Raw genomic sequence first — 56,752 nt, 5'->3', positions numbered from 1 at the left:
CAAGCACTTCAAGGCGGCGGTCTGATGAGCCGTTTGCGCGTGTACGCGCGGATTGCGCGAGTGCTGGTGGTGGTCGCGCTGGGTTTGAGCATGGCCAGTGTGTTTGGGCTGTTCGAGCGTTTGGGGATTGCTCATTCGATGGTCCGCCGCCAGCGCTGGTCGCGGTTTTTCATGGCGCGGTTGAGCAACGCCCTGCCCTTTCGCGTGACGGTTCACGGGGAACTGCCGAAGGAGCCGATGCTGTGGGTCAGCAATCACGTGTCGTGGACCGACATTCCGTTGCTGGGCATGCTCACGCCGATGTCGTTCCTGTCCAAAGCCGAAGTGCGCACCTGGCCGGTGGCCGGCTGGTTGGCGGCCAAGGCCGGCAGCCTGTTTATCCGTCGCGGGTCGGGTGACAGCCAGTTGATTCGCAAACAGATGACGCGCCACCTGGCGCAGGAACATCCGCTACTGATGTTCCCGGAAGGCACCACCACCAATGGACGTTCGTTGCGCACGTTTCATGGCCGTTTGTTGTCAGCGGCGATTGACTCTGAAGTGAAGCTGCAGCCGGTGGCGATTCGGTATCTGCGTGACGGTGAACTCGACTCGCTGGCGCCGTTCATTGGCGATGATGATTTGCTGTCGCACCTGATGCGTCTGTTCGCCAATGATCGCGGGGAAGTGGAAATCAAAGTGCTCAAGCCGATCGCTTGCGAAGGTCGTGAACGGGCGGCGCTGGCGTTCGAGGCGCAGCAAGCGGTGCAGAAGGCGTTGTTTGGGGCTATTCCGGAAACTCAGCAAGTGCCGATGCGTCCTGCCATCGCGGCCTGACACAATTCCCCTGAAGACACACAAATCCCCTGTGGGAGTGAGCCTGCTCGCGATAGCGGTGTATCAGCAGACATCAATGGTGGCTGATACACCGCTATCGCGAGCAGGCTCACTCCTACAAGGGATCTATGTTGCCGGGTAGTTTTGGGCAAAATCCTGAAGCTTCGGATAGAACAACCGGAAATCCTCACTGAGCGGTTCGTACAGCCGACGCAACTCCCGCATCGCCCCGGCCAGTTCCTCCGGTCGGGTCAACCGCCGCGAAATCCCCCGCAGCACTTGCTCCAGCACTTCGAACTCCTGATAAGAACCCAACCAGTCATGCGCCACCATGTGCGGCGCGATCTTCGCCAACCGCTCCGGCAATTGCGGCTCGGCCGACAGTACCCGGTACACATCCGAGGTAAACAGCTCCAGCGGCTGATTCGAATAAAGGGCCCAGTCCCGCGCCAGGCAGTGGTCGAAAAACACGTCGAGCACGATCCCGGCGTATCGCCGGCGCGTGATGGAAAACCGCGACAACGAGACATCCACCAACGGATGGCGGTCGGTAAAGACGTCGATGCTGCGATGCAGCTGGATGGCCGCTTCGATCTCCGGGTCGAACTGCCCTTGCAGTCGACCCTTGACGAAATCGCCATACAGACTGCCGAGCAGTTGGCCGGGACGCTGGCCACCGAGGTGAAGATGTGCGAGATAATTCATGGGCGCAGCTTAGCACTGCGCCTTTATATCTTTACACCCATCGTATCGTTATAACCCGATATACCGATTTACACGGTCGTCAGACCAAAATCATATTGGTATATCGCGAAGTACCGATTTAAAGTTCGCCTCATCGCGATATAGCGTTTTACTCATCACGAGCCCAAACCCATGACCATCGACCTCGACGAAATAATAAAAGCCCTGGCACACCCAGTACGCCGAGACATCCTCACCTGGCTGAAAGACCCCAAAGCCCAGTTCCCGGAACAGATCCACAACCACGAGTACGGCATTTGCGCAGGACAGATCGATCAACGCTGCGGCCTGTCGCAGTCGACCGTGTCCGCCCATTTGGCGACCTTGCAACGTGCGGGACTGATCAGCAGCCAGAAAGCCGGTCAATGGCACTTCTTCAAACGCAACGAGGACGTGATCCAGGCGTTCCTCGCTGCCATCGTCAAAGAGCTCAGCGCTCCGACAAGGAATTAAACAATGCCCCTCTCGCTCCTCATTCTGGCCTTGAGCGCCTTCGCCATCGGCACCACCGAGTTCGTCATCATGGGCCTGCTGCCCGATGTGGCGGCGGACCTCGGCGTGTCGATTCCCGGCGCTGGCTGGCTGGTGACCGGTTACGCCCTGGGCGTGGCCATCGGTGCGCCGTTCATGGCACTGGCCACTGCCAAATTACCGCGCAAGGCCGCATTGGTAGCGTTGATGGGCATTTTCATCATCGGCAACCTGCTCTGTGCAATCGCTACCGACTACAACGTGCTGATGTTTGCCCGTGTGGTCACCGCCCTCTGCCACGGCGCGTTCTTCGGCATCGGTTCTGTGGTGGCGGCAGGTCTTGTGCCGGCAAACAAACGCGCCTCCGCCGTGGCCTTGATGTTCACCGGCCTGACCTTGGCCAACGTCCTCGGCGTCCCGCTGGGCACCGCGCTCGGTCAGGAAGCCGGCTGGCGTTCGACCTTCTGGGCGGTGACGGTGATTGGCGTGATCGCGTTGATTGGTTTGATCCGCTTCCTGCCGGCCAAGCGCGATGAAGAGAAACTCGATATGCGCGCCGAATTGCGCGCCCTCAAAGGCGCCGGGATCTGGTTGTCCCTGAGCATGACGGCGCTGTTCGCGGCGTCGGTATTCACCCTGTTCACTTATGTCGCACCGCTGCTCGGTGATGTCACCGGCGTCTCGCCCAAAGGCGTGACCTGGACCCTGATGCTCATCGGCCTGGGCCTGACGGTCGGCAACATCATCGGCGGCAAGCTGGCAGACAAAGGCATGGCCGCAACGCTGATCGGCGTTTTCATCTCGATGGCCGTGATCTCGACCGTACTGACCTGGACCAGCGTCGCGCTGATTCCTGCCGAAATCACTTTGTTCCTCTGGGCCACCGCGTGCTTCGCCGCCGTGCCCGCCCTGCAAGTGAACGTGGTGACCTACGGCAAGGCCGCGCCGAACCTGGTGTCGACCTTAAACATCGGCGCTTTCAACATCGGCAACGCCTTGGGTGCCTGGGTCGGCGGCAGTGTCATCGCCCACGGCTTCGGCCTGACCCGCGTGCCTCTCGCGGCAGCAGCACTGGCGGTACTCGCCCTGCTGGTGACCCTGATTACTTTCCGTCAGAGCGGTAACCCCGAACTGGCTCCTGCGACTAACTGATACCTCACGAGGGTTGTACTGAAATGACGACTATTTTCGATCCAATCAAACTGGGCGACATCGAGCTCGCCAACCGCATCATCATGGCGCCGCTGACCCGCTGCCGCGCCGACGAAGGCCGTGTGCCGAACGCGCTGATGGCCGAATACTACGTACAACGTGCCTCGGCCGGCCTGATCCTCAGCGAAGCCACGTCGGTCACGCCGATGGGCGTCGGCTACCCGGACACCCCGGGTATCTGGTCCAACGATCAGGTGCGTGGCTGGGCCAACGTGACCAAAGCGATCCACGGCGCCGGCGGCAAGATTTTCCTGCAACTGTGGCACGTGGGCCGGGTTTCCCACGAGTCGTACCTGAACGGAGAAGCGCCGGTCGCACCGAGTGCCATCCAGCCTAAGGGTCACGTCAGCCTGGTTCGCCCATTGGCCGACTTCCCAACCCCGCGCGCCCTGGAAACCGCTGAAATCGCCGACATCATCGACGCTTACCGCGTAGGTGCCGAGAACGCCAAGGCCGCCGGTTTTGACGGCGTGGAAATCCACGGTGCCAACGGTTACCTGCTCGATCAGTTCCTGCAAAGCAGCACCAACCAGCGCACCGACCACTACGGTGGCTCCCTGGAAAACCGTGCGCGCCTGTTGCTGGAAGTGACCGACGCCGCGATCGAAGTCTGGGGTGCTGGTCGCGTCGGTGTGCACCTGTCACCACGTGCCGATCTTCATGACATGGGCGACGAAAACCTGTCCGAGACCTTCACCTACGTCGCTCGTGAACTGGGCAAACGTGGCATCGCATTCATTTGCTCCCGCGAGAAAGAAACCGGCGACAGCCTTGGTCCACAACTCAAAGAAGCCTTCGGCGGTCCGTACATCGCCAACGAACGCTTCACCAAGGACAGTGCCAACGCCTGGCTGGCCAGCGGCAAGGCCGATGCGGTTGCCTTCGGCGTGCCGTTCATTGCCAACCCGGACCTGCCGGCGCGCTTGAAGGCTGATGCGCCACTTAACGAAGCACGTCCCGAGCTGTTCTACGCCAAGGGCCCGGTCGGCTACATCGACTATCCAGTGATGTAAGCGTCCCCCTTGAAATGCAAAAGCCCCGACTCGAAAGAGCCGGGGCTTTTTGTTGCGCCATGGTTATTCACGTGGTTTAACACTGATTCACACGCTCGACACAAAATCCCTACAAAATACGTAGTTCGCTACCTTTCAACCTGGCGAGCGTCCGTATATAAAAGCATCCCATTGCAACAAGGCGAGCATTGAAGGGATCAACGCCCGCCTTAATGGTTGACATAACCGGATCCAATTACGCATTTTGTTCTATTTGCGCAGGCTGGGGCTCAAGCGCAGCATGTCCAACCCTGTATTGACCCAACGCTCGGCTTCGGTGTGCAGTTGAAAACTGTCGGGGGCCAATAGCCACTGGTACAACATGCCATCGATGTAGGCGTGCAAGCTGATGGCCGCGCGGGTCGTGTCGAGGTCCTCGGGCATTTGCCCCCGATTCACTGCATTACTCAGGGCCAGGGCGATTCGCACATTGCAATCGAGGCTGACCTCACGACGCTGCTGACGCAGGTCGCACATTTCATCGGTGAATTCGCACTTATGAAACAAAATCTCATTGATGCGTCGGGTTTTCGGGTCCAGGGCAACTTGATGAAACAAATGAATCAGCAGCTTGCGCATGCAGCCCAGCGGATCGAGTTCATCTTCGCTTTCGCTGGCCCTGGCCATTTCATCCAGCGGCTCTTTCAGGCTATCCAGCATGGCCTGCACCAGATCCGCCTTGTTGCTGAAATGCCAGTAGATGGCTCCGCGAGTCACGCCGGCCAGGGTCGCGATGTCCGCCAGCGTCGTACGCGCCACGCCCCTTTCATAGAAGGCTTTCTCTGCCGCTTCGAGTATCTGGCTGCGGGTTTCTTGAGCTTCCTCTTTGGTACGACGGACCATGGCAGTAAAACCTCAATCAGGATGCTTCAGCGATGTCTGAACAGCCGCTGAACAAAAGTGGGGCGAGCGCTCTCGTGTCTCGTCCCCGGCTTACAATTCGAACCGTTGACGGGCGTTGGTAACGGGGTGGATACGCAGTCAAGGTGTTTACAAACAACCATGAACGTAAGTATATTCCTTAGCACGCTACTTATCCACCCGGTACTCATTTTTTACCCTTCCACATTTCTAGTGCGTTTCTTGCGCGCCTGACCCGAGGATTTTCATGCAATTCAAGCCAGCTGTTACCGCTATGGTTGCCGCCGTCGCCTTGGCATCACTGCTCAGCGGATGCAAAAAGGAAGAAGCGGCACCCGCCGCACCGCCTCCTCAGGTCGGCGTGGTTACCCTGCAACCTCAAGCCTTCACCCTGACGTCTGAGCTTCCGGGGCGCACCAGTGCGTTCCGCATTGCCGAAGTTCGTCCACAGGTCAACGGCATCATTCTCAAGCGTCTGTTCAAGGAAGGTGGTGACGTCAAGGCCGGCCAGCAGCTGTATCAGATCGATCCGTCGGTCTATGACGCTACGCTGAAAAGCGCCGAAGCCAACCTGCAACAGACGAAATCGATCTCTGATCGCTACAAGCAGCTGGTCAACGAACAGGCTGTCAGTCGTCAGGAATACGACACGGCCGTGGCCAACCGCATGCAATCGGAAGCCGCGCTGCAAACCGCGCAGATCAATGTGCGCTACACCAAGGTCTACGCGCCGATTTCCGGCCGCATCGGTCGATCGAACGTGACCGAGGGCGCGCTGGTCAGCAACGGCCAGGCCGATGCCATGGCGGTGATCCAGCAACTCGACCCGATTTACGTTGACGTCACCCAGTCTTCGGTCGAGCTGCTTGAGCTGCGTCGCGAACTGGAAAGCGGTCGCCTGCAAAAGGCTGGCGACACGGCAGCGGCGGTCAAGCTGACCCTCGAAGACGGCAGCCAGTACAAACTGGAAGGCAAGCTCGAGTTCTCCGAAGTCTCGGTTGACCAGACCACCGGTTCCGTGACCTTGCGTGCAGTGTTCCCGAACCCGGATCACACGCTGCTCCCGGGCATGTTCGTGCATGCTCAGCTTAAAGCCGGTGTGAACGCCGCCGCGATTCTGGCGCCGCAACAAGGCGTGACCCGCGACCTCAAAGGCACCCCGACCGCGCTGGTCGTGGGTGCCGACAACAAGGTTGAACTGCGTCAGCTCAAGGCCAGCCGCACCGTCGGCAGCCAATGGCTGATCGAAGATGGCCTGAAGGCCGGCGATCGCCTGATCACCGAAGGACTGCAATTCGTCAAACCTGGCATCGAAGTCAAAGCCAGTGAAGCGACTAACGTTGGCGCAAAGAACCCGGCCCCCGCACAGGCAGCTAGCAAGGCTTCCAGCGGCAAAGGGGAGTAAACCATGTCCAGATTTTTTATCGACCGTCCGATTTTCGCCTGGGTAATTGCCCTGGTGATCATGCTGGTCGGGGCACTATCGATTCTCAAACTCCCGATCAACCAATACCCGAGCATTGCGCCTCCGGCCATTGCGATTCAGGTAACCTACCCAGGCGCATCCGCACAAACCGTGCAGGACACCGTGGTTCAGGTGATCGAACAGCAACTCAACGGTATCGACAACCTGCGTTATGTTTCCTCGGAAAGTAACTCCGACGGCAGCATGACCATTACCGCGACGTTCGAACAAGGCACCAACTCCGATACCGCGCAGGTTCAGGTCCAGAACAAACTGAACCTGGCCACCCCGCTGCTGCCGCAAGAAGTGCAGCAACAGGGGATCCGCGTCACCAAGGCAGTGAAGAACTTCCTGATGGTAATCGGCGTGGTCTCGCGCGACGGCAGCATGACCAAGGACGACTTGGCCAACTACATCGTGTCGAACATGCAGGACCCGGTCTCGCGGACCGCCGGTGTCGGTGACTTCCAGGTCTTCGGTGCCCAGTATGCGATGCGGATCTGGCTCGACCCGGCCAAGTTGAACAACTTCAACCTGACCCCTGGCGACGTGAAAACCGCCATCGCCGCGCAAAACGTGCAGATTTCCTCCGGTCAACTCGGTGGCTTGCCTGCAGTGACCGGTCAGCAGTTGAACGCGACGATCATCGGCAAGACCCGTCTGCAAACCGCCGAGCAGTTCAAGGCAATCCTGTTGAAGGTCAACAAGGACGGCTCGCAAGTGCGTGTCGGCGATGTGGCGGATGTCGGTCTGGGCGGTGAAAACTACTCGGTCAGTGCCCAGTTCAACGGCAGTCCGGCCTCCGGTCTGGCTGTGAAACTGGCCAACGGTGCCAACGCCCTCGACACGGCGAAAGCCCTGCGCAAGACCATCGAAACCCTCAAGCCATTCTTCCCGCAAGGGATGGAAGTGGTGTTCCCGTACGACACCACGCCCGTGGTGACCGAATCGATCAAGGGTGTGGTTGAAACCCTGGTCGAAGCGATCGTGCTGGTGTTCCTCGTGATGTTCCTGTTCCTGCAAAACTTCCGCGCCACCGTCATCACCACGATGACAGTGCCCGTGGTATTGCTGGGTACCTTCGGGATCCTCGCGGCGTTCGGTTTCAGCATCAACACCCTGACCATGTTCGGTATGGTGCTGGCCATCGGATTGCTGGTGGACGACGCCATCGTCGTGGTGGAAAACGTCGAACGGGTCATGAGCGAAGAAGGCTTGTCACCCAAGGAGGCCACCAAGAAATCCATGGGGCAGATCCAGGGTGCGCTGGTCGGTATTGCGCTCGTACTGTCGGCGGTACTGCTGCCGATGGCATTCTTCGGCGGTTCTACCGGTGTGATCTATAAGCAATTCTCGATCACCATCGTCTCGGCCATGGCCCTGTCGGTTCTGGTCGCGCTGATCTTCACCCCGGCACTCTGCGCCACCATGCTCAAGCCGATTCCGAAAGGCGAGCACGGCGTTCCGAAACGCGGATTCTTCGGCTGGTTCAACCGCAACTTCGACCGTAGCGTGAAAAGCTACGAACGTGGCGTTGGCAATATTCTGCGCAACAAGGTGCCGTACCTGCTGGTCTACGTGATCATCGTCGTCGGCATGATCTGGCTGTTCATGCGCATCCCGTCCTCGTTCCTCCCGGAAGAAGACCAGGGCGTACTGTTCGCCCAGGTGCAAACCCCAGCCGGCTCCAGTGCCGAGCGCACGCAAGTGGTCGTGGACGAAATGCGTGAGTTCCTGCTGCGTCCGAGCAAGGATGGCGGTGAAGGCGACGCGGTGGCCTCGGTGTTTACCGTGACCGGATTCAACTTCGCCGGCCGTGGCCAGAGCTCGGGTATGGCGTTCATCATGCTCAAACCGTGGGGCGAACGTAACGCCGACAACAGCGTGTTCAAACTTGCGGCCCGTGCCCAGCAGCACTTCTTCACCTTCCGGGACGCCATGGTGTTTGCCTTCGCCCCACCGGCGGTACTGGAGCTGGGTAACGCCACCGGTTTCGACGTGTTCCTGCAGGACCGCGCCGGTATCGGTCACGACAAGCTGATGGAAGCGCGCAACCAGTTCCTCGGCATGGCGGCGCAGAGCAAGGTGCTGTCGCAAGTCCGTCCGAACGGTCTGAACGACGAACCGCAATACCAACTGGAAATCGACGACGAGAAGGCCAGCGCCCTCGGCGTGACGCTCACCGACATCAACAACACCCTGTCGATTGCGCTAGGCAGTAGCTACGTCAACGACTTCATCGACCGCGGTCGGGTGAAAAAGGTGTACGTGCAAGGCCAACCGGGTTCGCGCATGAGTCCTGAAGACGTCAAGAAATGGTACGTGCGCAACAGCGCCGGCACCATGGTCCCGTTCTCGGCGTTCGCCAAAGGTGAGTGGATTTACGGCGCACCGAAACTGTCGCGTTACAACGGCGTAGAAGCGATGGAAATCCTTGGCACCCCGGCACCGGGTTATTCCAGCGGTGAAGCCATGGCCGAAGTCGAAGCCCTGGCGAAGAAACTGCCGGCCGGTGTCGGTATTTCCTGGACCGGTCTGTCGTATGAAGAACGACTGGCAGGCTCTCAGGCGCCGGCGCTGTTCGCGCTGTCGATCCTGATGGTGTTCCTGTGTCTGGCGGCGCTGTATGAAAGCTGGTCGATTCCGATTGCGGTGGTGCTCGTGGTACCGCTGGGGATTATCGGTGCGCTGATGGCGACCAGCCTGCGCGGTCTGTCCAACGACGTGTACTTCCTGGTGGGTCTGTTGACCACCATCGGTCTGGCGGCGAAAAACGCCATTCTGATCGTCGAGTTCGCCAAAGACCTGCACGAACAGGGCAAGAGCTTGCAGGAGGCAGCCATCGAGGCTTGCCGCATGCGGTTGCGCCCGATCATCATGACGTCACTGGCGTTCGTCCTCGGCGTGGTGCCCCTGGCCATTTCCAGCGGTGCTGGCTCGGGCAGCCAACACGCCATCGGTACCGTGGTCATTGGCGGTATGATCACCGCCACGGTACTGGCGATCTTCTGGGTCCCGTTGTTCTTCGTCACCGTGTCGTCCATGGGTCAGCGCAAAATCGCCGACCAGGACGACGCTATTGAACCTTCTAAAGAGGCTGGCCAATGAGCAAGTCGCTACTCTCCATCGCAGTTGCCGCCTTCGTGCTGAGCGGCTGCTCGCTGATACCCGATTATCAGCAGCCTGAAGCACCGGTGGCGGCCCAGTTCCCGCAAGGCCCGGCGTACTCGTCGGCCCAGGCGCCGAACCAGGCAGCTGCGGAACAGGGCTGGAAGCAGTTTTTCCATGACCCTGCACTGCAACAGCTGATCCAGGTCTCGCTGGAAAACAACCGTGACCTGCGTGTCGCGGCCCTGAACATCGACGCGTTCGCGGCTCAGTACCGCATCCAGCGTGCCGATTTGTTCCCGGCCGTTTCGGCCAATGGCACTGGCAGCCGTCAACGCGTTCCGGCCAATGCTTCGCAGACCGGTCAAGCAGGGATCACCAGTTCCTACTCGGCCACGGTCGGCATCAGTGCCTATGAACTCGACCTGTTCGGTCGGGTTCGCAGCCTCAGTGAAGAAGCCCTGCAGAAGTACTTCGCCACTGAAGAAGGCCGTCGCAGCACGCAGATCAGTCTGGTGGCCAGTGTGGCCAACGCCTACCTGACCTGGCAGGCCGACAAGGAACTGCTGAAACTGACCCAGGACACCCTCGGTGCGTTCGAGGAGAGCTACAAGCTCACCGCGCGCAGCAACGAAGTGGGGGTCGCCTCGGCCCTGGACCTCGCCCAGTCGCGTACCTCGGTGGAAAACGCCCGGGCGCAACTGGCGAGGTACACCCGTCAGGTCGCGCAGGATGAAAACAGCCTGGTGCTGCTGCTCGGCACCGGTATCCCGGCCAATCTGCAAGCCGCCAAGCCACTGGCTGACGACCTGCTGAGCGACGTGCCGGCCGGTCTGCCATCGGACTTGCTGCAACGTCGTCCGGATATCCTCCAGGCCGAGTACAACCTGAAAGCGGCCAACGCCAACATCGGCGCGGCGCGGGCGGCGTTCTTCCCGAGCATCAGCCTGACCGCCAACGCCGGCACCCTGAGCCCGGACCTGTCCGGTCTGTTCAAGGGCGGTTCGGGCACCTGGCTGTTCTCACCGCAGATCAACCTGCCGATCTTCAACGCCGGCAGCCTGCGCGCCAGCCTGGATTACTCGAAAATCCAGAAAGACATCGGCGTGGCGAACTACGAGAAGTCCATTCAAACGGCCTTCCAGGAAGTCGCCGACGGCCTGGCCGCTCGCCAGACCTACACCGATCAGTTGCAGGCGCAGCGTGATTTCGTCACCGCCAACCAGGACTACTACCGTCTGGCCGAGCGTCGCTACCGTATCGGTGTCGACAGCAACCTGACCTTCCTCGACGCCCAGCGTCAGCTGTTCAGTGCACAACAAGTGCTGATCACTGATCGATTGGCGCAGCTGATCAGTGCAGTCAATCTGTACAAGGCACTGGGCGGTGGCTGGAACGAGCAGACGGCGAAAGTCGAACCGCTGAAAGAAGAAGCGCCGAAGATGAGGATGTTCTGATAGCGCTGTGAGAACAAGAAGCCCACCTTTTGGTGGGCTTTTTGTTAACTGCGGGAAAAGGTGGGTTGTCAGTAATGGCCTCTTCGCGGGCAAGCCTCGCTCCTACAGTATTCGCGTCGAACTCATATTCCATACCCCCCGCGAACCCCGTAGGAGCGAGGCTTGCCCGCGAAGAGGCCAGCACATACAACGCAAAACCCCAGCAAACATACGTTCGATAACCGCCCAAAACCCGCTTTTGCCGATTGAACCATCCAGTCCATTCCCCGCACCATTCCTCGCACAAGACCAATAACATCAGGTTCGACACCATGTCCCCGCGCCCTGCCCTGTCCGGCTAACCGGCTCCCGTTTTTCGCCCATTCGAATCCTTTATCTGCAACCCCAAGGTTGCGGCAACGCACCGTTTCACCCCTAACAATTAGAGAGACCCGAGCCATGACGCCATCTACCGCGCAGCACTACTTCCCAAGCCTGATCGCCATCGCTCTGGCCAGCGCGGCCCTGCCCGCCATGGCCGAGGAATCAGGTTTTGTCGAAGGCGCCAAGGTCAACCTGAACCTGCGCAATTTCTACATCAACCGCAACTTCACCAACCCGACCAAGGCTCAGGGCAAGGCTGAAGAGTGGACGCAAAGTTTCATCCTCGACGCCAAGTCCGGCTTCACCCAAGGCACCGTCGGGTTCGGAATGGACGTGCTGGGGTTGTACTCGGTAAAGCTCGACGGCGGTAAAGGCACGGGTGGGACGCAGCTGTTGCCGCTGGATCACGACGGTCGCCCGGCGGACAACTTCGGTCGCACCAACGTAGCGTTCAAGGCCAGGCTGTCGCAGACCGAAGTCAAGGTAGGCGAATGGATGCCGGTGCTGCCAATCCTGCGCTCGGACGACGGTCGCTCCCTGCCGCAAACCTTCCGTGGCGGCCAGATCACTTCGAAAGAAATCGCCGGAGTGACGCTCTATGGCGGCCAGTTCCGCGCCAACAGCCCGCGCGACGACAGCAGCATGAGCGACCTGTCGATGACCGGAAAACCGACCTTCACCTCCGACCGCTTCAACTTCCAGGGCGGCGAATACGCCTTCAACGACAAGCGCACCCAGTTCGGCCTGTGGAATGCCGAACTCAAGGACATCTACAGCCAGCAATACGTGAACCTGATTCACAGCCAGCCCCTCGGCGACTGGACGCTGGGCGCCAACCTTGGTTTCTTCTATGGCAAGGATGACGGAAGCGCCCGGGCTGGCGAGCTGGACAACAAGACCTGGTCGGGACTGTTCTCGGCCAAATACGGCGGCCACACCTTCTACGTCGGCCTGCAAAAGCTCACCGGCGACAGCGCCTGGATGCGCATCAACGGTACCAGCGGCGGCACCCTGGCCAACGACAGTTACAACGCCAGTTATGACAACGCCCGGGAAAAATCCTGGCAGCTGCGCCACGACTACAACTTCGTCGCCCTCGGCATCCCCGGCCTGACCTTGATGAACCGCTACATCAGCGGCGACAACGTGCACACCGGCACCATCACCGACGGCAAGGAATGGGGCCGCGAAAGTGAACTGGGCTACACCGTACAGAGCGGCGCGCTCAAGGACCTCAACGTCAAATGGCGCAACTCGACCATACGCCGGGACTTCAGCAACAACGAGTTCGACGAGAACCGGTTGATCGTCAGCTATCCGATCAGTTTGTTGTAACCGCACCCGGGCAGCGGACGAAGTTAAAAGCCGCTGCCTGTAACCACCGGTCGGCTTGACTGGCATTTTGCGAGTTGGCAGATACAGTCAAAAAGTGCGTTTAAATCTCCAGCCCTGATGTAGGAGCCCCTGTTTTCTTCCGTTATCTCCGGATGCTGTACGCGAAGCTGCCATGACCGCGGAGGTCAGGTATGAGCAAGCGAATAGTTATCGTCGGTGGCGGCGTAGGTGGAACCATGTTGGCCAATCAGCTGGCCAGCAAGCTGTATCCGGAAATCCTGCGCGGCGAAGTCTCGATTGCACTGCTGTCCAATTCCCCCGATCACTTCTATAAACCTGCGTTCATGTACGTGGCGTTCAACCTGTTTTTCCAGGAAGAACTCAAGCGGGCGGAACGTTCACTGTTGCGCCCGGAAATCACTTTCAACGTTGAAGAAGTGACACGTTTTGATTTCCCCGCGCAACGCCTGAAAACTCGTAGTGGCAAAGTTTACTGCTATGATTTTCTGGTCATCGCCACAGGTTGCTTACCGGCCCCGGGACGCATCGAAGGCCTGAAAGAAGCCGGTGACCATTTCTATCAATACGAGCCTGCCAGGCAACTGGCGCAAAAGCTGAGCACCATCGAAAAAGGCCGCATTTTCATTACCGTGTCCTTCCCGAAAACGCCCAACGTTCCGCATCAATGCGGTATTGCGCCCGTCGAAACCACTTTGATGCTGGATGACTTTCTGCGACGTCGAGGCGTGCGAGACAAGGTGGAAATCATCTACACCTACCCGACCACGGCTCAACTACTGCGCAACTGTCTGTTCCTGCAACGCCCGACCGGGGAAATTCTGCCGAGTATTTTCGAACAGAAAAACATCCGTTTTCAGCGTGGGTTCACCCTGAGTCGCGTTGATCCAGACAGCAAAATTGCCTACTCCGAAGAAGGTGACGCTCAGTCCTTCGACATCCTGATGGCAACACCGCCCATCTGCGCCGTTGACGCCGTGCGGGAGTGCGGGGCCTCACAAGCACCCAACGACGAAGGCTGGTTACCGACCAACCACGAAACCTTGCAGGTTTATGGCCTGGAAAACGTCTACGTCATCGGTGACAGCTGCGACCTGCCTATCAGCAAAGCGGGAGGCGCATGCCATAACCAGGCGCCCGTGATCGCCAACAACATCGCCGCCGAAATTCGTTTGGGCACCACCATCGCTGTCTATGACGGAAGCGTACAGGCGGTGGCGCAAATGGGCCTGAATGCCGGAATGTCGCTCAGATATGACTACTGCCACGATGTCATTCCAACCCCGTCCACCAAACTCGGCGGGTTACTCAGAAACGGCTTCAATCGCGGTCTGTACTGGGCTGTCGCCCGCGGAATGCTTTGACCCTGCACAGGGAGAGGATGAATCGTTATGGACCTGGCAAATGAATCAATCGCACCCGCCATCAGCCCGGGGTTGAATGCACTATTGGACAAGCTGAAACCGTTGATTGACGGTGGTCGGCTGGACAATCTGGTGGACCTGCTTTCGCTGGTCAGCGACCTCGTCGACCTGCTGGATCCGGCCATGGTGGAAAAGCTGGCTCAGCTTTTCGAGAACGCTACAGCTGCCACCTTTAGCGTCAGCAACGCCGTACGCATCGCAAAAGCCGATAGCGCAGCAAACGAACAGCCCCCCGGCTTTTATCAACTTCTGAAATTGTTGCGCGAACCTGATACCCGACGAGGTGTGGGGTTTGCACTCAAAACCCTCAACGTCATTGGAAGACAACTTTGAACTGCCAGAGAGGACAACCTCATGAGCACCAAACTGCATACAGCAAGGAATGCCAGCACCGACTGGGACGCCAAGGCTTACCTGCAATTTTCCCGACTTCGACAACAACCGGTAAACGAGCTACTCGACCGCATCGACCTGGCAACCCCCAAACGCATCTACGACCTCGGCTGTGGCACTGGCATTGCGACGCAAGCTCTGGCCAAACGCTGGCCTCGCGCTCACCTGATGGGCATCGACAGTTCGGAGCAAATGCTTCAGGAGGCCAGATGTTTGCCGATCAAGGCCCAGTGGAAGCAGTGCGACCTAAAGAATTGGCAGCCGGAGCAATCTGCCGACCTGCTTTTTGCCGCTGCCGTGCTGCACTTCATCGACGGTCATGAACAGCTGCTGCCGCGTTTGCTCGGTTATCTCAAAGTGGGTGGTTGTCTGGCAGCGCACATGCCCGACTGGCGGGATGCGGTGTGGTATCAACTGATGCTAGACACCCTCAATGATGGCGGTTCCGACGGTAAACCGCTGGGCTCCCCGCAATTGCGCGAGACGATGGCTGCGCGGCCGTTGCTGTCGTTGGAAGATTACTACCGGTTGCTCTCACCGATCACCCGAACGCTGGATATCTGGGAAACCGAGCAGTTGCAGGTCGTGGACGGCAAGTCGCCGATCTATGACTGGATCAAGGTCTCGGCCTTGCGGGCGGTGATGCGAGGCTTGAAGGATGACGAACAGGCGCGGTTCATCTATCACTTTATGATGCGGGTGCATGCGCATTACCCGCATGAGTGCGATGGGCGCACGCTGTTTCCGTTCAAGCGGATCTTCATTGTCGCCACGGTGTAAGTCATGACATTGCTTTCGCGGGCAAGCCTCGCTCCTACAGGTACTGCGCAAAACCTGTAGGAGCGAGGCTTGCCCGCGAAAGCGTCAGCTCTAACAACGCAAAACCCGAAATTTACTTCCGGGACTCTACGCCAAGCTCATCCCACACCGACTCCGCCAAATGAAACGTCGCATTGGCCGCCGGGATGCCGCAGTAGATCGCGCTCTGCATGATCACTTCCTTGATCTCGCCGCGGGTGACGCCGTTGTTGGCGGCGGCGCGCAGGTGCAGTTTTAGCTCTTCGTTGCGGTTCATGCCGATCAGCATGGCGATGGTGATCAGGCTGCGGGTATGACGCGGCAGGCCCGGGCGGGTCCAGATGTCGCCCCACGCGTGGCGAGTGATCATTTCCTGAAACTCCGAGTTGAACTCCGTCAGTGCATTCAGGCTGCGGTCGACATGGGCATCGCCGAGGACTGCACGGCGGACGTTCAAGCCCTCGTCGTAACGTTGTTTTTCGTCCACAACAACCCCCTCAATGAGCCAACAGAAACGCCAGCACACGGTCGCTGAAATCAGCACCGGCCTGGACGTTGGACAGGTGCGCGGCATAAAACTCGGCGTACTCGGCGCCCTGCACATGCTCCTGAATAAAGTGCCCACCGGACGGCGGCGTGACCGCGTCTTCGGAGCCGGCGATGACCAGCAGCGGCACCTTGATCGAGGACAACTGATCACGGAAGTCGGCATCGCGCACGGCGGCGCAATTGGCGGCATAACCCTCAGGCGAAGTGGCCGCGAGCATGTCGGTAATCTGCTTCGCGGCAGCAGGATTCGCCTCGGCAAAATCCGCAGTGAACCAGCGCGCAATCGACGCATCGCGCAGCGCGACCATAGCGGCCGGACCGTCACGCAGTACGGTTTCGATCCGTGGATTCCACACCGACGGATCGCCGATTTTCGCCGCGGTGTTGCACACCACCAGTTTGTTCAACCGCTCGCCGGCATTGATGCCCAACCACTGGCCGATCAGGCCACCCATGGACAGGCCGCAAAAATATGCGCGCTCGATGTGCAACGCATCCAGCAGCGCCAGCACGTCGTGGCCCAGTTGCTCGATGCTGTACGGCCCCGGCGTGACCAGCGATTGGCCATGGCCACGAGTATCGAAACGCAGCACCCGAAAATGCTCGGAGAACGCGGCGATCTGCGCGTCCCACATATGCAGGTCGGTGCCCAGTGAGTTGGACAACATCAGCACCGGCGCATCGTCCGGCCCATCAATTTGGTAATTCAGTTCGCCCTCGGCGAGTTGTACGAAAGCCACAGCAATCTCCTTCAGGCAGTCAACGCAATATGTTCAGCCACCGCTCGCTCGACCCAGGTATGGGCCTGACCGAGGTAATGGGCGGGGTCCAGCAGACGATCGAGTTCAACGGCAGAAAGCTCGGCGGTCACTTGCGGCTCGTCACCGAGCACCGCTCGCAGATGACGTTGCTCGGCCACCGCTCGTTTGCAGCATTGCTCAAGCAGATGATGCGCGGTGTCGCGCCCAACCCGTTGCGCGAGGACGATGCTCACTGCTTCGGCCAGCACCAGGCCTTGAGTCAGGTCGAGGTTGCGGGCCATGCGCAGCGCGTCCACTTCCAGTCCGTCCGCTACCAGCAACGCTTGCTTGAGGCTGCCTGACACCAGGCAGCAAATCTCCGGCAGGGTTTCCCATTCGGCGTGCCACAAGCCCAGGCTGCGTTCGTGTTCCTGAGGCATGGCGCTGAACAGCGTCGAGAGCAAACCGGGAACGCGGGTTGCCGCACTGATCAGCACCGCAGCGCCCACGGGGTTGCGTTTGTGCGGCATGGTCGAGGAACCGCCCTTGCCCGGTGCCGACGGCTCGAACACTTCGCCGGCTTCGGTCTGCATCAACAGACTGATGTCGCGGCCGAGTTTGCCGAGGCTGCCGGCGATCAAACCGAGTACCGCGCCGAACTCCACCAGGCGATCACGCTGGGTGTGCCAGGGTTGGTCCGGCAACGTCAGTTGCAGCTCACCGGCCAGGGCTTCGGCAATCGGCATCGCTTGCTCGCCGAGGGCAGCCAATGTTCCGGAGGCGCCGCCGAATTGCAGCACCAGCAGGCGTGGTTTGAGGTCTTGCAGACGTTGTCGGCTGCGGGTCACGGCGCCCAGCCAACCGGCGATTTTCATGCCGAGGGTGACGGGCGTCGCGTGCTGCAACCAGGTGCGTCCGGCCAGCGGTGTGGCAACGTAGCGCCGGGCTTGGGTCGCGAGGGTTTCGCCCAGTTGCGCCAGATCGATTTCGATCAGTTCCAGCGCGCGGCGCAGTTGCAGCACCAGCCCCGTGTCCATCACGTCCTGACTGGTCGCGCCCAGATGCACGTAGCGCTCGGCTTCGGCATCGTTAGTCGCGATCTGTTTACCCAACGCCCTGACCAACGGAATCGCCGAATTGCCCGCCGTGGCAATCGCCTCGCCCAGAGCGACAAAGTCGTAATGCCCGGCCCGACATGCCGCTTCGATAGAGGCAACAACCGTCTGCGGAATCAAGCCAACCCGCGCCTCGGCCCGGGCCAGTGCCGCTTCGAAATCGAGCATGGCCTGAACCCGGCCCTGATCACAGAACACTTCACGCATGTCGCGGGCCGTGAAATAGGCATCGAACAATTGATTGCCCGGTCGCTGGTTCATAAACAGTCCTTGAAGGCGTGGGCCATTGAGGCCCACGCGTATGGATCAAAGGTCGTGGTGCAAGTACTTGGCCTGTTTCGGCAGGCGCAGGCTGAACAGGAACGCCACCGCCATCATCACCGTCACATACCAATAGAAGGAGTTTTCCATGCCCACGGCTTTAAGGCTCAGGGCCACGTATTCCGCCGAGCCACCGAAGATCGCATTGGCCACCGCATACGCCAGACCGACACCCAGTGCGCGCACTTCCGGTGGGAACATTTCAGCTTTTACCAAGCCGCTGATCGAGGTGTAGAAACTGACAATCGCCAGCGCCACGGTAATCAGAACAAAGGCGAGGAACGGACTGCTGACACTTTTCAGGCTCAGCAGGATCGGCACGGTGCACAGCGTGCCCAATGCACCGAACCACAGCATCGAGTTACGTCGGCCGATCTTGTCCGCGAGCATGCCGAACAGCGGCTGCATGCACATATAAAGGAACAGCGCGCCGGTCATGATGTAGCTGGCGGTCTTGGCGTGCATGCCGGCGGTGTTCACCAGGTATTTCTGCATGTAGGTGGTGAAGGTATAGAAAATCAGCGAACCACCGGCGGTGTAACCCAGCACAGTAATGAACGCGGCTTTATGGTCGCGGAACAGTGCGCGGATGCTGCCGGCGTCCTTGTTTTCGCGCATTTCCTTACTGGTGGTTTCTTTCAGCGAACGACGCAGGAACAGCGAAATCAGCGCCGCCACCGCACCGACCACGAACGGGATCCGCCAGCCGTAGGCACGCAAGTCATCTTCGGTGAGGAACTGTTGCAGGATCACCACCAGCGACACCGCCAGCAACTGCCCACCAATCAGCGTCACGTACTGGAACGAGGCGAAGAAACCGCGCTGGCCCTTGAGGGCGACTTCGCTCATGTAGGTCGCGGTGGTGCCGTATTCGCCACCCACCGACAGGCCCTGCAGCAAGCGGGCGAACAGCAGCATGATCGGTGCCCAGACGCCGATGTCCTTGTAGGTCGGCAGGCACGCGATGAGCAACGAGCCGAAGCACATCATCAGAATCGAGATCAACATCGAATTCTTGCGCCCGTGCTTGTCCGCAACACGGCCAAAAATCCAGCCGCCAATCGGTCGCATCAGGAACCCGGCAGCGAACACGCCCGCTGTATTGACCAACTGCACGGTGGGGTTGTCGGACGGAAAAAAGGCTGGCGCGAAGTAGATCGCGCAAAAGGCGTAGACGTAGAAGTCGAACCATTCGACGAGGTTGCCGGACGAAGCGCCGACAATTGCGAAGATCCGCTTGCTGCGCTCTTCACCGGTGTAATGCGCTGTAATAGCGGTGGGGGTTGCCATTGTTTTTCACTCTTGAGGACCATGACAGTCTAGACACACTTTGCAACAGTCCCGTTCCCAAGTTGGCAATGCTACCCCCTGTAGGAGTGAGCCTGCTCGCGATTGCTGTGTATCAGAGCCATCAATGCTGGATGACACTCCGCTATCGCGAGCAGGCTCACTCCTACAGGGATTTGCGGTGTTTTCAGTAATCGAAAAACACCGTCTCGGAATCGGTGCCCTGAAGAATGACATTCCACTGATAAAGGCCGGACGCATCCTGCTTCGCCAGCAAGGTACCGCGGCGTTCAGTCGGCACGCATTCCAACAGCGGGTCCTCGACGTTGGCCGGTTCGCCGTCAAAGTAAATCCGTGTCAGCAAGTGCTTCACCAACCCGCGAGCAAACACCAGCACCACCAGGTGCGGCGCCTGGGTCGAGCCCTTCAGGCCTTCTACTGTGCCGGGCTTGATTGTGGTGAAACGAAAGCGCCCTTCTGCATCCACCGGCACCCGGCCGAAGCCTTCGAAGTTCGGGTCCAGGGGTTTGGCCTGGTCGTCTTCGGGGTGGTCGTACTTGCCGGCGGCGTTGGCCTGCCAGACTTCCAGCATCGCGTCGTTGACGAAGTCGCCATTGCCATCGACGACTTGCCCGGTGATCGCCACGCGCTCGCCGAGGGTCTGTGCAACGGTCAGGTCTTCGCGGTTCAGCCAGGTCAGGCCGATGTGGTAATACGGCCCGACGGTGTGGGACGTGGTCGCGTTCAGCGTCATCTTATTTCTCCATCGGCGTGGCTTCGCGGCCGCGCAAGACGATGTCCCAGCGATAACCGAGGGCATAGGAAGGGATGGTTTTTTCCAGATCGAACGTGGCGATCAAACGCTCTTTGGCGCGGGTATCGGGCACGCAGTTGTAGATCGGGTCGTAGGCCAGCAGCGGGTCGCCCGGGAAATACATTTGCGTGACCAGCCGCGTCAGAATGCTCGGCCCGAACAGTGAGAAATGGATGTGCGCCGGACGCCAGGCGTTGTGGTGGTTGCCCCACGGATAGGCGCCGGGCTTGATGGTCTGGAACTGGTACCCGCCATCGGCGTCGGTCACGGTGCGGCCGGTGCCGGTGAAGTTCGGGTCCAGCGGGGCGTCGTGCAGGTCGCGGGCATGGTTATAGCGACCGGCGGCGTTGGCCTGCCAGATCTCCACCAGAATCCCCGGTACCGGCAAACCGTCTTCATCCAGCACGCGGCCGTGGATGATGATTCGCTCGCCCAGCGGTTCGCCCGCGTGTTGCACCGTCAGGTCGTTGTCCTTCTCGTTAATACGCTCGGCGCCGATGGTCGGACCGGTAATTTCCGACAACGAATGAGGCAAAAACACCAACGGCTTGGACGGCGCGCGACGGTTGGTGGATTGATACGTCGGGTGCAGGTAGTCCGGCTGGGTGCCTTCCTGCGGGCGACGGTAACCAGGCTTGTCAGTCATTTCGCTTTCCTCTGTTCTTATTAGTCTGCCGGGTGTCAGACGCGTTCGATGGCCAGGGCCAGACCCTGGCCGACACCGACGCACATGGTCGCCAGACCTTTCTTGCCACCGGTCTTTTCCAATTGATGCAACGCGGTCAGGACCAGACGCGCACCGCTCATGCCCAACGGATGGCCCAGGGCAATGGCGCCACCGTTCGGATTGACCTGTGCGGCATCGTCCGCAATACCCAATTCACGCAGCACCGCCAGACCCTGGCTGGCGAAGGCTTCATTGAGCTCGATCACGTCGAAATCGCTGACGGCCAGGCCCAGACGCTCAGTCAGTTTACGCACCGCCGGCACCGGGCCAATGCCCATGACACGCGGTGCGACACCGGCGCTCGCCATGCCCAGCACTTTGGCACGAGCGGTCAGGCCGTGTTTCTTCACCGCCTCGGCCGAGGCCAGGATCAAAGCCGCGGCACCGTCGTTCACTCCCGAAGCGTTGCCCGCGGTGACGGTTTTGTCGGGGCCATTGACCGGTTTCAGATTGGCCAGGGTTTCCAGCGTGGTGTCGGGACGAGGATGCTCATCCTGGCTGACGACGGTTTCCCCTTTCTTGTGGGCAATCCGCACTTCGACGATTTCTTCAGCGAAAAATCCTGCAGCTTGCGCGGCGGCTGTGCGCTGCTGGCTGCGCAGTGCGAAAGCGTCCTGATCGGCGCGGGACACTTCGTAATCGTCGGCCACGTTGTCGGCGGTCTGCGGCATCGCATCGACGCCGTACCGGGCTTTCATCAACGGGTTGATGAAACGCCAGCCGATGGTGGTGTCTTCCAGCTTCATGTTGCGCGAGAACGCCGCATCGGCCTTGCCCATCACGAACGGCGCGCGGGACATCGACTCGACGCCGCCGGCAATCGCCAGCTCCATTTCACCGCAGGCAATGGCGCGGAATGCAGTGCCGATGGCGTCCATGCCCGAAGCGCACAGGCGATTGAGCGTGACGCCCGGAATGCTTTCCGGCAGCCCGGCCAGCAGGAGCGCCATGCGTGCGACGTTGCGGTTGTCTTCGCCGGCCTGGTTGGCGCAACCGAGGAACACCTCGTCCACGGCTGTCCAGTCCACCGACGGGTTGCGTTCCATCAAGGCCTTGATCGGCACGGCGGCCAGGTCGTCAGCACGAACCGCCGACAAACCGCCACCGAAACGGCCGATGGGGGTGCGAATCGCGTCGCAGATATAAACGTCGCGCATCACGCTTCTCCGGGTGCTTGGCCGTGGGCGGCGGCGGTTCGGGCTTCGAGATCCCTGAGTGCCTTCAATTCAACTTCGGTGGGCTCGGCGGTGTTTTCAACCGTGTCGGCGAAACGAATCGCCCAGCCAGTGGCGGCAATCACTTGCTCGCGGGTCACGCCAGGGTGCAGCGCGGTGACCACAAATTCATGGGTGTCCGCTTCCGGTTCCATGATGCACAGGTCGGTGATGATGCCGACCGGACCGGCGCCCGGCAGGCCGAGACGCTTGCGCGAATCACCGCCCTCGCCGTGGCCGACCGAGGTAATGAAGTCGAGCTTGTCGACGAAGGAACGCGCCGACTGTTTAAGGATGATCAGCACGCTTTTGGCGGAGCCGGCAATCTCCGGCGCACCACCGGCACCCGGCAGACGGACTTTCGGCTGGTGATAGTCGCCCACCACCGTGGTGTTGATGTTGCCGAAGCGGTCGACTTGCGCGGCGCCAAGGAAACCGACGTCGATGCGCCCGCCCTGCAGCCAATAGCGAAAGATCTCACCGGTCGGCACGACAGTGTCGGCGGTTTCCGCCAGCTCGCCGTCACCGATCGACAGCGGCAGTACGCTCGGTTTGGCACCGATCGGACCCGATTCGTAGATCAGGACGACATCCGGTGAGGAAGTCAGTCGCGCCAGATTGGCCGCTTTCGACGGCAGGCCGATGCCGACAAAGCACACCGAGCCGTTCTTCAGGCGGCGGGCGGCGGCGACGGTCATCATTTCATTGGTGGTGTAAGTCATTACTTGGCCTCCGAAGCAGCGGCCAGCTTGGCCTGGAACTCGCTGAAGTCAGCGCAGCCGTGGATGTATTCGTTGATCCACGCGGTGAAGGTGTCACGGTCGCGGGCAATCGGGTCCCAGGCTTGGTAAAAGCGGTTGTCGCGTTCGTTGTAACCGTGGGCGTAGGACGGATGCGCGCCGCCAGGGACGTGGCAAACCGCGCTCAGAGCCCAGGTCGGCAGCACACAGGAGTTCATCGGTGCGTTGAGATCGTCGACGATTTCCTCGACGGTAACGATGCAGCGCTTGGCGGCCAGCGCGGCTTCTTTTTGCACGCCGAGAATGCCCCACAGCAGCACGTTGCCTTTGCGGTCAGCCTTCTGCGCGTGAATCACGGTGATGTCCGGACGCACTGAAGGTACGGCCGCCAACACTTCGCCGGTGAACGGACAGGTGACGGTTTTGATCAGCGGGTTGACCTTCGGCAAGTCGGAACCGGCGTAGGCACGCAGGACCGCGAACGGTAGGCCGGAGGCGCCAGCGACGTAGGCATTGGCCAGGTCGGCGTGGCTGTGCTCTTCGATTTCCAGCGCGTGCGGCCACTGCTTCTCGACGGCGTCACGCAGACGGTGCAGCGAACCGACACCCGGGTTGCCGCCCCAGGAGAAAATCAGCTTGCGAGCACAACCGGCGCCGATCAACTGGTCGTAGATCAGGTCAGGCGTCATCCGCACCAGCGTCAGATCTTTCTTGCCCTGGCGAATGATTTCGTGACCCGCCGCCGTAGGAATCAGGTGAGTGAAGCCTTCGAGCGCGACGGTATCGCCGTCGTTGACGAATTGCTTCACCGCGTCGTGCAGCGAAAGGATTTCAGCCATGGGGCAGGCTCCCGTTTTGTTATGAACCGACAGTGGATGAAAAAGGCGCGAGGTTCAGCGCCGGAATGCCTGAAGAGTAAGCCCCTGAAAAACCCCAAACAATCCGATAATCGACTGAGTGTTCGTTTATCGAACAGATTGTTGTCTCGCTACCGATCCAAAAAGCTTCGCGGGCAAGCCTCGCTCCTACAGATTCGCCGCGTTCACGGACATCGTTAATCCTGTAGGAGCGAGGCTTGCCCGCGAAGAGGCCACCAACCCCACTAAAGATTCCGAACCCTGAAGTCAGGTCGCATCCGCATGACTGACCATGCCCTTGATCACCACCGCCGTGGTCGCCAACGCCGCCGGAATCACCAGCGCCGTCAGCACCTGTTCAAAATTCCAGCCCAACCCCAGCAGCGTCGCACCCATCCACGCCCCGAGAATCGCGCCGAACCGGCCAATCCCCAGCATCCACGAGACCCCGGTCGCGCGACCCTGAGTCGGATAGAACCGTGCCGCCAGCGAAGGCATCGCCGATTGCGCGCCGTTGACGCACATCCCGGCCACCAGCACCAAGGTCGCCAGTAACGTGATGTTGCCCAGGCTCTGCCCTACCGCGTAGGCAAACACCCCGGCCATCAAGTAGAAAATGCCGATGACCTTGTGCGGATTGAACCGGTCCATCGCCCAGCCCACGCCCACTGCGCTCAGCACCCCGCCAAACTGGAACAGCGCACCAATGAACGCTGCCTGCTCCATGCTTGCGCCGCTGTCGCGCATCAGCGTCGGCAACCAACTGGTCAGCAGGTAAACGATCACCAGCCCCATGAAATAGGTCAGCCACAACAACAAAGTGCCAGTGCTATAGGTGCCGGAGAAGATCACCGCGAACACGTTGCGAGCCTTCACGGTTTTCTGTTCCGGCACGCTGAAGCTCGACGCCTGGGCGACGACGGTGGGATCGATGGGCGCGAGGGTCTTGCGCACTTTGTCGGTGCCACGGTTGCGCACGACCAGATAGCGCGCCGATTCCGGCAGCCAGAACAGCAATACGACGGCGAGGATCAACGGCAGAACCCCGCCGATCAGCAACAGACTGTGCCAGCCGAAGGCAGGAATCAGCTTGGCCGAGATGAAACCGCCACCGGCCATGCCGAGGTTGAAGCCGCAAAACATGCTGGTCACCAGCAGGGATTTTTTGCGCTCCGGGGTGTATTCCGACAGCAACGTGGTGGCGTTCGGCATCCCGGCGCCAAGGCCCAGGCCGGTGAGGAAGCGCAGCACCAGCAATTGATCGACGTTGGTGCTGTACGCCGATGCCAGGCTGAAGGCGCCGAACAACAGCACTGCGCCGACCAGTACGACTTTTCGCCCAAAGCGGTCAGCCAATGGCCCGGAACCCAGTGCGCCGAAGACCATGCCGATCAGCGCCGCACTCATGACCGGGCCGAGACTGGCGCGATCGATGCCCCAGTCCTGAGACAGGGCCGGCGCGATGAAGCCCATGGCCGCGGTGTCGAGGCCATCGAGGAAGACAATCAGGAAACACAGGATCACCACTCGCCACTGGTAGCGCGAAATGGGTTGAGCATTGATGAAGGACTGCACGTCGAGGCAGTTTCCTACAGCAGACTGAGGCTGGTTCATTATTTTTATTCCACGCAAGAACGCAGTCGGACAGGTGCCAGCCTGAGCTGGCGCTGCCGCGACATTAATGATCCTGGGGAAACAGCGTCAATTCGATAAACCCGACTCTGTGCGTTTATCGAACAGCTTAGGCAAACAGCTGAGCGCTGAGGTCGCGACTGGCACTTAATAAGCCTGGCAAAAAACGTTGCTCCAGCTCGTTGCGGCTGACCCGTCCGGCGTGGGTACTGACGTTAAGCGCTGCCACTACCTGGCCGGAAGCGTCGTACACCGGAACGGCAATCGAGCGCAGGCCTTGCTCCAGTTCCTGATCGACGATGCACCAGCCTTGCTGCCGCACTTCCTGCAAACATTCGAGCAACGCCTCGGGGGTGTGCAAGGTTCGGCTGGTCTTGGCCTGGAACTCCGCATGGTCGAGGTATTCGCGCAGCGAAGTGTCATCCAGAGCCGCGAGAAGAATCCTGCCCATGGAGGTGCAATAGGCCGGCAACCGCCCGCCTACCGACAGGTCGACGGAAATCAGGCGCTGGGTGGTCGCCGAGCGAGCGATGTATAAAATGTCGTCGCCCTCCAGCGTGGCCATGTTGCAGGCTTCGTGAAGTTGCTCGCTCATGCGGTCCAGATACGGCTGGGCGGAAACTGCCAAAGGCGTCGAGGATAAATAGGCATGGCCGAGCGTCAGCACTTTGGGCAGCAGCGAATAGGTGCGACCGTCCGTGGTGGCGTAGCCGAGCTTGATCAAGGTGTGCAGGCAACGTCGTACCGCGGCGCGGGGAATTTCCGTGCGGTGACTGATCTGGGCAATGGTCAGGTGTCGCTTGCGCTCCTGGAACGCTTGCACCACCGCCAGCCCCCGGGCCAGGGAGGTCATGAAATCCGGGTCGCCGGTCAGGGCCTGGATTCGCTTGGCGGGCGAGGCCACGATCGGCGGCGCCACTGAAGCGAAGGAATTGCGCATTTGATCGTTCATATCAGGTCCTTTTCCCACACGGATCAGCGGCTATTACAAGCGGCTTCGGGCCCTGCACACAAGCCACAGGCCGCAAGATTGGGCGATTATCGAACCATCGACCGATAATCGCAATCGGCATCACGGACGCCACCAACCTGCGCGCGCTGATTTTCGCCGTGCCCGCTACATGCTTTTTATTCTTGTTGGGGCGCCGACTTAAAGGAGCGATGTAACGGGGTTAACTTGTTCGACTTTATGGCGTCAGAAACACATCGTTGCAAAGTGACATCATCATCGCCGCCTAGTTACCGATGAAAGTTGCGAGTAACAAAACAATCACACAGGTAGAACTACTTTTAACTCTCTAGAGATAGTGTTCTTCGGATCGACCGCTATAATGCACCTCAGTGGCGAAGCGGTTTTTACGTGCCGATTCCGCTATTCGGCAGCCCGGTATTCTATCGTCGCTGTCAGCAGCAAGTGCTTGACGCTCATTTCATATGCTCCGCCAACGCGCTCGCTGAAACAGGTAACTGATGCTACGTCAGCTGTTCTTCTCTGGTGCCGTGGCCGCCTGCAACATGGAAGTATTGTTCGCACGCCGTAAAAAGCGATGCCTTTGTCGGGCATTGTCCTTTCGACGAGTGTGGTCAATGGATCCATGCAGCGCGTTTCACCAGAATTTATCTCAACTCATACAGGTAGCACTGTGACGAAAGACGAACTGCGCGCGGAACTTGAGCGCCAGGAACAACGTTACAAGGAAGTTTACGGCGGGGAAGTCACCACCTACGCCGCTCAGCCCGAACCCGAACGCAAACCCTGGCGTAAACGCGCCACCGTTCAGGATCAGGCATTCACCCAGGAATTGCAGAAGATGGAAAAGGAACTCAAAGCCGAAGAGCCTTGATCACCCCGGCCTGAATTCTTTCAAAGGTCTGCATCTGCACCTGTTAAAAGCGGGTTGTATGGATGGTGCCTTTCGCGCCCGCTACAAGCGGGCAGCGGCCACCTCACCCTATGGATGAGGCAAATGGCATGTGGCTGACCCTCTTCTCAGATATTTCACACAAGCGTTCAAGTCTCTCGACCTCACGAGAGAAACCCTTGTGGCTGCGGCCTTTTCATCTGAATTCAATGACTTGCAAAACCCGGCAAAAACCTGGGGGATCGGCGATCGTCACAAACTAATTCGTTGAAGAATGTTACCGATGAGCACCTAGTGCATCGATTAGCAGTCTTTTCTGGCATAATCGCGCCCCCTTATGACCGGGTCAGAAAACCTTCATGATCGATTTATTCAGCGGACTGGATGCTTGGGTGCTTGTGAGCCTCTTGCTCGCCCTGGCCTTTGTCCTCGCCTTCGAGTTCATCAACGGCTTTCATGACACCGCTAACGCGGTGGCCACCGTTATCTACACCAAAGCCATGCCGCCTCACCTGGCGGTGTTCTTTTCCGGTGTGTTCAACTTCCTCGGCGTGCTGCTGGGCGGCGTCGGCGTGGCGTATGCCATCGTTCACCTGCTGCCGGTAGAGCTGCTGATCAATGTGAACACCGGTCACGGGCTGGCCATGGTGTTCTCGCTGCTCGCCGCTGCCATCACCTGGAACCTGGGCACCTGGTACTTCGGTATCCCGGCCTCCAGTTCCCATACGCTGATCGGTTCGATCCTCGGTGTCGGCCTGGCCAACGCGTTGATCAACGACATTCCGTTGGCCGATGGTGTGAACTGGCAGAAAGCGATCGATATCGGTGCCTCCCTGGTGTTCTCGCCGATGGCGGGTTTCCTGGTCGCAGCCCTGATATTGATCGGCCTTAAATGGTGGCGTCCGCTGTCGAAGATGCACAAGACGCCGGAACAGCGCCGCAAAATCGATGACAAGAAACACCCGCCGTTCTGGAACCGCCTGGTGCTGGTGATTTCGGCGATGGCCGTGAGCTTTGTGCACGGCTCCAACGATGGTCAGAAAGGTATCGGCCTGATCATGCTGGTGTTGATCGGTATCGTGCCGGCGCAGTTCGTGCTCGACCTGGGCAGCACGACCTACCAGATCGAGCGGACTCGCGATGCGACCTTGCACCTGAGCCAGTTCTACAAGCGCAACGCCGATACGCTGGGTGAATACCTGGCCCTGGGCAAAAGCGTGGAAGGCGATCTGCCGGAGAAATTCCGTTGCAACCCGCAACAGACCGAACCGACCATCACCGCCCTGCTTGGCACCCTTAAAGGTGTAGCAGACTACCACTCGCTACCGTCGGAAAGCCGCATCGAAGTGCGTCGTTATCTGCTCTGCCTGGACGACACGGCGAAGAAAGTCGGCAAGCTGCCAGGCCTCCACGCCCGCGAAAAGGCAGACCTGAACAAGTTGCGCAAAGACCTGACCACCACCACCGAATACGCCCCGTTCTGGGTGATCCTGGCGGTCGCCCTGGCCCTCGGCCTGGGTACCATGGTTGGCTGGAAACGCGTGGTACTGACCATCGGCGAGAAAATCGGCAAGCAGGGCATGACTTACTCCCAAGGCATGTCGGCACAGATCACTACCGCAAGCCTGATCGGCATGGCCAACATCTTCAGCCTGCCGGTTTCCACCACCCACGTCCTGTCCTCGGGCGTGGCCGGCACCATGGTCGCCAACAAAAGCGGCCTGCAAGGCGGCACCGTCAGAACCATCCTGCTGGCCTGGGTCCTGACCCTGCCAGCGACAGTGGCCCTGTCCGCCGGCCTGTTCTGGCTGGCGTCGAAGGCACTGGGCAGTTGATCCATCGCTGTTGAAAAAGGCGCGTTCCGTGAGGTTCGCGCCTTTTTTATGGTCGGCATTTCGGCATTCCCGGTCTATTTAAAGAGATTGGTTGGCCGTGAGGACGCCTTCGCGGGCAAGCCTCGCTCCTACAGGGACCGGGGGCACACGCAAAAAAAAGGGCGGCTGTCAGGCCGCCATCGCAAGCAGGCTCACTCCTACAATTAATCGGCGTACACGCTTCGCTCCTCACCACTCAACAGGCCGAGCGTTAGCTCGCCTGCAGCTTTTGATCTTGATCTGCCCGCCCCGTCGGGAGGCTGAGTGGAGGCGTTCATCTGGGGGGTGGGCGCGTAGCGCCGTGCGGCGAAGCCGCACACATCGAGAGGAGGTCGAAGCGAAGCCGACCGGAGGCGATGCCCCCAGATGAATGCCGGAGCGAAGGAACGCCGAGCCTAGGCGAGGGGCCGTACGCTGGGGCGAAGACTTTTGGTTACTTTTTGTCGTTTGAAAAAGTGACTCGCTGTAAGAGCGAAACCATAAGCGGCCGTTACCGCAGGAATGGATATGTACATCTGAAAGAACATGGTCGGCTATCAGGCCGCCATCGCGAGCAGGCTCACTCCTACAGTTGGACGGTGTACATCAGTAAAAATCGCGGGCGAAAAAAAGGGCAACCGAAGTTGCCCAAAATGCCTTGCGTGCTCATTACATCCAGAAAGAACTACGGTTTACGCTTATGCGAATCCTTCCAGATAAAAAATCCAAACCCTGCGAAAAACAGAACCATGAGGCCAACTGTCAGCACTCCGGCGATCACCACGTTATCGAAAAACATGACGGCTCTCCTGCACTTGCCCTGTTGCGATAGGGCTAAGTTAACCAATCAGGCAGAAGAGAAAATTGACCGGGATCAATGTCGCCCGAGACAGGGCGTAAAGGAGGGGAAATAACTGACCTGCATCAACGGATGCAGGGTAATTCAACGCTTTTTCGGCTTGTTCTTCGGCTTCTTCTTGGCTTTACCCAACGGCATCGCCTGCTCAAACGCCTGACGCACTTCATTCAGACGCTTTTCATTAAGGTCATGAACCCGCTTGGCGCGTTCAGAATTAAGATCAATCAACTTGTCATCTTGGCTCATGGTGCTCAGTACATCGTATGGCAGGGTTTTCGCAATAATGCGGCCTCACGGCAGCGCTGACCAGCCACAACCTCAAATCTGGATATCGACCCACAACCCCTGGCGCGGCTGATCTTCCATCAACGGCGCCACCGGCACGGTATTGTCGGCATTGAGCTCGACACCCGGAACCGCCAGATGCTCCTCCGGATCTTCATCGGCTTCACGGCGACGCCGGTCCCTCTCCTGCTTGCGCCGCTGCTCCTCGCGCAGCTGAAAAGCCGCTTCCTCGGGATCACGCTGTTGCAGGTCGATGGTGCTTTCATTGGAGCTTTCCTGCACCGGCACGACAGGCGGAATGTCCGGGCGCTGGCGGATCGGGTCCTGCTGTGACGTGATCGGCACGGCACTCAAGGGGAGCATCGGTGGCAGCATAATTATCAGTCTCCTGTCAGCAGGCTGTCGGCTGCGGGGATGGCGACTTGAGCCATCGGTCGCAAACTGTGACCGGTTTGGCACTGATTGGTGCCCCGACCTGCAAGCATCGCATCACTGGGCTAACGTAAGACTGCGAGTTTTTATGAGAGTCCTTTGGCCCTGAAGCCCTCATTCCGTTAAGATAGCCCGCTTTTTCAAGGTGGGAGTCAGGCAGCATGGCGCAGCAGTATCAACCGGGGCAACGCTGGATCAGTGACAGCGAAGCCGAGCTGGGTTTAGGCACCGTTCTGGCACAGGACGGCCGCTTGTTGACCGTGCTCTATCCGGCCACTGGCGAGACTCGCCAGTACGCGCTACGGAATGCGCCCCTCACCCGCGTGCGATTTTCGCCGGGTGACTCGATCACTCACTTCGAAGGCTGGAAACTGACCGTCCAGGAAGTCGACGACGTCGACGGCCTGCTGGTCTACCACGGCCTCAACGCACAGAACGAAGCGGTTGCCCTGCCGGAAACCCAGCTGTCGAACTTCATCCAGTTCCGGCTGGCCAGCGACCGTTTGTTCGCCGGACAGATCGACCCATTGGCCTGGTTCTCCCTGCGCTACAACACCCTGGAACACACCAGCCGCCAGTTGCAATCCTCGCTTTGGGGCCTGGGCGGCGTGCGTGCGCAGCCGATCGCGCACCAGCTGCACATCGCCCGTGAAGTCGCCGACCGCATTGCGCCGCGGGTTCTGCTGGCGGACGAAGTGGGCCTGGGTAAAACCATCGAAGCCGGCCTGATCATCCATCGCCAACTGCTTTCGGGCCGCGCCAACCGCGTGCTGATCCTGGTTCCGGAGAACCTGCAGCACCAGTGGCTGGTCGAGATGCGCCGTCGCTTCAACCTGCAAGTCGCGCTGTTCGACGAAGAACGCTTCATCGAAAGCGATGCCGCCAACCCGTTCGAAGACACTCAGCTTGCGCTGGTTGCACTTGAGTGGCTGGTGAGCGACGAGAAAGCCCAGGACGCGCTGTTCGCCGCCGGTTGGGACATGATGGTCGTCGATGAAGCGCACCACTTGGTCTGGCACGAAGAAAAGGCCAGCCCGGAGTACTCGCTGGTCGAGCAACTCGCCGAAGTCATCCCGGGTGTATTGCTGTTGACCGCGACCCCGGAACAACTGGGCCAGGACAGCCACTTCGCGCGTCTGCGCCTGCTTGACCCGAACCGTTTCCATGACCTGCACGCCTTCCGCGCCGAGAGCGAAAACTATCGCCCGGTGGCCGAAGCCGTTCAGGAGCTGCTGGACAAGGGGCGCCTGTCCCCCGAAGCGCACAAGACCATTCACGGTTTCCTCGGCAACGAAGGCGAAGCCTTGCTGACCGCCGTGAACGATGGCGATACCGAAGCCAGCGCCCGCCTGGTCCGCGAACTGCTGGACCGCCACGGCACCGGCCGTGTGCTGTTCCGCAACACCCGCGCCGCCGTGCAGGGTTTCCCGGAGCGCAAACTGCATCCGTACCCGCTGCCGTGCCCGGACGAATACCTCGAACTGCCGCTGGGCGATCACGCCGAGCTGTACCCGGAAGTCAGCTTCCAGGCCCAGCCGGACGCCAACGAAGAAGAGCGCTGGTGGAAATTCGACCCGCGCGTCGAATGGCTGATCGATCAACTGAAGATGCTCAAGCGCACCAAAGTGCTGGTGATCTGCGCCCACGCCGAAACCGCCATGGACCTGGAAGACGCCCTGCGCGTGCGTTCCGGTATTCCGGCCACGGTGTTCCACGAAGGCATGAACATCCTTGAGCGTGACCGCGCTGCCGCTTATTTCGCCGACGAAGAGTTCGGTGCGCAAGTGCTGATCTGCTCGGAAATCGGCAGTGAAGGTCGCAACTTCCAGTTCTCGCACCACTTGGTGCTGTTCGATCTGCCCTCGCACCCGGACCTGCTGGAGCAGCGTATCGGTCGTCTGGACCGGATCGGCCAGAAGCACATCATCGAACTGCATGTGCCGTACCTGGAAACCAGCCCGCAAGAGCGTCTGTTCCAGTGGTACCACGAAGCACTGAACGCGTTCCTCAACACCTGCCCGACCGGCAACGCCTTGCAGCATCAGTTCGGCCCGCGCCTGCTGCCACTACTGGAAAATGCCGACGATGGCGAGTGGCAAGCGCTGATCGACGAAGCCCGTGCCGAGCGCGAGCGTCTGGAAGCGGAGCTGCACACCGGCCGCGACCGTTTGCTGGAACTCAACTCCGGCGGCGCTGGTGAAGGTGATGCGCTGGTCGAGGACATCCTCGAGCAAGACGATCAGTTCGCCCTGCCGATCTACATGGAAACCCTGTTCGACGCCTTCGGCATCGACAGCGAAGACCATTCGGAAAACGCCCTGATCCTCAAGCCGAGCGAAAAAATGCTCGACGCCAGCTTCCCGCTGGGCGACGACGAAGGCGTGACCATCACTTACGACCGCAACCAGGCGCTGTCTCGCGAAGACATGCAGTTCATCACCTGGGAGCACCCGATGGTGCAGGGCGGCATGGACCTCGTGCTGTCCGGTTCGATGGGCAACACCGCCGTGGCGCTGATCAAGAACAAGGCGCTGAAACCTGGCACCGTGTTGCTGGAACTGCTCTACGTCAGCGAAGTGGTTGCGCCGCGCTCGCTGCAATTGGGTCGTTACCTGCCGCCGGCCGCCCTGCGCTGCCTGCTCGATGCCAATGGCAATGACTTGTCGGCCCGGGTGTCGTTCGAGACCTTGAACGATCAGCTGGAAAGCGTGCCCCGTGCCAGCGCCAACAAGTTTATCCAGGCTCAGCGCGATCAACTGACGCCACGGATCAACGCCGGCGAAGAGAAAATCTTCCCGCGTCACGCCGAGCGGGTTGCCGAAGCGCAACGTCGTCTGGCGGCCGATACTGACGAAGAACTGGCGCGCCTGACCGCGTTGCAAGCGGTCAACCCGACCGTGCGCGACAGTGAGCTGGTTGCCCTGCGCAAGCAACGCGAACAGGGCCTGGCCATGCTCGACAAGGCTGCGCTGCGACTGGAAGCGATTCGGGTGTTGGTGGCGGGTTAAACCGCCCTGCTCCACCGCTGAAAACAAGAAGGCCCGCAGTGATGCGGGCCTTTTTTATTGCCTGAAATTTGATGCAGTGATGCTGATGGCCGCATCGCTAGCAGGCTAGCTCCTACAGGGGATTTGTTAACGCTGTAGATCCAATGTGGGAGCCAGCCTGCTGGCGATAGCGATTATGCAGTCGCCACTGCAACATCAGGTTCACTCACAGCCACCAACCCTTCCTTCATCCGCTTGGCATCCCGAACAAAACACCGCGACGCCAGGAACAAAAACACCATGGTGAAAAACAGCGCCACCGGGATCAGATACATCGCGTCATGCAACCCGACCGCCTTGAACGCCTCGGTCATCTGCTCGACGCCCGCCGCAGCCATCGCCGTGTGCGCAAAGTGGTCGGACAAACCGCCCACCACCACTGGTCCCAAACCACCGCCCAGCAAGTACAACCCGGCAAAGAACAGCGCCATCGCCGTGGCCCGCAAACGTGGTTCGACCACGTCCTGAATCGCCGTGTAAACGCAGGTGTAGAAGTTGTAAGCGAACAGCCATCCCACACTGAATATCGCGACGAACACCCCGATTTCGACCCGCCCGGCATGCAGCGCCCACGCCGTACACACGGTCGAGATGATCAGGCTGAACGCTGCAAACAGCAGGCGTCCATTGGCCACTCGCTGGTGAATCTTGTCGGCGACCCAGCCACCGAGCGTCAACCCGAACAACCCGGTCACGCCAACGATCACCCCGGTCGCCACCGCCGCTTCCTGCAACGGCATCAGGAAGTAACGCTGCAGCATCGGCACCAGAAACGAGTTGCAGGCATAGGTGGCAAAGTTGAAACACAGCCCCGCCATCACTAACCACAGGAAGGTCGGCACCGCCAATACGCGACGGATCGGCCGGTCGATGCGTTCCTGGGAGACTTGCACGCTCTCTGCGGCACCGCGTTTTGGCTCCTTGATGTAGAACATGAAGATCGCCAGGATCAGCCCCGGCACCGCCGCGATGAAAAACGGCGCGCGCCAGCTGTCGAACGCCTTGACCATTGCGCCGATTGTGAAGAAGGCCAGCAGCAAGCCCAATGGCAAGCCGAGCATGAAGATGCCCATGGCCCTTGCGCGACGATGAGCGGGGAAAAGGTCGCCGATCAGCGAGTTGGCGGCCGGTGCGTAACTGGCTTCGCCGATGCCGACGCCCATGCGCACGATCAGGAACGCCCAGAAATTGCCCACTAGCCCGTTGACCGCCGTCAGGCCGCTCCACGCCGCCAGGCCCCAGCCCATCAGTTTGCTGCGCGAACCGGTATCGGCCATTCGCCCAAGAGGCAGGCCGGCAATGGCATAAACGATGGTGAATGCAGTACCGATGATGCCCAGCTGAAAATCGCTGAGGTGCCATTCCATGCGGATCGGTTCGATGATGATGGCCGGGATGGTGCGATCGAAGAAGTTGAACAGGTTGGCCAGGAACAGCAGGAACAGAATGCGCCAGGCATTCGCCGCTTGGGTCGAGTTCTGCATGGGGTCCGTCTCTTTTATTGTTATTGGGGCCTCGCTGTCCCCGGAACTTTCAATCTAGTCAGGTCCGCGGGAGCTGTCTGTAATTATTCGTAATGCTGATACCAACCCATGGCGCAACGCCCCACCTGTGGGAGCGAGCCTGCTCCGGGCGGCGTTCCGACGATTACGGTTTTACATTCAAAGAATCCGTTGACTGATAGTCAGCTATCGCGAGCAGGCTCACTCCCACATGGATTTTGTGGTGTCAGCCAGGTCGGGGGTTAAACGCCATTGGTCACCTTGAAAAATACCTTCTCTCCCCCCTTCCCAAGCCCAACGCGAAGCCTAGAATAGCGGCCTTGTCTGCCCCACCGTGTCCCCCATCCCTCCTTTGATTATCGCCCATGTCCGAAGCCAGTCCGTGTCTGAATTGCGGTGCATGCTGTTCTCATTTTCGCGTGTCTTTTTTCTGGGGTGAATGCACCTCGGCCGGGGGAACGGTGCCTGACGACCTTGTCGCGCCCATCAGCCCCAGCCGGGTGGCCATGCTGGGCACCGACTGCAAACCTACTCGCTGTGTCGGGCTCGTCGGCGAAGTCGGCAGCACCGTGCAGTGCTCGATTTACGATCAGCGTTCCAGCACCTGTCGCGAGTTCGACGCCTCCTGGGCCAATGGCGAGGCAAACGTGGATTGCGATGCGGCACGGGCAGCGTTCGGACTGCCGGCCCTGGAACCGGAATTCGAGTTCCCTTATGAACAGATCGCCTAAGGTTCTGTACAAGTAATTACAAAATCATTAGCAGCAATAGGCCACTATCGCTTGCACTCTTTGTATGACCTCTATACTCCAACACATTCGCCAGGGGACATGGTGTCGGCTGGATAAATACGGGGCGTCCGATGGAGTGGCCTGCTTTATATTTCACGACCCAACTGCCAGAAACCGGCCAGGTCATACTCAATTGCGCCCATAACCCCTTTTTGGTGTTGCTGGCTTATGTGGTCGCCTGTGCGACCGGCTTCGCCACACTGGACATCACCGAACGGGTCGGCCATGCCGAAAAACCCGCGTCCCAGCGTCTCTGGCGCTGGGTCGGTGCCGCGTGCCTTGCGGGCGGGATCTGGGCCATGCACTTCATCAGCATGCTCGCGTTCCAGGCGCCGATCGAAATCCATTACCAGTTGCCCATCACCCTGATCTCTCTGTTATTCGCATTGACCGCCTCGTGGCTGGCGATGCACACCCTCAGCCATCCTCATCCGAGTTTTTGGCAAACCTTGCGGGCCGCGGTGTGGATCGGTTTGGGCATTGCAACCATGCACTACGTAGGGATGGCCGCCATGCGCTCGAATGCGACGGCCTATTACAACCCCGGCCTGTTCGCCCTCTCCATCGTGATCGCGATTGGCGCCAGCCTGGCCGCCCTGTTGATTTCCCGTCACCTGCGCGAAGGCAGCGGCGTGGCTCATCAACTGCTCAAATACACCGCCAGTCTGGTGCTCGGGGCCGGCATCGTCAGCATGCATTTCACGGGCATGGCAGCGCTTAACCTGGTGCTTCCCATCGATAGCCTCCAGCCGCTGCCCGGTGACAACAATCACCTGCAACTGGGATTGACGGTGGCGATGATGACGTTGCTGATCATCGGCAGCAGCATCAGCGCGGCACTCGCCGACAAGAAGCTGCAACACAAGGAATGCGACCTGCAGCGGGTCAACACCCTGCTCGGCCAGCTGGATCAGGCGCGCCTGTCGTTGCAAAAGGTGGCGCACTACGACGCACTGACCAACCTGATCAACCGCCGTGGTTTCAACCAGATTTTCTCCGAAAAGCTGCTCGAGAAGACTAACGAAGGCGGCATGCTGGCGGTGATATTCCTCGACATCGACCACTTCAAGCGGATCAACGACAGCCTTGGCCATGACGCCGGCGACGAATTGCTCAAGGTTCTGGCCAGCCATATCAAGGCCTCGGTACGCAGCCACGACGAGGTGGTTTCGCGCTTCGGCGGGGACGAGTTCTGCATCCTTATCGACCTGCATGACCGGGAAGAAGCGCGGCACATGGCCCAGCGCATCATGCTGAAAATGAAAGAGCCCATTGAGCTGGCCGGACGCAGCATGGTCATGACCACCAGCATCGGCATCAGCGTGTTTCCGCAGGATGGCACGACCTGCGAGGAGCTGCTTAAAAACGCCGACCTGGCGCTGTACCAGTCCAAGGGCAGCGGGCGCAACGGGCTGCATTTTTTTAGCCCGCACATGAAAACCCGTGCCACGCTGGAGCTGCAACTCGAAGGAGAACTGCGGAACGCCCTGAGCAATGACGACGGATTGATCCTCTATTACCAACCTATCTATGAGCTGAAAACCGGACAGGTCACCAAACTCGAAGCGCTGATTCGCTGGCAACACCCGGTTCACGGGTTGCTGGCACCGGATCGATTCATTGCCATTGCCGAGGCCAACGGCCTGATCGCCGAACTGGACAACTGGGTGTTGCGCAAGGCCTGCGGGGATCTTGGCGAGCTCTCCCGCCAGGGCCGTGAAGATCTCAAGATCGCCGTGAATTGCTCGCCGCTGAACCTCGCCCGCGAGGATCTGGCCGATGAAATCGAAAACGCCCTGCGCATCGCCGGAGTGGCGCCGCACCGGCTGGAACTGGAGGTGACCGAAAACGCGCTGATGGGCAATCTCGCCAACACCCTGGTGCTGCTCAAGCAGATCCGCGCCCTCGGGGTCTCACTGTCGATCGACGACTTCGGCACTGGTTATTCATCCTTGGCCTACCTCAAGCGCCTGCCGCTGAACACACTGAAAATCGACCGCTCGTTCATCCAGGACGTCCCCAAGGCCACCCAGGACATGGAGATCGTCCACGCCATTATCGTCATGGCCCACACCCTGCATTTACAGGTCATCAGCGAGGGCGTCGAAACGTCCGAGCAATATGACTTTCTCGAACGCCAGGGCTGCGACTTCGTTCAGGGCCACCTGCTCAGCCGTCCGGTGCCTATGGCCGAGCTGCATGCGGTACTGGAGGAGATCAATCAGCGCAAACACGCACGCAGTGTCAGTCCTCTGAGCCTGGCGTGCGGTACAACTGCACTAACGTCGACGGATCCTTTTCCAAAAAGCCCTGGCCCCCATGCAGGCGCATCAGTTGTGCGGCCAATCCGCTGATCGGCGAGGCTGATCCCTGTTCGCGGGAGAATTTCACTGCGGTGTCGAGGTCCTTGAGTAGCGTGCGCACGTGCCACTTCACCGGCTCGAAACGACTCTCGGCCATTTGCGGGGCCAGGATCTGCAACGGTCTTGAATCGGCGAACCCGCCCGCCAGCGCCTCGGCGATCAGGCTGGCGTCTACCCCGGAACGCTCGGCCAGCGCCACCACTTCAGCAATCACCAGCGCATTGCAGGCAACGATCATCTGATTGCAGGCCTTGGTCACCTGCCCGGCGCCGACTCCGCCCATGTGAGTCACCCGTTGACCGAGGTTCAACAGCACCGGCCTGACTCGCTCAAGGTCTGCCGCTTCGCCGCCCACCATAATCGCCAGGCTGCCCGCCTCGGCGCCGACGACCCCGCCGGACACCGGAGCGTCCAGCCAGTGCATGCCGCATTGGCTGACAAGATCCGCCGCCATTTCCCGCGTCGCGGTAGGTTCCAGACTGGAAAAGTCCACCAGCAACTGACCACTTTTCGCCCCCTCGGCAATCCCGGCCGGGCCGAAAACCACCTCGCGCACCACCGCCGTGTCCGCCAGGCACATCATCACCACATCGGCGTGCTGGCCCAGTTCAGCCGCTGTCGCCACTTGCCGGGCGCCGGCCTTGACCAACGCTGCGCACTTGGCCGGATTGCGATTCCATACCGTCAGCGGATACCCCGCCGCCAACAGGCGCCGACACATCGGCAAACCCATCAGGCCGATTCCGGCAAAACCCAACGAAGGTAGGATTGACATCATTTAGCCTCCTTTTGATTAAAGATCGCCGAATATTGGCCGATTCATCATGACTAAGGAAAGGATTCCCCCGAGTGATGCTCAGGCTTTGACCCTGACGCTTGGGCAAAATACGCGCTAAAAAAGTCGCGAGTTCCTATCCCGTGAAGGTTCGACGACACCGTGTCGGCGAGCTAACCAGCCCAGGTACATGGCGCCCAATGACTTCTAAAAATAATCCGGCCACTACGGTTTCCGATCTGACACTGAGCCCCGCGGCAAACAGCCCCTCATCGTCGAAGCCATTGATCCCGTCGCGTCCGCTGGCCAGTCAGCAATACCTGTATTTCACCGAAACCAATACCGACCGCATCCTCGATAACCTCGATGGCCTGCGCGACATGGTGTTCCCGCGCCCCCCGCACCTGGAAGGCGACAACGAACAGCACAACGACCAGGAATTCCCTTCGGTGTGCCTGATCGGTCTGGGACGTTGCGGTTCCAACATTGCGCTGGACGTCGCGGAGCTGGTGTACAACGCCCGCAAGTTCTACCTCAACGAATTCAATAACGAAGACCGTCTGTCGCCGGACAAACGCTACGCCGAAAAGGGTTACAGCCCGGCGCAGTGGATCCGCAACAACCTGCGCCTGGGGCCGAACAAGGCCTCCAAGCCGGTGTTCCTGGTCGAGCCGCTGGTGATGCTTGGCGACCTGGACAAAGACATCGCCGGGCGCATTCGTTTCTCGCGCAAGGGCGAAAAAAGCGGCTTCCTGCGCGACTACAGCAAAATGAAAATCATGGACTTGTCGGAAGTCCACGCCGGTGGCGCCGGTAACGCGCCGATCCTCGGCCAGTACCTGGCCAAGATCATCCTGAACAAGGACACCCAGCGTTTCTCCAGCCCTGACTGGAAAATGATTCACTCGTACCTGATCGACAGCTGCGGCATCAAGGCCAACCAGTCGCGCCTGTATTTCTCGATCTTCAGTGCCGGCGGCGGTACCGGTTCGGGCATGGCTTCGGAATTCGGCCTCGCCCAACAGCACTCGTACATGAACAAGACGTTCGACACCAAGCCGATGGATGAACACGACGGCAAGAGCGGTCACTCCTTCGTCTTCGAGCCGATCTTCACCAGCGGCATTTGCGTACTGCCGAACATTTCCGATCACCGCAGTGAAATGTCCGAGGCGCTGCACATCAACGCAGGTCGCCTGCTGTGCAAATACCTGTCGGAAGAGTGGGATTTCTCCTACAACTTCGCCAACGAAGACAGCAGCGAAGCCAGCGTCATGGGCCGTATCCGCCCATGGAACGCCATGATGCTGATCTCCAACGACATCATGCGTTATGCCGAAGAAAGCGATGACGGCAACATCCAGAACATCGACGTCAACGCGATGGAAAAGCACGCCAACCAATACATCTCACAGCAGATCTTCAACATTCTGACGGCACAGGCCGTCACGACTGACTACGACCAGAACTATTTCCGTCGTGCCGGCATCGACATCGGCGAAACCATTCGCCTCGACGCCAACGACCTGTTCATGAGCCTGGCCGGCCCGGTGGCGATTGCTTACGCCGAGTCCGTGGTGCCGGAAACCCCGCCGCCGAGCAGCGACAAGTTCAAGGTGTTCGAGAAAGAGCCGCAGCGGCTGAACATCGACGATTTGTTCTTCCGCTCCATCGACCTGCCGCACTTCAACAAAGTGACCCAGGCAATCGAAGGCATCAGCCTGTTGCCGATCGAGTCCAAGCGCTATCGCGCCTCGCTGGAGCAGTACAAGAATTCAGGTTATGACGCAGCCGCGTTGCACGACCTGCACTTCTTCAAGAATTGCTCGTCGGTGGTCTCGATTGTTTCGCTGCCCAAAGACTACAAGCTGTCCTACATGGACCTGAACCGGTTGAAGACTCACCTCAACAGCCTGTTCCCGAACACCACGCTCAAGCGTTATGCGCTGGTGATCGGCGCGTCGGCCAACTTATCGTTGACCACCCTGATCGCCAAGAGCCCGTGCCTGTCGGACGACTTCCTGACGCTGATCGTCGCGTTCATCAAGCGCTGCTTCGCGAAGAACCCGTACCGCTTCGACGACACGCTGGATAACTCGATCCTGGACTTCATCATCAATGAAGACTTCGACGAAGACCTGATCGACGACTTGCTGAACGAGTTCGAAAACCCGGCGAAGATCCTGGATACCAACTGGTACGCGATCAAACCGATGTACGAGAAGAAGTACCGCGAACTGATCAACGACAAGGACAAGTTTGTCTCGATCAACGACATTCGCTTGTCGCGTGATTGCGTGAAGAAGGCGATCAAGTACCTGCGTGAGATCTACCGTCACCGGATTGGCAAGACCAAGGTTATTTCGCTGAATAACCATACGGGCAAGACGTTCTCTGTCTGACGCCAGACCCGGTCGCCGCCATCGCCGGCAAGCCGGTCTCACTCCTACATTTGGAATGCGTTCCCCTGTAGGAGTGAGACCGGCTTGCCGGCGATGAGGCCCTCAAACCCACTGAAGATTTCAGCCTTTCCAACATCCAGAAACAATTAAGCAGCCCAAAGGCTGCTCAATAAACTGTTCCCGTTACGTTTACGTCACCCTCGCCAAGACCCTTCTGTAGCCTTTCTCTACGGCAACGTGCCATCACGCTACTCACCTACACACTTTTAGTTGCCAACCAAGCGCACCAATAAAGTGCGGACAGTCAGCTCGTCGCCCTTTCCTGGATCAGAATCCACGGCGAAACCACCACAGCCCATAGCTCAGGGTCGCGCTCAAAAAGATCCAACGCCCGCGTTTCAGACAGCTTGGCGACCGTGTCGGCAGCCAGCCAGGCGGCCACTTTCTCGCCTTCATCCGTGGCCACCGCTTCGGCGGCGGCGATCAAATCCAGGCCGGGATCGACCCACAATAGGGCACCCTTGGCGAAGAAGGGCTCCAACTCCTTCCACGTAATAGATGCGGTTTCACCAAGCAGCTTGGCATAGAGGGTGCTAGGTTCTTTATTCATGGGCGCTGTCCGGAAAAGAAATCGACGCGAATGATAACGTCGGTGGTCTGGCAGCAAAACCCGGATGCAATTGAGTCACCGAAAGAAAAAGAGCAGGAAAGCCAGGGAATGCTGCTGAATCAAGCAATTAGCCAGCTAACATCCCGCCGCTATTTTGTCTTTTTCTTTCAATAAAGCGACACCCTCTGGTTTTGCCCCCTGGCGCCAGCTTCCCAGGCTAACAATTGGCGCTCTACACTGTACCGGTACAGTTGCCGGGGGCATTTTCCGGAGGATATCGAAGATATCTGACCCGGTTCTGCTGCTACGGCGCCAGGACTATAAAAACTACAACAGTAAGAGTGGAGCACTATGACTAAGGCTACTAAGCAGATTTCCAAACTGTTTGCCGCTATGGTTCTGGCCGGGGTTGCCAGCCATTCGTTCGCAGCTGACACCATCAAGATCGGCATCGCCGGCCCTAAAACCGGTCCTGTAGCCCAATACGGCGACATGCAGTTCAGTGGCGCCAAAATGGCCATCGAACAGATCAACGCCAAAGGCGGCGTAGACGGCAAGCAACTGGTCGCCGTTGAATACGATGACGCCTGTGATCCAAAACAAGCGGTAGCGGTCGCGAACAAAGTCGTCAACGACGGCGTCAAGTTCGTGGTCGGTCACCTGTGCTCCAGCTCCACTCAACCGGCTTCGGACATTTACGAAGACGAAGGCGTGATCATGATCACCCCGGCTGCCACCAGCCCGGACATCACCGCTCGTGGTTACAAAATGGTGTTCCGCACCATCGGTCTGGACAGCGCCCAGGGCCCTGCCGCCGGTAACTACATCGCCGATCACGTAAAACCGAAGATCGTTGCTGTTCTGCACGACAAACAGCAATACGGTGAAGGCATCGCCACCGCCGTGAAGAAAACCCTTGAAGGCAAAAACGTCAAGGTTGCCGTGTTCGAAGGCATCAACGCCGGCGACAAGGACTTCTCTTCGATCATCGCCAAGCTCAAGCAAGCCAACGTCGACTTCGTCTACTACGGCGGCTACCACCCGGAGCTAGGTCTGATCCTGCGTCAAGCACAGGAAAAAGGCCTGAAAGCCAAGTTCATGGGTCCGGAAGGCGTGGGTAACGACTCCATTTCGCAGATCGCCAAAGACGCTTCCGAAGGTCTGCTGGTAACCCTGCCGAAATCCTTCGACCAGGATCCAGCCAACGTTGCTCTGGCTGACGCATTCAAAGCGAAGAAAGAAGACCCGAGCGGTCCGTTCGTGTTCCCGGCCTACTCGGCTGTGACCGTGATCGCCGACGGCATCAAGGCTGCCAAGTCCGAAGACACTGCCAAAGTGGCTGCTGCCATCCACGCAGGCACCTTCAAGACGCCTACCGGCGACCTGAGCTTCGACGACAAGGGCGACCTGAAAGACTTCAAATTTGTGGTTTACGAGTGGCACTTCGGCAAACCAAAAACTGAAGCCAAGCCTCAGTAAGGCCTTGCCTGACTGACTGCCAATAAAGCCCACGGCGTGCCGTGGGCTTTGTTTTACGAACGTATTGGGCCGCGCTGGCGTGATCCGCCAGTCTCCCCACCTGAAAATCTCAAAACCGTCATCAGCGGTTCGCTGGCAAACCTCGCGTTCGAAGTGGATGCAGATCCACGGGGCTCGAGCGGGAAAATGACTCCACCAGTGAAATGCGTATCAGGTTTTTAGGAGCGCTGTAATGCCTGACATCTATCACTTCTTCCAACAGCTGGTTAATGGTCTGACCATTGGCAGTACGTATGCCCTGATCGCCATCGGCTATACGATGGTTTACGGCATCATTGGAATGATCAACTTCGCCCACGGCGAGGTGTACATGATCGGCTCCTACGTGGCGTTCATCGCCATCGCCGGGCTGGCCATGATGGGACTCGACAGTGTTCCGCTGTTGATGACTGCCGCTTTCCTTGCGACCATCGTCGTGACCAGTGCCTACGGTTACAGCATCGAACGGATCGCCTACCGCCCCTTGCGCGGCAGCAACCGTCTGATCCCGCTGATTTCCGCCATCGGCATGTCGATTTTCCTGCAGAACACGGTTCTGCTGGCGCAAGACTCCAAGGACAAATCCATCCCCAACCTGATCCCGGGCAACTTTGCATTCGGGCCAGGTGGCGCACATGAAGTGCTGATTTCCTACATGCAAATCGTCGTGTTCGTGGTGACGTTGCTCGCCATGATCGGCCTGACGCTGTTCATCTCCCGCTCTCGCCTGGGTCGCGCCTGCCGTGCCTGCGCCGAAGACATCAAGATGGCCAACCTGCTGGGTATCAACACCAACAACATCATCGCCCTGACCTTCGTCATCGGTGCTGCACTGGCGGCCATCGCGGCCGTGCTGTTGAGCATGCAATACGGCGTGATCAACCCGAACGCCGGTTTCCTCGTTGGCCTCAAGGCCTTCACCGCCGCGGTACTGGGCGGTATCGGCAGCATCCCCGGCGCCATGCTCGGCGGGCTGGTGCTGGGTGTCGCGGAAGCCTTCGGTGCCGATATCTTCGGCGACCAGTACAAGGACGTTGTGGCGTTCGGCCTGCTGGTTCTGGTGTTGTTGTTCCGGCCAACCGGCCTGCTGGGCCGTCCGGAGGTTGAGAAAGTATGACTAGGAATCTTAAACAGGCGTTGTTCAGCGCCTTGCTGGTGTGGGCGGTTGCCTACCCGGTACTGGGTCTGAAGCTGACCATCGTCGGCATCAACCTCGAAGTCCATGGCACCAGCACTGCAACGCTGATCACCATCGCCGTATGTTCGGTGCTGATGTTCCTGCGCGTGTTGTTCGATCAACAGATCAGCTCGGCCTGGCGTTCGTCGCCAAACATGCCGCTGATCCCAGCCAAGGCCAGTAACTTCCTGACCCTGCCGACCACCCAGCGCTGGATCATCATTGCGTTGATCGCCGGCGCCCTGATCTGGCCGTTCTTCGGCTCTCGCGGTGCGGTGGATATCGCCACTTTGGTGTTGATCTACGTGATGCTGGGCCTGGGCCTGAACATCGTGGTCGGCCTGGCCGGTCTGCTCGACCTCGGTTACGTCGGCTTCTATGCCGTCGGTGCCTACAGTTATGCGCTGCTGTCGCACTACTACGGTTTGAGCTTCTGGATCTGCCTGCCGATCGCCGGCCTGATGGCGGCCACCTTCGGCTTCCTGCTCGGCTTCCCGGTACTGCGCCTGCGCGGTGACTACCTGGCGATCGTGACCCTGGGCTTCGGTGAAATCATCCGTCTGTTCCTGCGTAACCTGACCGGCCTCACCGGTGGCCCGAACGGCATCAGCAACATCGAGAAGCCAACGTTCTTCGGCCTGACCTTCGAACGTAAAGCGGCCGAAGGCATGCAGACGTTCCACGAGTACTTCGGCATCGCTTACAACTCGATCAACAAGGTAATTTTCCTGTACCTGGTTGCCCTGTTGCTGGCCCTTGGCGCGCTGTTCGTCATCAACCGCTTGCTGCGCATGCCGCTGGGGCGTGCCTGGGAAGCGTTGCGTGAAGACGAAATCGCCTGCCGTGCGCTGGGTCTCAATCCTACGGTGATCAAGCTTTCGGCGTTCACCCTCGGCGCGGCATTCGCCGGTTTTGCCGGCAGCTTCTTCGCTGCCCGTCAGGGCCTGGTGACACCGGAGTCGTTCACCTTCATCGAGTCGGCGATCATTCTCGCCATCGTCGTATTGGGTGGCATGGGCTCGCAGCTGGGCGTGATCCTCGCGGCCGTGGTGATGATCCTGTTGCCGGAAATGATGCGTGAGTTCAGTGAATACCGCATGTTGATGTTCGGCGCCTTGATGGTGCTGATGATGATCTGGCGTCCTCAAGGCCTGCTGCCCATGCAACGTCCTCACATGGAGCTGCGCAAATGAGCCGCGAGATCCTTAAAGTCGAAAATCTGAGCATGCGCTTCGGCGGCTTGCTGGCGGTCAACGGCGTGGCCCTGACCGTGAAAGAAAAACAGGTGGTTGCGTTGATCGGCCCTAACGGCGCTGGCAAAACCACCGTGTTCAACTGCCTGACCGGTTTCTACAAACCGAGTGGCGGCAGCATCCTGCTGGACGGCGAGCCGATCGAAGGCCTGCCGGGCCACAAGATCGCCCTCAAAGGCGTGGTGCGGACCTTCCAGAACGTGCGGTTGTTCAAGGACATGACCGCGGTCGAGAACCTCTTGATCGCGCAGCACCGTCACCTGAACACCAACTTTCTGTCCGGCCTGTTCAAGACCCCGTCGTTCCGCAAAAGCGAACGCGAGGCCATGGAATTCGCCGAGTTCTGGCTGGACAAGGTCAACCTCACGCAGTTCGCCAACCGTCCGGCCGGCACCCTGGCCTACGGTCAGCAACGTCGTCTGGAAATCGCTCGCTGCATGATGACCCGCCCGCGGATCCTCATGCTCGACGAACCGGCCGCCGGCCTGAACCCGAAGGAAACCGAGGACCTGAAGGCGCTGATCAGCATGCTGCGTGAAGAGCACAACGTCACTGTTCTGCTGATCGAACATGACATGAAACTGGTCATGAGCATTTCCGACCACATCGTCGTGATCAACCAGGGCACGCCTCTGGCCGACGGCACGCCGGAGCAGATCCGCGACAATCCTGAAGTGATCAAAGCCTACCTGGGGGAAGCGTAAATGCTGCAATTCGAAAACGTTTCCACCTTCTACGGCAAGATCCAGGCGCTGCACAGCGTCAACGTCGAAGTCCGCCAGGGCGAGATCGTGACCCTGATCGGCGCCAACGGTGCCGGCAAGTCGACCCTGCTGATGACTCTCTGCGGTTCGCCGCAAGCCCACAGCGGCAGCATCCGCTACATGGGTGAGGAACTCGTCGGCCAGGACTCCTCGCAGATCATGCGTAAAAGCATCGCGGTGGTGCCGGAAGGTCGTCGGGTGTTTGCCCGCCTGACCGTGGAAGAGAACCTGTCCATGGGCGGATTCTTCACCAACAAGGGCGATTATCAGGAACAGATGGACAAGGTCCTCGGGCTTTTCCCACGCCTGAAAGAACGCTTTGCCCAACGCGGCGGCACCATGTCGGGCGGCGAACAGCAAATGCTCGCCATCGGCCGTGCGCTGATGAGCAAACCCAAACTGCTGCTGCTCGACGAGCCATCGTTGGGCCTCGCACCGATCATCATCCAGCAGATCTTCGACATCATCGAACAGCTGCGCAAGGATGGCGTGACCGTGTTCCTGGTAGAGCAGAACGCCAACCAGGCGCTGAAAATTGCCGACCGTGCCTACGTTCTGGAGAACGGCCGGGTGGTGATGACAGGCACTGGCGAAGCACTGCTGACCGATCCGAAAGTGCGTGAAGCGTATCTGGGTGGTTGAGTCTTTGCGGTAAACAGAAAACGGCCTTCGGGCCGTTTTTTTGTGGTGGGTAATCTGCCGATACTGGGGTATCGGCAGATCAGGTTTCGCCGCTAAAAAGCCTCAGTAAGGATTACAGTCCTTCGCTACAGCCGTGGCTTGGTCGACGTAAGGCCGCGCCGGTTCAAGGTTCCATTCGGGCTTGTTCCTGGCAGGTCTGCCGTCGAAGGTTGCCGCCAGATGACAAACCATTTGCCGGCGGAGTGACCCGCCATTGACGCTGTACTGCCGCCATTGCTCATCGTCTTTATGCTTGTTGTACAGCTCGGCAAACATTCTGTCGGTCTGATCATCCTTGATAGCGCGGCCGCAAGCGTTAGGCACTACCGAAAGCGACCAGGTGTTCGGCCCTAGCACTGGATCGGGACGTTGTACCCAGTTGCTTGATTCGATGTACTTGTCACAGAATTGTTGCGTCGGCGGCTGCGTGCTTTTGACGCACGAGAAGGTGGCCTTGCTGGTCGGGGTTCTGGGGAAATCAATCTTGACGATGTTGCGATCCTTGCCTGTCCTGGCTTTATAGTCCCGCTGATTGGCCAAGGCATCGTTCAAACCACGTTGATCGCTGACAAAAAAAGCCAGAATCGGTAGCTCGTCGTCTTTAGGGTTGCCCAGGCGTAACTCTGTCTGGGTTTGAAACTCACGGCTATTGATGACTTTCCGCGCCCCCATGAAGTTGCGAAAGGCGTCTACCCGATCCTTGCTGCTCATGGGGTTGCGCATATTGAAGCCACACTGCAACTGGTCCTGCTTTTTGTCGTTGCTGAACCTGGTGAAATGCGCGACCCAGGCATTCGGGCTGAGGATTGGTGGCGCCATGGCCTGGCATACGGCTTCGGTCTGTGTGGTGTTTTTGTTGTTTCCACAGCCTCGGTCATCTCGAAAGTCGGTCCAGGCGTCATTAGGAAACGCACAGAAGACATGCACCGGCGTCTCGGGATCGCGTACCAGATCTCTCGGAGTGATGAGGTAGCCGTTCTGGGTGCTCATGCCAGGATCTTCATAACTGATGCCGTCGGCACGCATATAAGAGGCGGCAAAAGTACCCTTCTCTATTGCTGTCGGGCTTGGATTCCATACATCCCATTTCTGCCCCATTGCCGGGTCGGCCCGGTGAGTGCCCCTGATCATCAATCCCGAACAGTCCGACGCTGGATCCGGCCCGCAACTATCGACTGTTTTGTTGTACAACGTTTCAACCTTTTTTAGTGTCTCTTCGCATGACTCGGCATGGGCCCATGTCGCCTGAACCAGCAGCGGGAACATGAGTAATGGGGCGATCCTGTTCAGACGTTTTTTCATGGCTTGCATCTCCTTGATTAGCCAAAACACACCTTTAACGCGGGACCGGGTTGCAACCCGCGGCCCGCGTCTCGCTGTCCGACAAAGCAGGCCGGAAAGGCTCGAGATTCCAGGGCGTCTTGTTGCGGTAGTTGATCAGGACGCAGCTCAATTGCTGGCGCATGCTGCCGGCGGAATTTTCATTGTCGCGCCAGTTGCTCTCCGCGCCCTTGAGGGCAAACAATTGGTCGTACAGAGCCCCTGTCTGCTCGTTGGGCAAGGCTCGACCCGCCGCCGTGGGCACTACGCTCAAGGTCCATTCATCCTTGCGGGTGCCGGGGTCGTAACGCTTGATCCAGTCGGCAGAGGCGATGTATTGCGTTGGCTGGAGCGGCACTGGATTGCAACCTGCCCTGGCCGCTTCCTGGGGACTGACATTGGGGCGAAAAGGCTCCAGGTTCCATTCGGTCTTGGCCGGATAGTTCTGGATCAGACAGTTCAGTTGCTCGCGCATGCTGCCCGGTGATTTCTCGTTTTCGCGCCACTCGTTTTCGCGCCACTCGTTATCGGCCCCACGCAGCCCGAACAGTTCCTTGTACAAGGCGTCCTGGTCGCTGGCCTGAATCGTCTTGCCCTGAGCGGTGGGCGTGACCTTGAGGGACCATTCGTTTTTCTTGCTGCCCGGGTCGTAACGCTCGATCCAGATGGCCGCAGCGATGTAGTTGGGCGCGGGTGAAACCGGCGTTGGCTGTGTACCGCCGGCAACCGTCAGGTCTATCGCCTGGTCGGCGGCGACATAGCTGAAACGCTGCTCTGCAGGCTTGGTGAAATCCAGCCGCAGGATCGGCACGCTATAGCCCTGGGCCTGGAGCTTCTTCTGAAAGTTGCGCGCGCTGTTCAGGCCATTCTCCGGTTTCGGGGGTGCCTGGTCACCGCGGGTGGCGAAGTTCTGCGTGCTGTTGACGTTGTAGATGAAGGCCTCGATGTGTTTCATGTTTTCGCTGCCGTCGTTGGTTGCCGAGGCGTTCTTCAACATGAACTCGTTGACCTGGCCACTGAAGGCAAAGGGGTCCTTGTTGGTGGTGTTCGGACGGGATTCGTGAACCCGGATCATGGCGGTCCAGTCGTCGGGTTTTTCTGCGTTCCAGGAGCACTGGCTGGTTTGGATCGGTCCCTTCCACAGTCCGGTGTATTTCTGGGTCCATTGCTCGGCGGTGCTCACCCCGGCTTCCGCGCAGGTGCCGTAAGCCGCGGCGGAATTGCGGTTGTTCATCACGCCCTGGGCCGCGCGCGGAGGCTCGCGACTGTCGAAAAAGCCGCATCCGTACCACTTGCGCTCCGGTCCGGTACCGCCATCGAAGGCGAAGATGCAGGTCCAGCCCTGCTCCTTGACCGGCAGGTTCAAGGCCGCAGCATCTGTTGGAGTTCGCAGGATGAAACCGGCTGGGTGAACGAGGATTCGGGTACTCAGATCCTTGCGGATCCATGAATAGGAAGTCGCGCCGATCTTGATCGCGTAGGGGCTGTAGTCCCAAGGGTTGAAGGGTCCGTCGTTGACCATGCGCAAGGTCACGCCACTGCAGTAGTAGTGACCGCGCGCAGCACCGGTATCGGGTTCCTGGCAAGCGTTCCGGAGGGTGTTGTAGTTGTGGTTGATGCGTTTGAGAGTGTCCAGCGGATCGAGCAGCGGCTGGGCAGCAACCGTACAGAACATCATGGGCAGGGTGCAGGCCAAGGCAACAGACGAACGCAGGGCGGCGCACATTGCCGACCGCAAGGCCAGCCATTCGGTGACAAGCGACCAGCGCTGGGCACCCACAAGTTTCAACGTCCACGGCAACTGCGGACCGGAGCCTGCTTGGTCGTCCATCATGAAGCACCGTCCTTGGTAAAGAGACCCTTGAGATTGGGCCGTTCAGGTGCCAATGGAACACCCTCGCCAGGCGGTTGACTACTGTCAGAAGTTACAGGTAAGCGCTGTATTGCGACGAACGGTCGTTGGTTATTTGAGCCCGTTTGTTGATCACGCAATCCACACAAAGCATGGGAATGATCAGTGCACTAAAAAAAAGATTGAGCGCGGCTGTAACGCATCGCGATGACCTCTCTCTAGTGGGGTAAGCAAGCACAAACGCTTGCCAAACCAAGACCACTTTCGGAGAAACATCATGACTGCTACCACCCGCACCCTGTCCGCCACCGCCCTCGTTCTGGCCCTTGGTTCTGCGCTGAGCATGGCCGCTGTCTCCACCGTCCAGGCCGCCGACAACAGCAACATGGAAAAATGCTTCGGCGTGGCCATGAAAGGTCATAACGATTGCGCGGCCGGCGCTGGCACCACGTGTGCAGGCACCGCGAAAACCGACTACCAGCCCAACGCCTGGAAACTGGTTCCGAAAGGCACCTGCGCCACCACCGAAAGCAAGACCTCGCCGACCGGTTTCGGTCAGATGGAAGCCTTCAAAGCCAAAGCCTGATCCGTCTCCCAGCCTGAGTGTCGACCATGAACAATTCACCGTTCGGGCTCCCGCCCCGCGCCGGGCTGGGGCTCAAGACCGGGCACTTTCGTGAAGTGCTCGGTTCACAACCGGACATCGGTTTCTTCGAAGTCCACGCCGAAAACTACATGGTGGCCGGCGGCCCTTTTCATCACTATCTGGGGTTGATCCGCGAGCAGTATCCGCTGTCGCTGCATGGCGTTGGTTTGTCCATCGGTGCCGAAGGTCCGCTGGACCTTCAACACCTGCAACGCCTTGCCGAGCTGATCGAGCGCTATCAACCCCACTCCTTTTCCGAACACCTGGCCTGGTCCAGCCATGGCCCGGAGTTCCTCAATGACCTGCTGCCGCTGGCCTACGACAACACCACGCTGAACCGCGTCTGCGAACACATCGATCAGGTGCAGACCACGCTCAAACGCCCAATGCTGCTGGAGAACCCAGCGACGTACCTGTCGTTCAAGCATTCGACGATCGACGAAGCCGACTTCATCAGCGAAGTCATTCGCCGCACCGGTTGCGGGTTGTTGCTGGACGTGAACAACGTCTATGTGTCGAGCATCAATCATCAACGCGATCCTTTGGCCTACATCGACGCCCTGCCCCTTCACGCCGTCGGTGAAATTCATCTGGCCGGATTTGCCGAAGACACCGACAGCCTCGGTGACCGTCTGCTGATCGATGATCACGGTGCGCCCATCGACAACGCCGTGTGGGCGCTGTACGTGCAAGTGCTGGAGCGCGTCGGTCCGATGGCGACATTGATCGAACGCGACAATCAGTTGCCGGCCTTCAGCGTACTGCACGCCGAAGCGCGTCAGGCCGATGAGTTGTTGCTGTGCGCCGAGGGCCGGCCATGAGCAATCAAGCCGATTTCGCCGCCGCCCTGCTCGATCCGCAACTGCCGTGCCCCGACGGATTACTAAGCGTCAATGGCGCCGATCCGGCCAGCCGTTTTGCGGTGTACCGCAACAATGTGCAGAGCTCGCTGATCAACGCATTGGCGGACAGTTACCCTGTGGTTTTGCAATTGGTTGGCGAAGAGTTTTTCCGCGCCATGGCCGGGATCTATGTGCAAAGCACCCCGCCCCGCAGCCCTTTGATGAATGGCTACGGCGATGATTTCGCAGCCTTCATCGAAGGCTTTGCGCCCGCGGCCAGCGTGCCTTATCTGGCTGATATCGCCCGACTGGAGCGCCTGCGAGTCATGGCCTATCACGCGGCCGATGCGCAACCCATGGACCATGAGCAGATCGCCGCAGCACTCGCCGATCCGCTAGCCCTGAGCGAGCTCACCGTCGAACTTCATCCCTCCCTCAACCTGTTGAATTCAGCTTACGCCGTGGTCGCGATCTGGACTGCACATCAACAGGAAGCGACGCTGGCGGGGATTGATCTGAACCAGAGACAACACGCGCTGGTGCTGCGCAACGGTCTGGACGTTGAAGTATTTGCCATAGAACAGGGTGCCAGCGCATTCATTCAGAACCTGCAAAACGGCCAGTCACTGATGCAGGCGCTGGAAGCGGCCCCCGCCTTCGACCTCAGTCAAACCCTGGCGCTGCTGATCAGCCGTAACGCCATCAACGACTTACACAAAAACAAGGTATCGCCATGAACACCCGGACTGAATCACAGAACCCCATCGCCCGCGCCATCGCTTTGCTGGAAATGATCCCCCACAGCCTGATCGCCTTTATCGCGCGCTTCTCCATCGCTGCGGTGTTCTGGAAATCCGGGCAAACCAAGGTCGAAGGCCTGGCCATCGACCTGTTCGACGGCTCCTTCCAGCTGGGCGTGCCACACCTGGCGGACTCGACCATCCCGCTATTTCAGAGCGAGTACCACGTGCCGTTGCTGTCCCCGGAACTGGCGGCGCACCTGGCAGCCTTCGCCGAGCATTTCTTCCCTATGCTGATCCTGATCGGCTTTGCCACGCGGTTCTCGGCGTTGGCCCTGCTGGGCATGACCCTGATCATTCAACTGTTTGTGTACCCCGATGCTTATCCAACCCATGGCACTTGGGCGGCCGTGTTGCTGTACCTGATGGCGACCGGGCCGGGGAAATTGTCGATTGATCACCTGATTGCCCGACATTTCACCCGCTAACGCAGCCCCCTGTAGGAGTGAGACCGGCTTGCCGGCGATAGCGGAGTGTCAGTCAGCATCATTACTGAATGTCACACCGCTATCGCGAGCAGGCTCGCTCCTACAGGGATTGGGGGGAGTGGCTATTGCTGAAGACGCGCCAACGCCTCGCCGCTGCGTTTGAACCAGTCGATCAGGTAGTCCGCCAACACTTGAGTGCGTTTTGGCAGGCCGCCCTGATACGGATGAACCAGGTACATCGGCATGCTCCGCGTCTGATAATCACGCAGGAGCCAGCGCAATCGTCCGTCAGCCAATTCCGCTTGCAGCAGGTAAGAAGGCAACCGCGCAATGCCGGCGCCGGCCAGTGCGGCTTTTTTCAGCAGGTTGTAGTGATTGCTGGCAAACGGCCCCGAGACACGCACCCGCAGCAATTCGTGCTGCTGGTGATAAAGCCATTCTTCGCGACCACTGTAATGGCTGTTGAGCAGGCAGCGATGCTCGGCCAACGCCTGGGGCGTCTGCGGCTCACCGTACTGTTCGAGATACGCCGGGCTGGCGCAGGTCATTTCGTGCCAGGCCAACAGCGGACGCGCGACCAGTCGTTGGTCATTGGCCACTTCCGATCGGATGGCCAGGTCAAAACCGTCTCGGGACAAATCGTGAAAGCTGTTGTTGAGGTCCAGCTCGATCTGCACTTGGGGATACTGGCGGGAAAACTCCAGCAACAAGCCATCGAAGAAGGTTTCCCCCAGCGATACGGGAACCGTCATGCGCACCGGCCCGGCCATGTCGTCCTTCAAACGCGCCAATGCCTGACGCGCCTTCTCGACTTGTACGACCAGCGCCTGGGCTTGTGGCAACAGCGCCGCGCCTGCCGCCGTCAAACTCAAACGGCGGGTGGTGCGTTGCAGCAGGACCACGGAAAACCGGGTTTCCAGCAGGCTGATGCGCTTGGACAGCTGCCCCTTGCTGCACCCCAATTGCTGCGCCGCCAAGGTGAAACTGCCCGCTTCGATCAACACCGCGAACGCCGCCAGATCATCCATCTCGCTCATGGATTGTTTCCATTTGAAAACCAAAGATTGCCTATTAGCGCGCTTATCAACAGAAAAAACCACTCTAGACTGCAACCTCGTTCAACCACTTCGAGGAACAGCACGATGAAAATTCTTTTGATAGGCGCAGGCGGCACCATCGGTTCAGCGGTCGACAAAGAGCTGTCCCAGCGTCACGACATCATCCGCATCGGCCGTAACAGCGGCGACTTCAACGTTGATATCAGCGACAGCGCCTCGATCCGCAAGCTGTTCGAGCAAACCGGCAAGTTCGATGCCCTGATCTGCGCTGCGGGCAACGTCACTTTCGCGCCGCTGGATGAAATGACCGAAGAAAGTTTTGCGCTGGGCCTGAAGGACAAGCTGATGGGCCAGGTCAACCTGCTGCTGATCGGACGTGAATTCGCCAATGACGGCGCCTCGTTCACCTTCACCACTGGCGTGCTCAGCCACGACCCGATTCGCAGCGGTGCCTCGGCCGCATTGGTCAACGGTGCGCTGGACAGCTTCGTTCGTGCGGCGGCCATTGAACTGCCTCGCGGCATGCGAGTGAACTCGATCAGCCCGACCGTGCTGGTCGAAGCCATGGGCAGCTATGCACCGTACTTCCGTGGCTACAAGCCGGTTCCCGCAGTAGATGTGGCATTGGCCTACGCCAAAAGCGTAGAGGGCCTACAGACCGGCCAGACCTTTCACGTCGGCTGACACACCACCCTCACCGTAGGAGCGAAGCTTGCTCGCGAAAGCGATCTGTCGTTCATGACGATGCTGGATGTACTGGCCCCTTCGCGAGCAAGCTTCGCTCCTACAGGAGATCGAACATCGCTGGGGTTGTGATGAACGGTCAGGCTGCGTAACGTGGCGGCACTTGTCTGGAGAGCCAAAGATGCGTGTTGCCCGTTCCTTAGTCCTTGTTGCCCTGCTTCCATTGTTCGCTGCCTGTCAGTTGCTGGATGGCCCGCGCGAAAACGCCTCCCACGTGGGCCAGACCCGCATGCAGGGTCAGTTGACGGCGGCGGATGGCACGTTGCTGTTCCAGCCGTGCAATGAGCAGCGCAGTTATGTGGTCAATGACACCGGCGGCACCAGCGTCCTGCAAGAGGCTGCGTCCCTCGCCGATGCTCAGGGCAAGCTGTTCGCCGACGTGCGTGGGAACATCGTTGCCGATAGCCGGCTCGACCTGGAGCAGTTGTACCGCGTCGAACGTTCGGGTACCGCGTGCGATGACCCCAATTTCAAACTGCTGATCCTGCGCGCCGCCGGCCACTCGCCGGAATGGAACGTCAAAGTCAGCGGCAAAGGCATGGTCATCGACCGCGCCGGCCAGCCACCCTTGGCCCTGCCGTACGTTGAAGAACAGCTGGGCGATGGCCGTTTCAATCTCAGCACCGAAGCCAATAACCAGCACATCGAACTGTGGGTCGCGCCGCAACGTTGCGTCGACAGCACCACCGGCAGCGTCCAGCACATGCGCGCCGAGTTGCGCATCGATGGCCAAGTGCAACGCGGTTGCGGGTATTTCGGCGGCGCGCGTAACGACTGATCGCTTTTGCCTCACGGGAACGGCGTTTGGGGCTTATAATCGGCGCCTTCAAACGCCTTGGCGCAGTTGTGCGCCCCGCGAACCGGATCCTGTCATGTTACGAATCACCGAACTCAAGTTGCCGATCGACCATCCCGAAGAAGACCTGCGCCCTGCCATCGTGCAGCGCCTGGGCATCGCCAGCGATGACCTGCTCGATTTCACCTTGTTCAAGCGCAGCTACGATGCGCGCAAAAAATCCTCTGAACTGTGCTTCATCTACACCATCGACCTCAACGTTCGCGATGAGGCGGCGGTGCTGCACAAATTCGCCGATGACCGTAACGTCAACGTGGCGCCGGATGTCAGCTACAAGGTTGTCGGCCAGGCGCCGGCTGATCTCGAGCAACGTCCCGTCGTCGTGGGTTTTGGTCCGTGCGGGATTTTCGCCGGGCTGCTGCTCGCGCAAATGGGCTTCAAGCCGATCATCCTCGAACGTGGCACCGAAGTGCGCCAGCGCACTAAAGACACTTGGGGCCTGTGGCGTAAAAGCGTGCTCAACCCTGAGTCCAACGTGCAATTTGGCGAGGGCGGCGCGGGGACGTTCTCCGATGGCAA

Annotated in this window: 52 protein-coding genes (2 of these 52 only partly in view); 30 read left to right on the top strand and 22 right to left on the bottom strand. The window is 59.4% G+C overall.

All coding sequences use genetic code 11. The features are described 5' to 3' along the window. On the top strand, positions 1-25 hold the 3' portion of the coding sequence (olsB, locus tag ACYZTY_RS05120) for an L-ornithine N(alpha)-acyltransferase (protein WP_208671639.1). The gene continues 731 nt to the left of window position 1, outside the view; only the last 25 of its 756 coding nucleotides appear in the window; the start codon falls outside the window, past its left edge; the stop codon is at positions 23-25. Then, positions 25-816: a lysophospholipid acyltransferase family protein gene (locus tag ACYZTY_RS05115; protein ID WP_461957562.1), complete on the top strand. Its 792-nt coding sequence runs from the start codon at positions 25-27 to the stop codon at positions 814-816. The genes olsB and ACYZTY_RS05115 overlap by 1 nt, the downstream gene beginning before the upstream one ends. A gap of 126 nt (positions 817-942) precedes the next feature. Here the strand turns inward: ACYZTY_RS05115 and ACYZTY_RS05110 are convergent, their stop codons facing one another. Next, positions 943-1,521, bottom strand: a complete 579-nt coding sequence (locus tag ACYZTY_RS05110; protein ID WP_461957561.1) for an acyl carrier protein phosphodiesterase — start codon at positions 1,519-1,521, stop codon at positions 943-945. 171 nt (positions 1,522-1,692) lie between these two features. Here ACYZTY_RS05110 and ACYZTY_RS05105 point away from each other — a divergent pair, with 171 nt between their 5' ends. The 3 genes from ACYZTY_RS05105 to ACYZTY_RS05095 are packed head-to-tail and all read left to right on the top strand — an operon-like array spanning position 1,693 to position 4,256. Then, positions 1,693-2,013, top strand: a complete 321-nt coding sequence (locus tag ACYZTY_RS05105; protein WP_461957560.1) for an ArsR/SmtB family transcription factor — start codon at positions 1,693-1,695, stop codon at positions 2,011-2,013. A gap of 3 nt (positions 2,014-2,016) precedes the next feature. Continuing rightward, positions 2,017-3,183: an MFS transporter gene (locus ACYZTY_RS05100; protein WP_461957559.1), complete on the top strand. Its 1,167-nt coding sequence runs from the start codon at positions 2,017-2,019 to the stop codon at positions 3,181-3,183. 23 nt (positions 3,184-3,206) lie between these two features. After that, the gene (locus ACYZTY_RS05095) at positions 3,207-4,256 is read left to right on the top strand and encodes an alkene reductase (protein ID WP_461957558.1); all 1,050 of its coding nucleotides are present in this window, start codon (positions 3,207-3,209) and stop codon (positions 4,254-4,256) included. Between the two features lie 249 nt (positions 4,257-4,505). Here the strand turns inward: ACYZTY_RS05095 and emhR are convergent, their stop codons facing one another. Next, positions 4,506-5,138, bottom strand: coding sequence for an efflux system transcriptional repressor EmhR (emhR, locus tag ACYZTY_RS05090; RefSeq protein ID WP_461957557.1), 633 nt, complete (start codon positions 5,136-5,138; stop codon positions 4,506-4,508). 265 nt (positions 5,139-5,403) lie between these two features. Here emhR and emhA point away from each other — a divergent pair, with 265 nt between their 5' ends. The 7 genes from emhA to ACYZTY_RS05055 all read left to right on the top strand — a co-directional run bounded on the left by emhA (position 5,404) and on the right by ACYZTY_RS05055 (position 15,499). Continuing rightward, the gene (emhA, locus tag ACYZTY_RS05085; protein WP_461957556.1) at positions 5,404-6,561 is read left to right on the top strand and encodes an efflux RND transporter periplasmic adaptor subunit EmhA; all 1,158 of its coding nucleotides are present in this window, start codon (positions 5,404-5,406) and stop codon (positions 6,559-6,561) included. A gap of 3 nt (positions 6,562-6,564) precedes the next feature. After that, positions 6,565-9,729: an efflux RND transporter permease subunit EmhB gene (gene emhB / locus ACYZTY_RS05080; protein ID WP_461957555.1), complete on the top strand. Its 3,165-nt coding sequence runs from the start codon at positions 6,565-6,567 to the stop codon at positions 9,727-9,729. After that, complete coding sequence (emhC, locus tag ACYZTY_RS05075) at positions 9,726-11,186, top strand: efflux RND transporter outer membrane subunit EmhC (protein ID WP_461957554.1); 1,461 nt, start codon at positions 9,726-9,728, stop codon at positions 11,184-11,186. Before emhB ends, emhC begins: the two co-directional genes overlap by 4 nt. A gap of 438 nt (positions 11,187-11,624) precedes the next feature. Further along, entirely contained in the window at positions 11,625-12,884 is a 1,260-nt protein-coding gene (locus ACYZTY_RS05070; RefSeq protein WP_461957553.1) for an OprD family porin, read from the top strand. A 191-nt stretch (positions 12,885-13,075) separates the two neighbouring features. Next, positions 13,076-14,266, top strand: coding sequence for an NAD(P)/FAD-dependent oxidoreductase (locus ACYZTY_RS05065; RefSeq protein WP_461957552.1), 1,191 nt, complete (start codon positions 13,076-13,078; stop codon positions 14,264-14,266). Positions 14,267-14,293: 27 nt separating this feature from the next. Beyond that, entirely contained in the window at positions 14,294-14,659 is a 366-nt protein-coding gene (locus ACYZTY_RS05060; protein WP_461957551.1) for a DUF1641 domain-containing protein, read from the top strand. Between the two features lie 21 nt (positions 14,660-14,680). Continuing rightward, positions 14,681-15,499: a methyltransferase domain-containing protein gene (locus ACYZTY_RS05055; RefSeq protein WP_461957550.1), complete on the top strand. Its 819-nt coding sequence runs from the start codon at positions 14,681-14,683 to the stop codon at positions 15,497-15,499. 112 nt (positions 15,500-15,611) lie between these two features. Here ACYZTY_RS05055 and pcaC read toward each other — a convergent pair whose 3' ends face one another. The 11 genes from pcaC to pcaR all read right to left on the bottom strand — a co-directional run bounded on the left by pcaC (position 15,612) and on the right by pcaR (position 26,465). Further along, the gene (gene pcaC / locus ACYZTY_RS05050; protein ID WP_461957549.1) at positions 15,612-16,004 is read right to left on the bottom strand and encodes a 4-carboxymuconolactone decarboxylase; all 393 of its coding nucleotides are present in this window, start codon (positions 16,002-16,004) and stop codon (positions 15,612-15,614) included. Positions 16,005-16,014: 10 nt separating this feature from the next. Next, positions 16,015-16,806, bottom strand: a complete 792-nt coding sequence (gene pcaD / locus ACYZTY_RS05045; RefSeq protein WP_461957548.1) for a 3-oxoadipate enol-lactonase — start codon at positions 16,804-16,806, stop codon at positions 16,015-16,017. A gap of 11 nt (positions 16,807-16,817) precedes the next feature. Then, positions 16,818-18,182 (bottom strand): 3-carboxy-cis,cis-muconate cycloisomerase, encoded by a 1,365-nt coding sequence (locus ACYZTY_RS05040; RefSeq protein ID WP_461957547.1) that lies wholly within the window; start codon positions 18,180-18,182, stop codon positions 16,818-16,820. Between the two features lie 45 nt (positions 18,183-18,227). Further along, the gene (locus ACYZTY_RS05035) at positions 18,228-19,532 is read right to left on the bottom strand and encodes an MFS family transporter (protein ID WP_461957546.1); all 1,305 of its coding nucleotides are present in this window, start codon (positions 19,530-19,532) and stop codon (positions 18,228-18,230) included. Positions 19,533-19,716: 184 nt separating this feature from the next. Beyond that, positions 19,717-20,283, bottom strand: a complete 567-nt coding sequence (gene pcaG, locus ACYZTY_RS05030) for a protocatechuate 3,4-dioxygenase subunit alpha (protein WP_461957545.1) — start codon at positions 20,281-20,283, stop codon at positions 19,717-19,719. Position 20,284: 1 nt separating this feature from the next. Then, positions 20,285-20,989 (bottom strand): protocatechuate 3,4-dioxygenase subunit beta, encoded by a 705-nt coding sequence (pcaH, locus tag ACYZTY_RS05025; protein ID WP_461957544.1) that lies wholly within the window; start codon positions 20,987-20,989, stop codon positions 20,285-20,287. A 35-nt stretch (positions 20,990-21,024) separates the two neighbouring features. Continuing rightward, complete coding sequence (gene pcaF / locus ACYZTY_RS05020; protein ID WP_461957543.1) at positions 21,025-22,230, bottom strand: 3-oxoadipyl-CoA thiolase; 1,206 nt, start codon at positions 22,228-22,230, stop codon at positions 21,025-21,027. Next, on the bottom strand, positions 22,227-23,006 hold the full coding sequence (locus ACYZTY_RS05015; RefSeq protein WP_461957542.1) for a CoA-transferase subunit beta: 780 nt from the start codon (positions 23,004-23,006) through the stop codon (positions 22,227-22,229). The genes pcaF and ACYZTY_RS05015 overlap by 4 nt, the downstream gene beginning before the upstream one ends. Then, entirely contained in the window at positions 23,006-23,863 is an 858-nt protein-coding gene (locus ACYZTY_RS05010; protein WP_059407998.1) for a CoA transferase subunit A, read from the bottom strand. The genes ACYZTY_RS05015 and ACYZTY_RS05010 overlap by 1 nt, the downstream gene beginning before the upstream one ends. 285 nt (positions 23,864-24,148) lie before the next feature. After that, a complete protein-coding gene (locus ACYZTY_RS05005; protein ID WP_461957541.1) occupies positions 24,149-25,495 on the bottom strand; it encodes an aromatic acid/H+ symport family MFS transporter in 1,347 nt (448 codons plus the stop codon). 127 nt (positions 25,496-25,622) lie between these two features. Further along, positions 25,623-26,465 carry a pca regulon transcriptional regulator PcaR gene (gene pcaR, locus ACYZTY_RS05000; RefSeq protein WP_010462552.1) on the bottom strand — a complete coding sequence of 281 codons (843 nt, stop codon included), beginning with the start codon at positions 26,463-26,465 and terminating at the stop codon, positions 25,623-25,625. A gap of 691 nt (positions 26,466-27,156) precedes the next feature. On the opposite strand from pcaR, the gene ACYZTY_RS04995 reads away from it, so the two are divergent. Both ACYZTY_RS04995 and ACYZTY_RS04990 read left to right on the top strand, forming a co-directional pair. Further along, positions 27,157-27,357: a hypothetical protein gene (locus ACYZTY_RS04995; protein WP_007935837.1), complete on the top strand. Its 201-nt coding sequence runs from the start codon at positions 27,157-27,159 to the stop codon at positions 27,355-27,357. A gap of 377 nt (positions 27,358-27,734) precedes the next feature. Next, on the top strand, positions 27,735-29,210 hold the full coding sequence (locus tag ACYZTY_RS04990; protein WP_461957540.1) for an inorganic phosphate transporter: 1,476 nt from the start codon (positions 27,735-27,737) through the stop codon (positions 29,208-29,210). A 703-nt stretch (positions 29,211-29,913) separates the two neighbouring features. On the opposite strand, the gene ccoM is transcribed toward ACYZTY_RS04990, so the two are convergent. The 3 genes from ccoM to ACYZTY_RS04975 all read right to left on the bottom strand — a co-directional run bounded on the left by ccoM (position 29,914) and on the right by ACYZTY_RS04975 (position 30,747). Beyond that, positions 29,914-30,027 carry a cytochrome c oxidase subunit CcoM gene (gene ccoM / locus ACYZTY_RS04985; protein WP_010462558.1) on the bottom strand — a complete coding sequence of 38 codons (114 nt, stop codon included), beginning with the start codon at positions 30,025-30,027 and terminating at the stop codon, positions 29,914-29,916. 144 nt (positions 30,028-30,171) lie between these two features. Beyond that, positions 30,172-30,333 carry a hypothetical protein gene (locus ACYZTY_RS04980; protein WP_007935839.1) on the bottom strand — a complete coding sequence of 54 codons (162 nt, stop codon included), beginning with the start codon at positions 30,331-30,333 and terminating at the stop codon, positions 30,172-30,174. 72 nt (positions 30,334-30,405) lie between these two features. Beyond that, a complete protein-coding gene (locus tag ACYZTY_RS04975) occupies positions 30,406-30,747 on the bottom strand; it encodes an aspartate-semialdehyde dehydrogenase (RefSeq protein ID WP_131059291.1) in 342 nt (113 codons plus the stop codon). A gap of 218 nt (positions 30,748-30,965) precedes the next feature. Between ACYZTY_RS04975 and rapA the strand changes: the two genes are divergently transcribed. Continuing rightward, on the top strand, positions 30,966-33,812 hold the full coding sequence (gene rapA, locus ACYZTY_RS04970; protein WP_461957539.1) for an RNA polymerase-associated protein RapA: 2,847 nt from the start codon (positions 30,966-30,968) through the stop codon (positions 33,810-33,812). A 173-nt stretch (positions 33,813-33,985) separates the two neighbouring features. On the opposite strand, the gene ACYZTY_RS04965 is transcribed toward rapA, so the two are convergent. Further along, positions 33,986-35,335, bottom strand: a complete 1,350-nt coding sequence (locus tag ACYZTY_RS04965) for a spinster family MFS transporter (protein WP_461957538.1) — start codon at positions 35,333-35,335, stop codon at positions 33,986-33,988. Positions 35,336-35,718: 383 nt separating this feature from the next. Here ACYZTY_RS04965 and ACYZTY_RS04960 point away from each other — a divergent pair, with 383 nt between their 5' ends. Both ACYZTY_RS04960 and ACYZTY_RS04955 read left to right on the top strand, forming a co-directional pair. After that, a complete protein-coding gene (locus tag ACYZTY_RS04960) occupies positions 35,719-36,084 on the top strand; it encodes a YkgJ family cysteine cluster protein (protein WP_461957537.1) in 366 nt (121 codons plus the stop codon). Between the two features lie 131 nt (positions 36,085-36,215). Further along, positions 36,216-38,498: a putative bifunctional diguanylate cyclase/phosphodiesterase gene (locus tag ACYZTY_RS04955; RefSeq protein WP_461957536.1), complete on the top strand. Its 2,283-nt coding sequence runs from the start codon at positions 36,216-36,218 to the stop codon at positions 38,496-38,498. On the opposite strand, the gene ACYZTY_RS04950 is transcribed toward ACYZTY_RS04955, so the two are convergent. After that, positions 38,389-39,285, bottom strand: coding sequence for an NAD(P)-dependent oxidoreductase (locus tag ACYZTY_RS04950; protein WP_461957535.1), 897 nt, complete (start codon positions 39,283-39,285; stop codon positions 38,389-38,391). The genes ACYZTY_RS04955 and ACYZTY_RS04950 overlap by 110 nt on opposite strands. A gap of 197 nt (positions 39,286-39,482) precedes the next feature. On the opposite strand from ACYZTY_RS04950, the gene ACYZTY_RS04945 reads away from it, so the two are divergent. Continuing rightward, a complete protein-coding gene (locus tag ACYZTY_RS04945; RefSeq protein ID WP_461957534.1) occupies positions 39,483-41,684 on the top strand; it encodes a hypothetical protein in 2,202 nt (733 codons plus the stop codon). A gap of 304 nt (positions 41,685-41,988) precedes the next feature. Here the strand turns inward: ACYZTY_RS04945 and ACYZTY_RS04940 are convergent, their stop codons facing one another. Beyond that, positions 41,989-42,294, bottom strand: a complete 306-nt coding sequence (locus tag ACYZTY_RS04940; protein WP_461957533.1) for a DUF2288 domain-containing protein — start codon at positions 42,292-42,294, stop codon at positions 41,989-41,991. Between the two features lie 351 nt (positions 42,295-42,645). Here ACYZTY_RS04940 and ACYZTY_RS04935 point away from each other — a divergent pair, with 351 nt between their 5' ends. The 5 genes from ACYZTY_RS04935 (at position 42,646) to ACYZTY_RS04915 (ending at position 47,648) form a co-directional block, all read left to right on the top strand. Then, positions 42,646-43,773, top strand: coding sequence for a branched-chain amino acid ABC transporter substrate-binding protein (locus ACYZTY_RS04935; protein WP_461957532.1), 1,128 nt, complete (start codon positions 42,646-42,648; stop codon positions 43,771-43,773). A gap of 232 nt (positions 43,774-44,005) precedes the next feature. Then, positions 44,006-44,929, top strand: coding sequence for a high-affinity branched-chain amino acid ABC transporter permease LivH (gene livH / locus ACYZTY_RS04930; protein ID WP_461957531.1), 924 nt, complete (start codon positions 44,006-44,008; stop codon positions 44,927-44,929). After that, positions 44,926-46,182, top strand: a complete 1,257-nt coding sequence (locus tag ACYZTY_RS04925; RefSeq protein WP_461957530.1) for a high-affinity branched-chain amino acid ABC transporter permease LivM — start codon at positions 44,926-44,928, stop codon at positions 46,180-46,182. The genes livH and ACYZTY_RS04925 overlap by 4 nt, the downstream gene beginning before the upstream one ends. Beyond that, complete coding sequence (gene livG / locus ACYZTY_RS04920; RefSeq protein ID WP_461957529.1) at positions 46,179-46,946, top strand: high-affinity branched-chain amino acid ABC transporter ATP-binding protein LivG; 768 nt, start codon at positions 46,179-46,181, stop codon at positions 46,944-46,946. The genes ACYZTY_RS04925 and livG overlap by 4 nt, the downstream gene beginning before the upstream one ends. Beyond that, positions 46,947-47,648 carry an ABC transporter ATP-binding protein gene (locus ACYZTY_RS04915; protein ID WP_083374874.1) on the top strand — a complete coding sequence of 234 codons (702 nt, stop codon included), beginning with the start codon at positions 46,947-46,949 and terminating at the stop codon, positions 47,646-47,648. It begins immediately after the preceding gene. A 102-nt stretch (positions 47,649-47,750) separates the two neighbouring features. Here ACYZTY_RS04915 and ACYZTY_RS04910 read toward each other — a convergent pair whose 3' ends face one another. Beyond that, on the bottom strand, positions 47,751-48,989 hold the full coding sequence (locus tag ACYZTY_RS04910) for a DUF2599 domain-containing protein (protein ID WP_461957528.1): 1,239 nt from the start codon (positions 48,987-48,989) through the stop codon (positions 47,751-47,753). Between the two features lie 34 nt (positions 48,990-49,023). Continuing rightward, complete coding sequence (locus ACYZTY_RS04905) at positions 49,024-50,841, bottom strand: DUF2599 domain-containing protein (RefSeq protein ID WP_461957527.1); 1,818 nt, start codon at positions 50,839-50,841, stop codon at positions 49,024-49,026. A gap of 295 nt (positions 50,842-51,136) precedes the next feature. On the opposite strand from ACYZTY_RS04905, the gene ACYZTY_RS04900 reads away from it, so the two are divergent. The 4 genes from ACYZTY_RS04900 to ACYZTY_RS04885 are packed head-to-tail and all read left to right on the top strand — an operon-like array spanning position 51,137 to position 53,575. After that, entirely contained in the window at positions 51,137-51,445 is a 309-nt protein-coding gene (locus ACYZTY_RS04900) for a BufA1 family periplasmic bufferin-type metallophore (RefSeq protein ID WP_109628303.1), read from the top strand. A 26-nt stretch (positions 51,446-51,471) separates the two neighbouring features. Then, positions 51,472-52,326 carry an MNIO family bufferin maturase gene (bufB, locus tag ACYZTY_RS04895; protein ID WP_461957526.1) on the top strand — a complete coding sequence of 285 codons (855 nt, stop codon included), beginning with the start codon at positions 51,472-51,474 and terminating at the stop codon, positions 52,324-52,326. Beyond that, positions 52,323-53,084, top strand: coding sequence for an HvfC/BufC N-terminal domain-containing protein (locus ACYZTY_RS04890; protein WP_461957525.1), 762 nt, complete (start codon positions 52,323-52,325; stop codon positions 53,082-53,084). Before bufB ends, ACYZTY_RS04890 begins: the two co-directional genes overlap by 4 nt. Beyond that, the gene (locus ACYZTY_RS04885) at positions 53,081-53,575 is read left to right on the top strand and encodes a DoxX family protein (protein ID WP_461957524.1); all 495 of its coding nucleotides are present in this window, start codon (positions 53,081-53,083) and stop codon (positions 53,573-53,575) included. Before ACYZTY_RS04890 ends, ACYZTY_RS04885 begins: the two co-directional genes overlap by 4 nt. A 122-nt stretch (positions 53,576-53,697) precedes the next feature. On the opposite strand, the gene ACYZTY_RS04880 is transcribed toward ACYZTY_RS04885, so the two are convergent. Beyond that, complete coding sequence (locus tag ACYZTY_RS04880; RefSeq protein WP_461957523.1) at positions 53,698-54,612, bottom strand: LysR family transcriptional regulator; 915 nt, start codon at positions 54,610-54,612, stop codon at positions 53,698-53,700. Between the two features lie 105 nt (positions 54,613-54,717). On the opposite strand from ACYZTY_RS04880, the gene ACYZTY_RS04875 reads away from it, so the two are divergent. The 3 genes from ACYZTY_RS04875 to ACYZTY_RS04865 form a co-directional block, all read left to right on the top strand. Further along, positions 54,718-55,317 (top strand): short chain dehydrogenase, encoded by a 600-nt coding sequence (locus ACYZTY_RS04875; protein WP_461957522.1) that lies wholly within the window; start codon positions 54,718-54,720, stop codon positions 55,315-55,317. 181 nt (positions 55,318-55,498) lie between these two features. After that, positions 55,499-56,155, top strand: a complete 657-nt coding sequence (locus ACYZTY_RS04870; protein WP_461957521.1) for a COG3650 family protein — start codon at positions 55,499-55,501, stop codon at positions 56,153-56,155. Positions 56,156-56,249: 94 nt separating this feature from the next. Then, positions 56,250-56,752, top strand: partial view of an NAD(P)/FAD-dependent oxidoreductase gene (locus ACYZTY_RS04865; RefSeq protein ID WP_461957520.1) — the beginning only. The gene runs 1,111 nt beyond the window's last position; only the first 503 of its 1,614 coding nucleotides appear in the window; the start codon lies at positions 56,250-56,252; its stop codon lies off the right edge, out of view.

It is taken from the genome of Pseudomonas sp. LB1P83 (genome assembly GCF_054897885.1).
Note: the sequence above shows the minus strand (reverse complement) of the source record. Positions and strands in the feature narration are given on the sequence as shown.

Excerpts from the sequence above, each read along its gene's own strand:
- ACYZTY_RS04940 (WP_461957533.1), bottom strand. The coding sequence starts at position 42,294 with ATGAATAAAGAACCTAGCACCCTCTATGCCAAGCTGCTTGGTGAAACC.
- bufB (WP_461957526.1), top strand. The coding sequence starts at position 51,472 with ATGAACAATTCACCGTTCGGGCTCCCGCCCCGCGCCGGGCTGGGGCTC.
- ACYZTY_RS05040 (WP_461957547.1), bottom strand. The coding sequence starts at position 18,182 with ATGAACCAGCGACCGGGCAATCAATTGTTCGATGCCTATTTCACGGCC.
- ACYZTY_RS04900 (WP_109628303.1), top strand. The coding sequence starts at position 51,137 with ATGACTGCTACCACCCGCACCCTGTCCGCCACCGCCCTCGTTCTGGCC.
- ACYZTY_RS05060 (WP_461957551.1), top strand. The coding sequence starts at position 14,294 with ATGGACCTGGCAAATGAATCAATCGCACCCGCCATCAGCCCGGGGTTG.
- ACYZTY_RS04950 (WP_461957535.1), bottom strand. The coding sequence starts at position 39,285 with ATGATGTCAATCCTACCTTCGTTGGGTTTTGCCGGAATCGGCCTGATG.
- ACYZTY_RS05070 (WP_461957553.1), top strand. The coding sequence starts at position 11,625 with ATGACGCCATCTACCGCGCAGCACTACTTCCCAAGCCTGATCGCCATC.
- livH (WP_461957531.1), top strand. The coding sequence starts at position 44,006 with ATGCCTGACATCTATCACTTCTTCCAACAGCTGGTTAATGGTCTGACC.
- ACYZTY_RS05100 (WP_461957559.1), top strand. The coding sequence starts at position 2,017 with ATGCCCCTCTCGCTCCTCATTCTGGCCTTGAGCGCCTTCGCCATCGGC.
- ACYZTY_RS05015 (WP_461957542.1), bottom strand. The coding sequence starts at position 23,006 with ATGACTTACACCACCAATGAAATGATGACCGTCGCCGCCGCCCGCCGC.
- ACYZTY_RS05065 (WP_461957552.1), top strand. The coding sequence starts at position 13,076 with ATGAGCAAGCGAATAGTTATCGTCGGTGGCGGCGTAGGTGGAACCATG.
- ACYZTY_RS04885 (WP_461957524.1), top strand. The coding sequence starts at position 53,081 with ATGAACACCCGGACTGAATCACAGAACCCCATCGCCCGCGCCATCGCT.
- ACYZTY_RS04875 (WP_461957522.1), top strand. The coding sequence starts at position 54,718 with ATGAAAATTCTTTTGATAGGCGCAGGCGGCACCATCGGTTCAGCGGTC.
- ACYZTY_RS05010 (WP_059407998.1), bottom strand. The coding sequence starts at position 23,863 with ATGGCTGAAATCCTTTCGCTGCACGACGCGGTGAAGCAATTCGTCAAC.
- pcaG (WP_461957545.1), bottom strand. The coding sequence starts at position 20,283 with ATGACGCTGAACGCGACCACGTCCCACACCGTCGGGCCGTATTACCAC.
- ACYZTY_RS05110 (WP_461957561.1), bottom strand. The coding sequence starts at position 1,521 with ATGAATTATCTCGCACATCTTCACCTCGGTGGCCAGCGTCCCGGCCAA.
- ACYZTY_RS04945 (WP_461957534.1), top strand. The coding sequence starts at position 39,483 with ATGACTTCTAAAAATAATCCGGCCACTACGGTTTCCGATCTGACACTG.
- ACYZTY_RS04890 (WP_461957525.1), top strand. The coding sequence starts at position 52,323 with ATGAGCAATCAAGCCGATTTCGCCGCCGCCCTGCTCGATCCGCAACTG.
- ACYZTY_RS04870 (WP_461957521.1), top strand. The coding sequence starts at position 55,499 with ATGCGTGTTGCCCGTTCCTTAGTCCTTGTTGCCCTGCTTCCATTGTTC.
- ACYZTY_RS04980 (WP_007935839.1), bottom strand. The coding sequence starts at position 30,333 with ATGAGCCAAGATGACAAGTTGATTGATCTTAATTCTGAACGCGCCAAG.
- ACYZTY_RS05055 (WP_461957550.1), top strand. The coding sequence starts at position 14,681 with ATGAGCACCAAACTGCATACAGCAAGGAATGCCAGCACCGACTGGGAC.
- pcaH (WP_461957544.1), bottom strand. The coding sequence starts at position 20,989 with ATGACTGACAAGCCTGGTTACCGTCGCCCGCAGGAAGGCACCCAGCCG.
- ACYZTY_RS04990 (WP_461957540.1), top strand. The coding sequence starts at position 27,735 with ATGATCGATTTATTCAGCGGACTGGATGCTTGGGTGCTTGTGAGCCTC.
- emhR (WP_461957557.1), bottom strand. The coding sequence starts at position 5,138 with ATGGTCCGTCGTACCAAAGAGGAAGCTCAAGAAACCCGCAGCCAGATA.
- emhC (WP_461957554.1), top strand. The coding sequence starts at position 9,726 with ATGAGCAAGTCGCTACTCTCCATCGCAGTTGCCGCCTTCGTGCTGAGC.
- livG (WP_461957529.1), top strand. The coding sequence starts at position 46,179 with ATGAGCCGCGAGATCCTTAAAGTCGAAAATCTGAGCATGCGCTTCGGC.
- emhB (WP_461957555.1), top strand. The coding sequence starts at position 6,565 with ATGTCCAGATTTTTTATCGACCGTCCGATTTTCGCCTGGGTAATTGCC.
- ACYZTY_RS04880 (WP_461957523.1), bottom strand. The coding sequence starts at position 54,612 with ATGAGCGAGATGGATGATCTGGCGGCGTTCGCGGTGTTGATCGAAGCG.
- ACYZTY_RS05105 (WP_461957560.1), top strand. The coding sequence starts at position 1,693 with ATGACCATCGACCTCGACGAAATAATAAAAGCCCTGGCACACCCAGTA.
- ACYZTY_RS04910 (WP_461957528.1), bottom strand. The coding sequence starts at position 48,989 with ATGAAAAAACGTCTGAACAGGATCGCCCCATTACTCATGTTCCCGCTG.
- ACYZTY_RS04955 (WP_461957536.1), top strand. The coding sequence starts at position 36,216 with ATGGAGTGGCCTGCTTTATATTTCACGACCCAACTGCCAGAAACCGGC.
- emhA (WP_461957556.1), top strand. The coding sequence starts at position 5,404 with ATGCAATTCAAGCCAGCTGTTACCGCTATGGTTGCCGCCGTCGCCTTG.
- ACYZTY_RS05095 (WP_461957558.1), top strand. The coding sequence starts at position 3,207 with ATGACGACTATTTTCGATCCAATCAAACTGGGCGACATCGAGCTCGCC.
- ACYZTY_RS04935 (WP_461957532.1), top strand. The coding sequence starts at position 42,646 with ATGACTAAGGCTACTAAGCAGATTTCCAAACTGTTTGCCGCTATGGTT.
- ACYZTY_RS04965 (WP_461957538.1), bottom strand. The coding sequence starts at position 35,335 with ATGCAGAACTCGACCCAAGCGGCGAATGCCTGGCGCATTCTGTTCCTG.
- ACYZTY_RS05115 (WP_461957562.1), top strand. The coding sequence starts at position 25 with ATGAGCCGTTTGCGCGTGTACGCGCGGATTGCGCGAGTGCTGGTGGTG.
- ACYZTY_RS05035 (WP_461957546.1), bottom strand. The coding sequence starts at position 19,532 with ATGGCAACCCCCACCGCTATTACAGCGCATTACACCGGTGAAGAGCGC.
- ccoM (WP_010462558.1), bottom strand. The coding sequence starts at position 30,027 with ATGTTTTTCGATAACGTGGTGATCGCCGGAGTGCTGACAGTTGGCCTC.
- ACYZTY_RS05005 (WP_461957541.1), bottom strand. The coding sequence starts at position 25,495 with ATGAACCAGCCTCAGTCTGCTGTAGGAAACTGCCTCGACGTGCAGTCC.
- ACYZTY_RS04905 (WP_461957527.1), bottom strand. The coding sequence starts at position 50,841 with ATGATGGACGACCAAGCAGGCTCCGGTCCGCAGTTGCCGTGGACGTTG.
- ACYZTY_RS04975 (WP_131059291.1), bottom strand. The coding sequence starts at position 30,747 with ATGCTGCCACCGATGCTCCCCTTGAGTGCCGTGCCGATCACGTCACAG.
- rapA (WP_461957539.1), top strand. The coding sequence starts at position 30,966 with ATGGCGCAGCAGTATCAACCGGGGCAACGCTGGATCAGTGACAGCGAA.
- ACYZTY_RS04915 (WP_083374874.1), top strand. The coding sequence starts at position 46,947 with ATGCTGCAATTCGAAAACGTTTCCACCTTCTACGGCAAGATCCAGGCG.
- pcaR (WP_010462552.1), bottom strand. The coding sequence starts at position 26,465 with ATGAACGATCAAATGCGCAATTCCTTCGCTTCAGTGGCGCCGCCGATC.
- ACYZTY_RS04925 (WP_461957530.1), top strand. The coding sequence starts at position 44,926 with ATGACTAGGAATCTTAAACAGGCGTTGTTCAGCGCCTTGCTGGTGTGG.
- ACYZTY_RS04960 (WP_461957537.1), top strand. The coding sequence starts at position 35,719 with ATGTCCGAAGCCAGTCCGTGTCTGAATTGCGGTGCATGCTGTTCTCAT.